Raw genomic sequence first — 57,671 nt, 5'->3', positions numbered from 1 at the left:
GACCCTCAGCCACCTCAGTGTGGGGGACGAAGCAAAGCTGTTCACGTCGCTGATCGTCCGCGAGGACTCCTTGACGTTGTTCGGATTCTCCACCGATGACGAACGGGAAGTCTTCGACGTCCTCCTGAGCGTCAGCGGCGTCGGCCCGCGGCTCGCCCTTGCGGTGCTCGCTGTCCACGAGCCCGAATCCATCAGGGTTGCCGCCCACTCGGGCGACGCCAAGTCCTTCACGAAGGTTCCGGGCATCGGACCAAAGGTAGCCGGGAGGATCGTGCTCGAGCTTGCGGGCAAGCTCGTTCCGCACGGCACGGCGCCCGGTACCGCTCCCGCCGTCGCGACTGAATCTGCGTGGAAGCCGCAAGTGGTTGCGGCCATGACCAGCCTCGGTTGGTCGGAAAAAGACGCGAACGGCAGCATCGACAAAGCGATGGCGGATTCCCCGGAGCTCGCGGACGCAGGCAACGTCGCACAGATCCTGCGGGCAACCTTGCGCTGGCTCGGGCAGGACGGCGCCCGCGCCGGGAATAAGGTAGGCACCCGTGGTTGACCAGTCGATCGTCTCCGGGGGAGAGGAGCCCGAAGAACGCGTAATCGAGGCAGCCCTCAGGCCAAAGAACCTTCATGACTTCGTGGGCCAGCACCGCGTTCGAAAGCAGCTCGCGCTCGTCCTGGAAGCATCAAGGATGCGCGGCAGGAGCGCTGACCACGTCCTGCTCTCAGGTCCTCCCGGTTTGGGCAAAACCACCCTTTCCATGATTATCGCGGCTGAGATGAATGCGCCTTTGCGCATCAGCAGCGGGCCCGCGATCCAGCATGCCGGAGACTTGGCAGCCATCCTCTCCTCACTTTCCGAAGGTGAAGTCCTTTTTCTCGACGAAATCCACCGGATGTCCCGGCCCGCCGAGGAAATGCTCTACATGGCCATGGAGGACTTCCGTGTGGATATCGTCGTGGGGAAGGGCGCAGGAGCAACAGCCATTCCACTCGAGCTTCCGCCCTTCACCCTGGTTGGCGCCACCACGCGGGCCGGGCTCCTTCCCGGACCTTTGCGGGACCGTTTCGGCTTCACGGGCCACCTTGAGTTCTACACGGTCGAAGAGCTCGAACTGGTTTTGCGCCGTTCCGCCGGGATGCTCGACCTCAAGGTCAACTCGGCCGGTTTCAGCGAAATCGCGGGGCGTTCACGCGGTACTCCACGTATCGCCAACCGTCTGCTTCGCCGCGTACGCGACTGGGCGCTGGTCCACGGTATCGAGCAGATCGACGCCCGTGCCGCCTCCGCCGCATTGGATATGTACGAGGTAGACCAGCGCGGACTGGACCGCCTGGACCGCTCTGTCCTGGAAGCGCTGATCACCAAGTTCAACGGCGGCCCTGTCGGCCTTTCGACGCTCGCGATCGCCGTCGGGGAAGAACCGGAGACAGTCGAGACGGTGGCTGAACCGTATCTCGTCAGGGAAGGTCTCATGGGAAGGACGCCGCGCGGCAGGATCGCGATGGCTTCGGCGTGGACCCATCTCGGCTACGCGGTGCCGGCCGGTGTATTCGGCCAGGATCCCCTCGCCCTCTTCGAGGTTGACGACGCCCTCGAAGGCGCGGATACCGGGGCCGAAAGCGTGGACAACGGGCTCTAGCACGCCCCTTTCAGCTTAAGCATCTAGACTGGTATGAAACTCGGCACGTTCGAGTCCATGGTTCCGTGCCCGCTCGTGGGAGCATTGGGCGGCCACGTGGGGAAAAATCCCACCATTGACGGATCCACCGGGCAGACGCCGCCGTGAAACCTAAAACGTATGCAAAGAACGGAACTTCCCTGTGGATCCAATGACAATCCTGTTGTTCGCCGTGCTCGCCGTCTTCATCTTCATGATGTTCCGCCGGAACAAGAAGACGCAGCAGCAGCAGGCCAAGCTGCAGTCCCAGTTTGCTCCCGGTGTTGACGTCATGACCAGCTTCGGGCTCTTCGGCCGGATCGTCTCCATGGACGACGAAGACAACAAGGTCGTCCTGGAGCTCTCTCCTGGCAACCTCGCAACCGTGCACCGCCAGGCCGTCACCAAGATCGTCGAACCTAAGGAAGAAGCCGCCGTGGACGTTCCGGACGATGCTTCGTCGCTGACGGAAGCGGATGCCGACGCGCCGGCCGTTGCTGAGACGCCGGACGAAACCCTCAAGCGCCTCAACGACGAGGGCAAGAAGGACAGCTAGTTCGGACCCGCATCAGCCGCGGGAAGAGTTCTACGGCAATGAACTGCCGCCGGCCTGCGCTCCAGCGCACGCCGGCGGCTGTTCCGTCATCAACAGGAAGATGAACATGGCACGAAAAGGCCGCAAAGTACCAGGCCGCAGGGTCCTGCTCTGGCTTGTCGCAATATTCGCTGTACTAACGGCCGTCCTCGGAGGCGGAGTAGTCACGGGTCAAGCGAGCTGGGCTCCCAAGCTGGCGCTTGACCTCGAGGGTGGCACGCAGATGATCCTGTCCCCGAAGGTCGAGGGCTCTTCCGGGATCAATCAGGACCAACTCAACCAGGCCGTGGCGATCATTCGCCAACGTGTGGACAGCTCAGGCGTTGCCGAGGCGGAAATCACCACCCAGTCCGGCCAGAACGTCGTAGTGAGCCTCCCCGGAACCCCCAGCTCGGAGACCCGGGCCTTGATCCAGGCATCCGCGGACATGAACTTCCGGCCTGTCATCACCACCGGTGACCCCGCGGCTGTTCCTGTGGCGTCGCGGACCCCGGACGCAAGCCTTCCGAAGCCTACGGCCGCACCGACCAACGCAAGCGATTCCAACTGGGTCACCGCCGATGTCTACAAGGCATTCGAAGCCTTGGACTGCGCCAATCCTTCCCAGGAGAAGCAGCCCCGTTCCGATCCCGCCAAGCCGCTGGTGACGTGTGAACCTGCCACGTCCACTACGCCTGCCGTCAAGTACATACTTGGACCCGTAGAGGTCAAGGGCCAGGACATCGTGTCGTCCTCCTACGATCCCGTCCAGGGTGCGCAGGGTTCCGTGACCAACGCGTGGGGCGTGACCATCACGTTCGACGCCAAGGCGACGCAGACCTTCAAGGACGTCACCCAGAGGCTCAATCAGTTCTATGTCGCGTCGCAGTCGTCGGGCGGCAACGACCCGAAGGCGCAATTCGCCATTGTGCTGGACGACCAAGTTATTTCGGCTCCTCGCGCACTGGCCGTGATCACTGACGGCAAGCCCCAGATCACCGGCAACTTCACGCAGGCTTCGGCCAAGGCCTTGGCAGACCAGTTGCGCTACGGAGCATTGCCGATCAGCTTCAACATCCAATCCGAGGAACAGATCTCCGCGACCCTCGGAGGCGATCAATTGCGGCTTGGCCTCCTGGCAGGCGTCATCGGCCTCTTGCTCGTCGTGGTCTACTCGCTCTTCCAGTACCGGGCGTTGGGTTTCGTGACGATTCTTTCGCTCGTGGTGGCCGGTGGCCTTACCTATCTCGCGATCGCGATCCTGGGATGGACGGAAAACTACCGCCTGTCACTCGCAGGTGTTGCCGGCCTTATCGTTGCCATCGGCCAGACTGCCGACTCCTTCATTGTGTACTTCGAACGCATCAGGGACGAGTTGCGTGAGGGCAAGGGCCTCGTGTCCGCCGTCGAGAACGGCTGGAAGCGTGCCAAGCGGACTGTGCTTGCATCCAAGACCGTGAACCTTCTTGCGGCCGTGGTGCTCTACTTCGTTGCCGTTGGCAATGTGCGCGGCTTCGCGTTCACGCTTGGCCTGACGGCCGTCGCCGACCTCGTGGTCGTGTTCATGTTCACCCACCCGACCCTCCAGCTCCTCGCCCGGACGAAGTTCTTCGGAGAGGGCCACCGCTTCTCCGGCCTGGATCCCGAACGGCTCGGTGCCGTCCCGCTCTACCGGGGTGCCGGCCGGCTCCGGACGCCAGGCGAGAAGCCCGTCGTCGTCCGCGCCCGCAACACGGGCGCCGCGGCGGAGGCCGAACGTCGGATGACCATTGCGGAACGCCGGCTCGCTGAACGGCAGGCGCAGCTGACTGGTTCTTCCAACGGAACCAAGGAGGAGAAGTAATGACCACGAGCTTCGCAAAGTTCGGTAACGAGCTCTACACGGGCGAGCGCTCCTACAACTTCGTTTCCAGCAAGAAGATCTGGTTCATCATCGCCGCGCTTGCGGTGGCCATTTCGATTATCTTGCCGGTGGTCAAGGGCGGCTACAACCTCGGGATCGACTTCCGTGGCGGCTCGGAATTCACGGTTTCAAACGTCAAGACCACCAACCCTGGCGTCGGTGAAAAGGCGGTCCATGACGTCGTGGCCGGAGCGATTCCGCGCGTCGCCAATGTCGCCGGCAACACCATGCGCATCCAGACCGACAAGCTGAGCGACGACGAAACCGTCAAAATCAAAACGGACCTCGCCAAAGCTTACGGCGTGACCGAGAACGAAGTTACTTCCACGTTCATCGGCCCCACGTGGGGCCAGGACGTCACGAAGCAGGCCCTGATCGGCCTCGCGGTTTTCGTCGGATTGGCCGCCCTTTTGATGGCTTTGTACTTCCGCACATGGAAAATGTCCGTCTCCGCCCTGGCCGGCATGCTGGTCACGATGTTCAGTACAGCCGGCGTTTACTCGTTGAGCGATTTCGAGGTGACGCCGTCGGCCATCATCGGCTTCCTGACCGTCTTGAGCTACTCGCTCTATGACACGGTGGTGGTCTTCGACAAGATCCGCGAGAACACGCACGACATTTACACCTCCAGCAGGCGTACCTTCGCCGAAGAGGTCAACCTGGCGGTCAACCAGACGCTTGTGCGGTCCATCAACACCATGATGGTTGCCGTCTTGCCGGTTGCCGCCATCCTCTTCATCGGCGCAGGCCTGTTGGGCGCTGGTACGCTGCGCGATCTCTCGCTCGCACTTTTCGTCGGTATCCTGATCGGCACTGCCGCCACGATCTTCATCGCGGCGCCGCTTTACGCCTGGCTGCGTCAAAGCGAGCCCGAGCTCCTGAAGCAAGCCAAGAAGGTCGCGAACCGCCGTGCCGCGGCCGCGAGTTCAAGCTCGGAAGCCGCCGCGGTCTAGCCTGGATTCTCCCGGAGGGCCGGTCACCACTTCACAGTGGTGACCGGCCCTTTCTGTTTACTCCTGCGTCATGTGGGTATCTGTTCTTGGACAGGTCACCGGCGGGAATAGACTGGGAGAATTAAGTCAGTCATGAGAGGTGCACTTGTGGAGGAACGTACGACGTCGGCGCCGCCGGCGGGTGGCGAAGGCGGCTTCGGCCGCGTGACCAGCACGCCATCTACAGCCATGGGCAGCACCGCGGGCGGAGTGCCCGTGGACAGCCCGGGCGCGCGTCCGACCTTCCCGGGGAGGCGTGAACGGACACGCTCCCGGTTGGCGAAGCTCACAGGCCGCGGCATCAGCACTTACTCTCCGATCCTCGAACCCCTCCTGCGGACCGTCCGCGCGAACAACCCCAAAGAAGACCTCGACCTCATCCAACGGGCATTCACCGTTGCTGAGCGCAGCCACCAGGGGCAGAAGCGCAAGAGCGGCGATCCCTACATCACGCACCCGGTGGCGGTGGCGACGATCCTGGCCGAACTCGGCCTGACGGGCACCACCCTTGCCGCGGCCCTCCTCCACGACACTGTCGAAGACACCCCCTACACCCTTGCCGACTTGACACGGGACTTCGGCCCCGAGGTAGCGATGCTGGTGGATGGCGTCACAAAGTTGGATAAAGTCCAGTTCGGGGAGGCCGCCCAGTCGGAGACCGTGCGCAAGATGGTTGTGGCCATGGCCAAGGACATCCGTGTCCTCATGATCAAGCTTGCTGACCGCTTGCACAATGCGCGCACGTGGCGGTTCGTTTCAGCGGAGTCGTCATCCCGCAAAGCACGTGAAACCCTTGAGATCTTTGCCCCGCTGGCCCACCGCCTCGGGATGAACACCATAAAGTGGGAGCTCGAGGATCTCTCGTTTGCCGCCTTGTACCCCAAGGTGTACGAAGAAATTGTGCGGATGGTAGGGGACCGTACCCCCGAACGCGAAAAGAGCCTCAGCGTCATCCGTAACCAGATCGCCGAGGACCTTCGGGCCGCCCGGATTAAATCGACCATCACGGGACGCCCCAAGCACTATTACTCGATCTACCAGAAGATGATCGTCAGGGATAAGGACTTTGACGACATCAACGACCTCATGGGCGTGCGTGTCCTCGTGGATACCGTTCGTGACTGCTACGCGGCCCTCGGAACACTCCACTCGCGGTGGAACCCCTTGCCAGGACGGTTCAAGGACTACATCGCCATGCCGAAGTTCAACATGTACCAGTCTTTGCACACCACGGTCATAGGCCCTGGCGGAAAGCCGGTGGAGATCCAGATCCGGACGCACGAAATGCACCGCCGCGCGGAGTACGGTGTAGCCGCCCACTGGAAGTACAAAGACCAGCCAAACCGAACCGCAGTCGGGCCGGGAAGCCCCAAGGACGGCGACATGGGCTGGTTGCGTTCCCTGGTGGACTGGCAGCAGGAAACCTCTGATCCGGGCGAGTTCCTCGATTCGCTCCGCTTCGAGATCAACGCCCGGGAAGTCTTCGTCTTCACCCCGAAGGGCGAAGTCATGGCTCTCCCCGCGGGGTCCACTCCCGTGGACTTCGCATACGCCGTCCATACCGAAGTAGGCCACCGTACCATCGGAGCCCGAGTCAACGGCAAGTTGGTGCCGCTCAACAGCGAGCTCAACCACGGCGACTGGGTGGAGATCTTCACCTCCAAAGCCGAAGGTGCCGGCCCGAGTCAGGACTGGCAGCACTTCGTCAAGAGTGCCCGCGCGCGGAACAAGATCCGTCAGTGGTTCAGCAAGGAACGGCGCGAGGAAGCGATCGACCGGGGCAAGGAACAGTTGACCAGGGCGATGCGCAAGCAAAACCTCCCGTTGCAGCGCCTCATGACGCACGATGCCTTGTCCGCCGTTGCGGAGGAGTTCCACTACGTTGACATTTCCGGGCTCTACGCCGGGGTAGGGGATGGGCATACGTCGGCCCAGTCCGTCATGGAAAAGCTCATGGAGCACCTGGGCGGGCACGAAACTCCTGACGAGGACCTGGACGAAGTCAGTATTCCCTCGCAGGTCCAGAAGGCACGCTACTCGGATTCCGGCGTCATTGTCCGCGGGGTCGGAGACGTCTGGGTGAAGCTGGCCCGTTGTTGTACGCCGGTGCCCCCGGACCCCATCCTCGGCTTCGTCACGCGAGGATCCGGCGTTTCGGTACACCGCACGGACTGTACGAACGTCGCTGGTCTCCGCGACCAACCCGATCGCATTGTGGAAGTTGAATGGGCTCCTACGCAATCCAGCGTCTTCCTGGTGGAGATCCAGGTGGAGGCGTTGGACAGGAAGTCCCTGCTCTCGGATGTCACGCGTGTCCTCTCGGAAAACCACGTCAACATCCTTGCCGCGTCCGTGCACACGTCGAGCGACCGGGTGGCGATCTCCCGCTTCGCTTTCGAGATGGGCGACCCGAAGTACCTGCACCATGTGCTTAGCGCCGTGCGTAGGATCGACGGTGTCTTCGATGTCTACCGGACCACGGGCAACCGCCGGCGAAGTTGAGTACACGAGCCTGAGCGTCATGCAGCGGTCTCAACAACACGTGCCAAGGCAGCGAGTTTCCGTAGCGCCGCTTTCTTGAAGGGAACCCGGGGAGAAGCTTCGACGGCGAGGGTAACAAGCCGAAGGCGGACGCCCAAGTCCTCCATTGACAGGATGGACTTCAGCGCAGGCAGGGCCCTGTCCGTTTCGACATGCAGCGCCACGTCCACTGCCGTGCGGAGGGGACTGGTGACGAGCAATCCGCCAATGCTGACCACGTCCATCTGGCCCAGCCGGACTTCGTGCAGAATGCATTCTCTGGTTGACCGGAGGCTCGATATGCGGTGCTTGGCGTCCACAAGGAGCGAGAGCCGTTCCGGAGCTTCGGCACAACCGTAAATCCAGGCGGCCGTCATGCGTCCGGCGATTACCTTCGTTCGGATGCGGTCCGGAACGAGCAAGGCAGCCGCACGGGCCCGAAGACGCGGAGTGATCGCCGGCCACGAAGGAACGAAGCTCTTCCCATGGAGCGGTTGCAGCACGCCGTCGGCAGCCATCGACTGAAGCTCCGCCCACGTGAAAGGCGCACCCGGTGCGTACAGTTCGTGGGTCCGGACGTCGTGTTGTTGCGCGAGCGGGAATGCGGAGGCCATTCAGCAATCATCGCGTGGCCGCCGAAAAGAGAACAGGCCCGGTAGCGGTTATGTGGATAACCGCTACGGGGCCTGTTCTCAGATAAGCCTTGGACCCGGACTAGGCGAGGTCGCTGGCAGAGCGCTGGATCTGGTCGAGCCAGGCTTGGCGGGCTTCAAGGGCCTCCCGGGCATCCTTGATGCGGCGCTGGTCTCCAGCCTTCTCCGCCTTTTCAAGGTCTTCCTTCAAGCCGGCGATGGCCGTTTCCAACTGCGAAAGCGCGCTGTTGGTGCGTGCCTTCGTCTCGGGGTTGCTCCGGCGCCACTTGTCCTCTTCGGCCTCGCGGACGGCGTCTTCGACCTTGCGCAGCCCGGCTTCAACCCGCCCCATGTCGGCGCGCGGCACCTTTCCGGCCTCTTCCCAGCGGTCGCGGATGGACTGCAGGGTTTTCTTTGCGCCCGCAAGGTCCGTAATCGGCAGGAGGGCTTGGGCCTCGGCAATAAGCTCTTCCTTCACGGCAAGGTTGGCCGTGTACTGCTGGTCGATCTCATCGTTGGCGGCCTGGCGGTTGTTGAAGAACACATCCTGGGCCGCCCGGAAACGCATCCAGAGGGCGTCGTCGTCCTTGCGGCTCGCCCGCGGCGTAGCCTTCCACTGGTCCATGAGCCGACGGTATTCGCCGGCGGCAAAACCCCAGTCCGTTGAACTGGAAAGGGCTTCGGCCTCGGCGATGAGCTGTTCCTTGGCGACCTTGGCCGCGGAATTGGTGCTGTCCAGCTGGGAGAAGTATGCGCGGCGGTGGCGGTCGAACACCGTGCGGGCCGAACGGAACCGCTTCCACAGGGCGTCCTCATTGCTGCGCCCGAGGCGGATACCGTTCTTCTGGGCGGCCTTCCAGCTTTCGAAGAGTTCATTCATCCGGGCACTGGAGGTCTTCCACTGGACCTGGGCGGGGTCCTGGGAGGCGATCGACTCGGCCTCGGCGACGATCGCCTCACGTGCGGCGAGCTCGGACGAGCGTGCGGCGTCGTGCGCGGCCTTCTCCGATTTTTCCAGCTCGGAAATCTGTCCGACCAGCGTATCCAGCCGGGCTTCCGCGCCGCGGATGTCACCGACCATGTTGCGCTCAGCCAACTGCTCCCGCAGGTGGTCGACAGTCTTCTGCATGTCCGTGGCGGGGGCCTTGGACTCCACGCGGTGTTCCATCAGGACGATTTGCGCAACGACGTCGTCGTACTTCCTCGCGAAGTACGCCAAGGCCTCGTCGGTGCTGACCCCCGGGTACTGTCCCACCGGCTGCTCTTCGCCGTCGATGGTCAGGAAGACGTGGCCGTCACCTTCGGCGCGCCCCCATTTCGATGCTTCAGCGAGCGATACCGCCGTAGGCTGTGGCGCCGGTGCCGCCGGAATCACACTGGCGGCGGGCTTGGGCCGCGCGGCGAAGGCCGCGGGGGATGGGCGTGGCGCCGTGGAAGCAGGATTGGGGGCAGGCTCGACGGCGTCGTCCGCCGCGGCGGACGCCTCAACACCGGTTTCGGGTGCCTGGATTTCTTCGTCCTTGGCCACTACTGCAGTTTCGTCGGATTGCTGACTGTCTGTCACCGCTAAAAGTCTTTCGCTTGGAGGGATTACTAAGGTAACGCCGCGAACCGGGGTCCGGGCTGTTTACTTCAGAGAAAACGAGTCTATCGTGACAGGTGCCACAGGGGCGCCGTCAGTTGCGCTCGAGCCGGGATTGTTGCCCGCTTGGGCGATTTTGTTGATGACATCCATGCCGCTCGTCACCTTGCCGACAATCGTGTATCCGCCGGCGGAGTCCGCGGGGATGACGGTGTCCTTGTACACGATGAAGAATTGGTGCCCGTTTCCGTACGCGTTGTTGCTGGTCCTCGCGACGGCGATGGTGCCTGCGGGGTACATGTTGTCAGGCGGGGTGTTTTCCAGGGGACCCCAGTGGAAGTTGGGATCGTCCGTGGTGTCCGTGCCCTTCGCGCCGCACTGCAAGACGGAGAAGTTGTCGGCGGTGGTCAGCCGGGGGCATGTGAGCCCCTTGTAGTAGCCCGCATCCGTCAGCGACTTGAATACAGCCGCCGCCTGCGGCGCCGTGGTGCCGTCAATTTCAACGCCCACTTGCCCGCCGTTGAGGCTCAGCGCGCCGGTGAAGGTCTTTCCCGCAGCGGTATTCGCGTTGGGTATGCCGGCGCTGTTTGCGGAGGGAGCCGCTGTGGCGGAGGGCGACGCCGAAGCCGACGGCGAATTCAGGCCGGCCTGCGCGGCGGCGTAGTCCGATTCGCTCGGGTTCGAGTTGAAGACCGTGAGTTGGAGGACGACGGCGACTATCACCGCAGCGGCCCCGGCGCCGATGGCGATGATGTTGTCCCGGCGGCGCCGCTTGCCCTGGGCTTGCCGAAGCTCCCGTTTGGCCTGCATTTGCTTGATGCGCCGTTTGGCTTCACGGTTCTCCCGCGGCCTTGTAGCCAAGAGTCCTCCTGGTTGTCTGGACATGTTCCATCGCAACCGGTCCAAAGCCAGCGGCCGCATTGGATGTGCAGGCGACCGAAAGCATAAACTGACTGCCGCACATAGTTTATGCATGACTGGCTGGACGCCCGCCTTATCCCGCGCCTGAATGGCGTGGATCGTGGCGGCGGCCAAAGCAAGCAATCGTTGAGGAGAACATTCCACCATGGCTCGTACCGCCTCCCTGTCCGGATTCCCCGAGTGGCTTCCCCAGGAGCGGTTGGTGGAACTGCATGTGCTTGACACCTTGCGCAAGACGTTCGAGCTGCACGGATTCGCGTCGATCGAGACCAGGGCCGTCGAAACGGTCGGCCAGCTTCTCCGCAAGGGCGAGATCGATAAAGAGGTCTACGGACTCAGCCGCCTGCAGGAAGACGACGACGCTTCCGTCGGAGAGGGCGGTAAGTCTGACAAGGGCGATCCCAATGCCCTGGCCCTCCACTTCGACCTCACCGTGCCCTTCGCGCGCTATGTCGTGGAAAACGCGGGCTACCTCGCCTTCCCTTTCCGCCGTTACCAGATCCAAAAGGTCTGGCGGGGGGAGCGTCCGCAGGAAGGACGCGCCCGCGAGTTCACCCAGGCTGACATCGACGTCGTGGGCGACGGCGAATTGCCGTTCCGCTACGACGTTGAAATCGCCCTCGTCATCGCCGAGGCACTAAGCGCCCTTCCCATCCCCGACTTCCGCTTGCGGATCAACAACCGCAAGCTGGCCGAGGGCTTCTACCGTGGCATCGGCCTCACGGACACTCCCGGAGTCCTGCGCAGCATCGACAAGCTCGAGAAAATCGGCCCTGAGAAGGTCGCCGAGCTACTCAAGAGTGAACTCGGAGCGTCGGACGAACAAGCATCGCTCGCACTGCAGCTAGCTGCAATCCGCTCGGAGGACACCTCTTTCGTGGAACAGGTCCGCGCCCTTGGCGTGAAGGACGATTTGCTCGAGGAAGGACTCATCGAACTCGAACAGGTTATTGAGGCCGCCGTGCAGCGTGCTCCCGGCAAGGTGCTTGCCGACCTCAGCATCGCCCGTGGCCTGGACTATTACACGGGCACCGTCGTCGAAACCGTTCTCGTTGGACACGAACAGCTTGGCTCGATTTGTTCGGGCGGACGCTACGACGCCCTCGCCAGCAAGGGCAACCGCAAGTTCCCCGGCGTCGGTCTGTCGATCGGCGTGACACGCTTGGTCTCCCGCATCCTCAGCCAGGAGTTCGCGACGGCGTCACGTTCAGTACCCACGGCGGTACTTGTGGCATTGAACAACGATGACAGCTGGTCGGCCGCGCAGGACGTCGCAGCACAGTTGCGTGGCCGGGGCATTGCCACGGAGGTTGCGGCGAAGGCTGAGAAGTTCGGCAAGCAGATCAAGTTCGCCGACCGCCGAGGCATTCCCTTTGTCTGGTTCACGGACGACGACGGCAAGCACCAGGTCAAGGACATCCGCACCGGGGAGCAAGTCGATGCGGATCCGGCCAGTTGGGAACCGTCGGCCGAGGACCTCCACGTCCGCATCACCACTGCTTAGGCACGCCGAGGGGCAAGGGGCGGAACCGCGGACTTGGCGGCGGCCGTTCACCCCTGCGGGTAAACTCGAACGGGATCGCGTTGCAACGATCCGATGAAAATCATGTTGAAAGGAATGCTGTGCTGCGCACACATGACCTCGGATCCTTGCGTTCCGAACACATTGGACAGACCGTCACCCTGGCAGGCTGGGTAGCCCGCCGCCGCGATCACGGCGGCGTGGCCTTCGTTGACCTGCGTGATGCGTCCGGCGTCGCCCAGGTGGTCGTCCGCGAGGAAGAGGTCTTCCACGGCCTGCGCAATGAGTACGTCCTCCAGATCGTAGGCACCGTCAACCAGCGTCCCGAAGGCAACGAGAACCCGCATCTCGCCACGGGCGAGATCGAGGTCATCGCCGAGAAGGTCGTCGTCCTCAACACTTCGGACCCGTTGCCGTTCCAGATCGACGAGCATGTCGAGGTCGGCGAGGAAGCCCGCCTCAAGCACCGCTACCTGGACCTGCGCCGCCCCGGCCCCGCCCGGAACCTGCGCCTGCGGTCGGAGGCCAACCGCGTGGCCCGCGAACTGCTCCACCAGCGCGGCTACGTTGAAATCGAAACCCCGACGCTGACGCGTTCGACGCCGGAAGGCGCCCGTGACTTCGTGGTGCCGGCACGCTTGTCGCCGGGTTCCTGGTATGCACTTCCGCAGTCGCCGCAACTTTTCAAGCAGTTGCTCCAGGTGGGCGGTTTCGAGAAGTACTACCAGATTGCCCGCTGCTACCGTGACGAAGATTTCCGCGCGGACCGCCAGCCGGAGTTCACGCAGCTCGACATCGAGGCCAGCTTCGTCGACCAGGACGACATCATCGAGCTGGGCGAGGCGATCGTGAAAGCGCTGTGGCAGCTGATCGACGTCGAGGTCCCCACGCCGATCCGCCGTATGACGTACCTTGAGGCAATGGCCAAATACGGCTCGGACAAGCCGGACCTCCGCTTCGGCCTTGAGCTCACTGAACTGACCGAGTTCTTCAAGGACACGAACTTCGGCGTCTTCAAGGCGCCGTATGTCGGCGCCGTCGTCATGCCGGGCGGCGCTTCGCAGGCCCGCCGTGCACTGGATGCCTGGCAGGAATGGGCCAAGCAGCGCGGAGCCAAGGGCCTGGCATACGTCCTCTTCAAGGAAGACGGCGAGCTCGCCGGTCCGGTGGCGAAGAACCTCACCGATGCCGAGCGCGAAGGCCTGGCCGACGCCGTCGGCGCCAAGCCAGGCGACTGCATCTTCTTCGCGGCAGGCGAGAAGTCCGCTTCCCGCGCCCTGCTTGGCGCAGCCCGCGTGGAGATCGGCCACCGTACAGGCCTGATCGATCCGAAGGACTGGGCCTTCGTGTGGATCGTTGACGCACCGATGTTCGAACCGGCGGCGACCGCTGTGGCGTCCGGCGACGTCGCGGTCGGCGCCGGCCAGTGGACGGCCGTCCACCACGCTTTCACTTCGCCCAAGCCCGAGTTCCTGGACACGTTCGACAAGGACCCGGAATCGGCACTCTCCTACGCCTACGACATCGTCTGCAACGGCAACGAAATCGGCGGCGGCTCCATCCGTATCCACGAGCGGGACATCCAGGAGCGCGTTTTCGAGCTCATGGGCCTCGACAAGCAGGATGCCGAGACGAAGTTCGGCTTCCTCCTCGAAGGGTTCAAGTACGGCGCCCCTCCGCACGGCGGAATGGCCCTTGGCTGGGACCGCGTGGTGGCCTTGTTGGCCGGCGTCGACTCGATCCGCGACGTCATCGCCTTCCCGAAGTCCGGCGGCGGCTTTGACCCGTTGACCGCCGCCCCGGCGCCCATCACGCCGCAGCAGCGCAAGGAAGCCGGCGTCGATTTCAAGCCTGAGGCCAAGCCGCAGACGTCGGCGCCCAAGGCTGACTAAGCAGGACCCTAAACCGTGAGGCCTCCGCAATAGCGGGGGCCTCACGCATCCCTGGGGTTCCGGAATGCCCTGATGAACGCATTGATATCGAGGAGCCGATGGATATCGAAGAATTGATGGACCGGGCATGGCCGGCTCCTGAGCGCGAGGACAGCGGAGGATGGGTCCTCCGGGCAGCCCGAGGCGTCACCCAGCGGGCGAATTCGGTGTGGCCCCGGGAACACGTCGAGGACCACGGAGCTGCCTTGCGGTTGGCCGCGGAATGGTACCGTTCCCGGCGGTTGCCGTTGATCTTCCAAGTTCTCGTGGGCTCCCGGAGCACCGCGCTCAACACGGCGCTGGACGTTCAAGGCTTCACGAAGCAGTCAGAAACTCTGATTATGGTGTCCCGGGACCCGGCGCCGCAGCTCGGGGAGGGAAAATCAAGCGCACCGCATGCCGCCATAGAAATCGACGGCGAACCGTCCGAGGAATGGCTCCGGCTGTGGTGGTCGGTGGACGGCCGAGGCGGGAACGCGGAGCTCGACGTTGCCCGCTCGATCCTGACGGGATGCCCGTCGTTGTACGCACTGGTGAGGGATGACGACGCCGACCCGGCCGCCGTCGGACGCCTCGCCATGGTGGACGGCAAGGGAGGCATCTATTGCATGGCCACCCACGCCGAGCGTCGGCGCCGCGGGTACGCCAGACGGGTTCTGGACGCGCTCATGGCAGCGGGCAGGGACCGGGGCCTGGAAAAATTCTGGCTGCTCGTCATGGCCTCGAACGCTGGTGCCCGTTCGCTTTATGAAGGTGCCGGTTTCGAAGAGCATGGCCGTTACCTTTACCGGCAAGCGAGGCCGCGGCGCAGTTTGAGTGGCTGCTGACGATTCAGCGCCAACGGGCAGACAGTACAGCGGACACTACAGCGGCGGGTCCGTAATTTTAATCCGGACGGAGCACGCGTCGGCTGCAGCCTTGCGAAGCACGGCTGCAGTGGGATCCGCGACGGCAAGGAATGGCAATTGTTTCCGGGTTGCGTAGTCCTTCAAAGCCGGTGATTCCACGACCGCGCCTGCGAGGGCGGCGTCGCCTCCCAGCACGAGGTATTCGAAAACGTTGCCGGCGAAGATCGCGGCCGTATGGCCCGCTACCGCCTCCGTCAAGGCGTTGGCCTGGTTTTCGCGGCGCCTGGCAAACCGCTGCTGGGATGACCCGCCTGCCGAGGATCGTGACTGCACGTATCTGGAGCCGACCTTGGATGCGACGAGTTCTCCTCCGCTGGCAATTCCCACCGCATAGCCGCCGCGGCGCACCAGGATAATTCCCAGGCGCCTTTCCTGTAAGGCGAGCGACGCCAATCGTTTAACCGCGTTCGCGCCTCGGCCTGGCCGGCCGTCGACGGGCCACGGCGCCCGCAAGAGGGCAGTCGCGCCATCGGCCGCGCGCAGGAGCACAGCGCCATCGGCCGCGCGCAGGTGCACAGCGCCGTCGTCGTCGGGCTCCTCCACCAGGGCGCCGTGGCTCGCGGCGAAACGCTCCACCCAGCCGGATAATCGCGGGCCGGGGATGAAGGCAGTCCGTTCTGCCGGTTGCTGTTGTCTTTCGTTCGCGCCGGGTGGCCGAGCCGCCACGTGATGTCTCCTTCCGCGGATTCATGAGTAGCCTATCCATGTGGAAGATCTCTTTGGTGCCGGCGCGGACAGCGACGACGACGCCGACAACGACGCGCTGGATTTCGGGCGGTCGGACGACGGGTATTCGGGGACAAAGCGTGCGGCGTCGCAGCGGAGCCCCTTGGCGGTCCGGATGCGGCCGCGGACGCTTGACGATGTGGTGGGCCAGCAGCATTTGCTGGGCCACGGTTCGCCGTTGCGTCAGCTTGCGGCGGGTGCGGACGCGGCTGGTCCCGCGGGACCGAGTTCGGTGATTCTATGGGGACCTCCCGGAACAGGAAAGACGACGCTCGCGCATGTCATTGCCCGGGGGACCGGCCGCAAGTTTGTCGAATTGTCGGCTATCACGGCTGGTGTAAAAGACGTGCGCCGCGTCATGGACGAAGCCTTGACCGCACGCGACTTGTACCGGACCACCACCGTGCTGTTCCTGGACGAGATCCACCGGTTCAATAAGGCCCAGCAGGATGCCCTCCTTCCGGGCGTCGAGAACCGCTGGGTTGTCCTGGTGGCGGCGACGACGGAAAACCCGTCCTTCTCCGTGGTGTCGCCTTTGCTCTCGCGATCCTTGCTGCTGACCTTGAAGCCGCTGACGGATTCGGACATTGAGGGGCTCCTGCAGCGGGCCGTCGCTGATGTGCGCGGGTTGGCCGGGGGAGTGGAGCTTACGCCGGAAGCCCTTGAGCACCTGGTCCGGCTGTCTGGTGGAGACGCCCGCCGCGCCCTCACGGCGCTTGAAGCTGCTGCCGGGGTCGCGTTCGGTGATCGGGTCGACGACGGCGGCACGGCCGGGGAAACCGAGGAGGAGGGGCTCGCCGGCGACGGAACCCCGGAGGCTCCGGTCGTCGTCGAGCTCCGGCACACAGAGCGGGCGCTGGATTCTGCCGCTGTTCGCTACGATCGGGCCGGTGACCAGCATTACGACGTCGCCAGTGCGTTCATCAAGTCGATCCGTGGTTCGGATGTCGATGCTGCCTTGCACTATTTGGCACGAATGCTGGAAGCGGGCGAGGATCCGCGCTTCGTCGCGCGGCGCATCGTCATCTCGGCCGCTGAAGATATCGGCATGGCCGATCCAACCGCTCTGCAGACTGCGGTGGCTGCCGCGCAGGCGGTGCAGCTGATCGGTATGCCTGAGGGGCGGATCATCCTCGCCGAAGCCGTTGTTCATTTGGCGACCGCCCCCAAGTCGAATGCCGCCTATATGGGTATCAACCAGGCGATCGCTGATGTCCGTGCCGGCTTGGGGACGGGAATTCCCGCGCATTTGCGGGATGCCCATTACCAAGGCGCCAAGGGCTTGGGCCACGGCAAGGGATATAAGTATGCCCATGACGCTCCCCACGGCGTGGCAACGCAGCAGTATGCTCCGGATGACCTCGTAGGCCGTGACTATTACGTGCCTACCGCCAACGGTGCCGAAAGGGACATCGCTCCGAGGCTTGACCGGTTGCGTCGGATCATCCGGGGCAAGTAGCCGCCGTGCTAGGATGGATGTTTGTCTGGCATGGCGCGGACGCACAAACCATCACACTTTCCGTGGGTTGAGTTGTGCCCTGCGCCCAGTAGCAAAAGGCAGCGGTTGGCCGATGCTCTCCCTCATGGAGGCCAGTAACACTGACACACCGCAGTAATTGGAAGGACACAAGTGGCTAACAACACTCGTGCTCGCCGTACCGCACGCCTTTCGCGTGCACTCGGCATCGCTCTGACTCCCAAGGCCGCCAAGTACATGGAGCGCCGTCCGTACGGCCCCGGTGAACACGGCCGTGCCCGCAAGAAGCAGGACTCCGACTACGCCGTTCGTCTGCGCGAGAAGCAGCGTCTGCGCGCCCAGTACGGCATCCGCGAAGCCCAGATGACCCGCGCCTTCGAAGAAGCGCGTCGCACCAAGGGCCTGACCGGTGAAAACCTGATCGAGCAGCTCGAAATGCGTCTCGACGCCCTCGTTCTGCGTGCCGGCTTCGCTCGCACGATCGCCCAGGCCCGCCAGCTGGTTGTGCACCGCCACATCCTGGTTGACGGCATCCGCGTGGACCGCCCGTCGTTCCGCGTCGGAGAAGGCCAGCTCATCCACGTTCACAGCCGCAGCGAGACCATGGCTCCGTTCCAGGTCGCCGCAGCGGGTGCGCACCGCGATGTCCTGCCCCAGGTTCCCGCCTACTTGGACGTCAAGCTTGACGCCCTGCAGGCACGCCTGGTTCGCCGCCCGAAGCGCTCCGAGGTCCCCGTGACCTGCGAAGAGCAGCTCGTCGTCGAATTCTACGCTCGCTAAATTCCAGAGCGCCTACAAGAAGCCCGTGGCACGCGCCGCGGGCTTCTTTGTATGTAAGGTACTTGAGGGGGAGCCGCACTGCGCCGGGTGCGCGGAGCCGGACGGCAGGACCGCCGAAACGCAACAACGCTAGGAGATGAGTGCCCATGACTGGTGGCGATATTGCAGGACTGATCGCAGCCGGAGTTTTTGCGCTCCTTGTGCTGCTGCTCGCCGTGCCGATCCTCAAGCTTGGCCGAGTATTCGATGAAGTCCGCACGTCCATCCGTTCCTTGAGCGATGGCGCAACGCCGCTCATGGATGAAGTCACAGCCACCGTGTCAACAACCAACCAGCAGTTGAAGAAGGTGGACGGCATCGCTTCGAACGTTTCGGACGCTTCGGCGAACATTTCGGCCCTGTCCTCGCTGGTTGCCGCAACTGTGGGCTCGCCGCTCATCAAAGTGGCCGCATTCAGCTATGGAGTGCGTTCGGCACTCGGCAGCCGGCGCAAGCAGGGCAGCAGCGGCCGTCGAAGCCGCTGATCCAAGCCACACTCCAAGCAGGACCGTCGCAGGAATACCGTAGTCAGGAACACCGTGAAAAGAATCGTCTGGATGGGTATCGGCGTGGCTATCGGGGTCATCGCCTTCCGCAAGATCACCGAGGCTCAAGCCAATATCGGCCCTGACGGCCTGAATCGCGCAGTCGGTCGGCTTGCCGATGGCATTTACGACTTCGCCGATGCCGTCCGCGCCGGAATGCAGGAACGCGAAGGCGAGCTCCGATCGGCGCTTGGCGTAGTGGAAGCCGGCCCCGGCAGCCACTAGCGCCGCCGGTTTGGCCATTCGCGGGGCGGGGGCCGCGGTTCGCCCAAGCGGGCTTAGACAAGGCAGAATTAGAAGCTGTGGCATCGGCAAGTGCCAATGCCACGCACGAACTCATGTGCAGTGAATTGAGAAGGGTAAGTAATCAGCTAATGAAGTCGCAGGAGATCACCAAGCGCTGGGTGGACTTTTTTGTCAGCAAGGGCCATACCGCCGTTCCCTCCGCGTCGCTCGTATCCAGCGACCCCTCCCTCCTCTTCACTGTGGCCGGCATGGTTCCCTTCATCCCGTACCTCACCGCCCGCGAAGAGCCCGCCTTCAGCCGCGCCACCAGCGTCCAGAAGTGCATCCGCACCGGCGATATCGAGGAAGTCGGAAAGACCGCCCGCCACGGCACGTTCTTCCAGATGTGCGGAAACTTCTCTTTCGGAGACTACTTCAAGGAAGACGCCATCAAGTTCGCCTTCGAACTGCTCACCAAGAGCGTCGACGACGGCGGTTACGGGCTGGACGTTGAACGCCTCTGGGTCACCGTCTATGAAGAAGACGACGAAGCCCAGGAATTGTGGCTGAAGAACACCGCCATCCCCGCCTCGCGCATCCAGCGAATGGGCAAGTCAGACAACTACTGGTCCACCGGCCAGCCGGGCCCTGCCGGCCCGTGCTCGGAGATCTACTACGACCGCGGACCGGCCTATGGCGCCGAAGGCGGCCCCATCGCGGATGAAACCCGCTATGTCGAGATCTGGAATCTGGTGTTCATGCAGTACCAGATCGAAAACGTCCGCTCGAAGGTCGATTTCGACATCGTCGGTGAATTGCCCAAGAAGAACATCGACACCGGCCTCGGCATGGAGCGCCTGGCGATGATCCTGCAGGGCGTCGAAAACATGTACGAGACCGACCAAGTGCGTCCGGTCATCGACAAAGCATCGGAATTGTCCGGCAAGGAATACACTTCCGCCGAAACGGCTGACGATCCGCACCACACGGACGATGTCCGCATGCGCGTCGTTGCCGACCACATCCGCTCGGCGCTCATGCTCATTTCGGACGGCGTCTCGCCGTCGAACGAAGGCCGCGGCTACGTCCTTCGCCGCCTCATCCGGCGCGCAGTCCGCGCCATGCGCCTCCTTGGCGTCGAAGAAGCGTGCCTCCCGCACCTCCTTCCTGCGTCCCGCGATGCCATGAAGGGCGTCTACCCGGTGGTCGAGACCGATTTCGACCGCATCAGCCGCATTGCGTACGCCGAAGAGAAGGCCTTCCTCCGCACCATCGCGTCCGGCACGGCCCGCCTCGAAGAAGCCGTGGTGCTCTCCAAGGCGGCAGGCAAGCCGTTGTCCGGCGAGGACGCCTTCACTTTGCACGACACCTATGGTTTCCCGATCGACCTCACCCTCGAAATGGCCGAGGAGGCCGGATTGACGGTGGACGAGGCCCAGTTCCGCAGCCTGATGCAGGAGCAACGCCAGCGCGCACAGGCCGATGCCAAGGCCAAGAAGGGCGGCCACGCGGACGTCTCGGCCTTCCAGGAGCTCCTGGCGGAAGGCGAGACCGTCTTCACGGGCTACACGGAACTTGAAGGCGAAGCCCGCGTTCGAGGCCTCCTCAGCGCAGGCCGCCGCGTGCAGCACGCGTCCACGGGCGATGAAATCGAGCTAGTGCTCAACGAGACCCCGTTTTACGCCGAGGCCGGCGGACAGTCTGCCGACACGGGCCTCATCACGGGTGACGGTTTCGTCGTCGAGGTCCTGGATGTCCAGCGTCCAATCAAGGGACTGAGCGTCCACAAGGCGATCGTCCGCGAAGGTGAGATCGCGTCGGACGCCCTGGTGCTCGCCGCCGTCGACCGCGAACGCCGCCACGCTGCCGAGCAAGCCCACACGGCCACGCACATCGTGCACGCAGCTTTGCATCAGATCCTCGGTCCTGAAGCCACCCAGCGCGGCTCGTTCAACAAGGCCGGTTACCTGCGTTTCGACTTTGCCTGGGGCGAGGGCTTGAGCGCTGCCGCAAAGTCCGAAATCGAAGAAGTCTCCAACATCGCCATCCGCAACCACTTCCAGGTGGACACCAAGGTGATGGGCCTGGCCGAAGCCAAAGCCCTTGGCGCCATGGCGCTGTTCGGTGAAAACTACGGCAGCGAAGTTCGCGTGGTAGAGATCGACGGCGCGTGGTCGCGCGAGCTTTGCGGCGGCACGCACGTTGCCAACACTTCGTTGATCGGCAGCCTTTCCCTGCTCGGCGAGCAGTCGGTCGGCTCCGGAAACCGCCGTGTGGAAGCCTTCGTCGGCCTGGACGCGTTCCGCCACCTGGCCGCAGAGCGCGCCTTGGTCACGGAGCTCACGGAAATGCTCAAGGTGCCGTCGGGCCAGCTGGCAGACCGGATCTCGAGCACCCTGGCAAAGCTCAAGGCGACTGAGAAGGAACTTGACCGCCTCCGGAAGGAACAGTTGGCCGCGGCTGCCGGAAACCTCGTGGCGACCGCCCAGGACGCTGCCGGGGTCCGTGTCGTGGCCCACGACGCCGGACTGGTCGGGGGAGCGGACGACCTCCGCAGCCTCGCCATGGACCTGCGGAACCGGCTTGGCTCGGACGCGTCAACCGTCGCAGTTGCCGGCGTGAGCAACGACCGTCCGGTCATTATCGTGGCAACGAACGAAGCTGCCCGTGACGCAGGCGTCAAGGCGGGTGCACTTGTGCGCGTGGCCGCCGGAGTCCTCGGCGGTGGCGGCGGCGGCAAGGACGACGTCGCGCAAGGCGGCGGAACCGACGCCGCGAAGATCGCACCGGCCCTTGCGGCTGTTGTGGACGCGATCGCCAAGCGCTGATCTTGGACGATATCACGAGCAGCGGCGCCTACCCCCGGGGTACAAAACTGGGGGTGGACGTCGGCACCGTCCGTGTGGGCCTCGCAATCTGCGATCCCGACGGAATCCTCGCGACGCCGTTCAAGACCGTCACCCGGGATGCCAAGAAGAATTCCGACGTCGGCTACATTGTCCGGCAAGTGGAGGAACTCGGGGCGGTGCAGGTTTTCGTCGGTCTTCCCCGCACCATGAAGGGGGAAGAACGGGCGTCCGCGGCCATGGCGAGCGAGTATTCGGAGCTGTTGGCGGACGAATTGCAGCGCCGTGGTATGGACGTGCCGATCAACCTCGTGGATGAACGGCTCACCACCGTGACGGCGCACCGCAACCTCCACGAAGCTGGCATGAGCAGCAAGGCCCATCGTAAAGTGGTGGATCAGGTTGCCGCTGCCGGAATACTTCAGCACGCGATCGATATGCAAAAAGCCAGAGGAGCAGATGTGGGCCGGCGCGTGCAGGCGCCTACGCCACCCCAACACACTGACGGTGCCAATGCACCACTGCCCGCCTCCGGCATTGATCAACACTCTCCAACGAGGGGAAGACAATTGTGAGCCCGGTCAACCACGACCCCTCCAACGACGTATCGGAAGAGCGCACCAAGCCTCTGACACGTCGTGAAATCCGTGCCAGGGAACGATTCCTGGAGACCCAGAACCAAGAGGTATTGCCTCCGCCGGTACCAGTGCACATTGAGGCGCTGGCTGCCCCGGAGCCCGCGAAGCAGTACGCACCGCACGGCGCCTCCGGATCCCCGTTGCAAGAGCACCAGGATGCGGCCGCCGTTCCCCAAGCCCCGGCGCGGGCTCCCGAGCCTGCTGCTGAAGAGCCCGAGCCAGTTGAAGCCGCACGGGTTGAGCCTGTCCCCGAGGCTTCCGCCCCAGTGGAACAGGCCGCGGAAGAAATCGACCCTGCAACCTTCCACGACGACTTGCTACACGCGGCCGACGAGGCCCATCCAGCCACGGCCCACTTCGCTGCTGTTCATCCCGCCGAAGCGAGCAATCCCGACGCCGTCCATGCCGACGAGCTGCACTCGTTCGAAGCGGTACCCGGCGACGAATTCCACCAGTTTCCTGCGCATGACGACGGCCTCGGGCACGAATTTCCCGAACACCTGGAACCGGAACACCAGGACCCCGAGTTCTACGAAGTCCATGACGAGAACGATCCCCACAGCATCATGGCCGCCGCAACCCCCGTGCCCAAGGCAGCGTCGAAAAAGGTTCGCCGCCGCCGTCGTTTGCTGGCCCTCCTCCTGACCCTCACCGTATTCGTGGCCGCAGTCACCGTCGGCGCCCAGTTCCTCAAGCCGCTCCTCGGGATGGACAAAGTCACCGACTACCCGGGCCCCGGCACCGGATCCGTTACCGTGACCGTGGCTCCGGGCTCCGGCCCCAAGGCGGTCGCGAACCAGCTCCAAGCCGAGCACGTCGTGGCAAACGCCGATTCCTTCCTTTCCGCGTTCTCGGCTGCCGGCGGCGAACTCTCGCCTGGCGACTTCACCTTCAAGACCGAGATGAAGAACTCCGACGCCGTCAACATCCTCCTGAACAAAGACGCCTCCAAGGTCATGTACTTCGCACTCAGTGCCGGATTGCGCATCGGTGAGTCCTTGGACGCCATAGCCCAGGGTTCGGGCATACCCGTTTCCGAGCTCACGGCACTGAGCAATTCGCCGGCACAATTCGGCGTCCCCTCCCCTGCGAAGAACCTCGAAGGCTTCCTGGCGCCGGGCGAGTACCGTTTCCCGCTCGGAACATCGGGCAAGGACATCCTCCAGAAGCTCGTCTCGTCGACGCTCGACGAATTGAAGGCGCAGGGCGTCACGGATCCGGTCAAGCAGTACCAGACCATCACCGTTGCGAGCATCGTCCAGGCGGAAGGCGGACAGGCTGATTATGGCAACGTTGCCGGGGCAATCTACAACCGGCTCAAGCCCGGCAACACGGAGACCGCCGGCCTGATCCAGTCGGATGCCACAGTCACCTACGGCCTGGGTACCAAGACGCTCCACCTGACCGATGCCGAGAAGGCGGACAAGAGCAATCCGTACAACACGTACGCAAACGTCGGCTTGCCGGTCGGTCCGATTGGTTCCCCCGGCAAGACTGCCATTGACGCAGCGGCGAAGCCGACGCAGAACAATTACCTGTATTGGGTGACCATCAACTTGGACACCAAGGAAACGAAGTTCTCCAGCACGTTGGCTGAGCATCTCAAGTACGTTGACCAGTACAACGCCTGGTGTGCGGCCAACCCGGGACGGTGCGTGTGAGCAGTCGTGCTGCCGTCTTGGGGCACCCGATCAGCCACTCGAAATCACCTGCCCTGCACCGCGCTGCGTACAGGCTGCTTGGGCTGGACATCGAATACTCGGCCATCGACGTGACGGTTGCGGGCCTGCCGGCCTTCATGGCGGGACTGAAGGTTGAGGACAATTGGTGCGGGTTGTCCGTCACCATGCCCCTCAAGACCGCGATGGTGGAGGAAGTGGACGAAGTCCGCGGCGCCGGCGCGCACCTCGGCGTCATCAATACGGTTGCCTTCGAGCACACCGCGCAGGGCGTCCGGCGCGTGGGCCACAACACCGACGTCGCGGGAATTGTCGAGGCCGTGCGGAATGCCGGCGTGCGTGACGCCCCGGTTTCCTCGATCCTCGGTGGCGGCGGAACATCCGCCGCGGCGATCGCGGCCCTGGGCGAGTTGGGCGCTAGCCATGTTGACGTCTACGTGCGCGACGCCGGACGTGCCCTCGAAGCGAAGGCCGCGGCCGCCGCCGTCGGGCTTTCCTTCGACCTGCGGCCCATGGCTGATGCCGCCAAGGGAATCGCAACATCCGACCTGGTGATCTCAACGCTTCCGCCGCGGGCCGCGGACGGCATTGGCGAAGAATTCCAGCAAGCGCCCGACGGCGGCACCGGGGTGTTGCTCGACGTCGCCTATGATCCTTGGCCCAGCCGCATCGCTGAAGCGTGGCAGGCGCGCGGCGGGACCGTTGTTCCCGGGCTGGAAATGCTGCTTTACCAAGCCGTTGAACAGATCCGTTTGTTCTCCGGCGTCGACGTCGGGGCTGACGTCATAGATGTGATGTGCGACTCAGTCGGGCTTCCCCGACGGGTCTACTAGGGGCCTTACATGGCAGGATTGGATATATGTTGCGTTGGTTGACTGCCGGTGAATCCCACGGACCGGCACTGCTCGGAATTGTAGAAGGCGTCCCCGCTGGCGTGGAACTCACCAGCGAGGAAATCCGCGACGCTTTGGCGCGCCGCCGTCTGGGCTATGGCCGCGGCGCCCGGATGAAGTTCGAGCAAGACGAAGTGACCATCCTGGGCGGAGTCCGTCACGGAGTCACGCAGGGTGGGCCTGTCGCCATCCAGATCGGCAACACCGAATGGCCGAAATGGGAGCAGATCATGTCCGCGGACCCGGTGGATCCGGAGATCCTCGCAGACCAGGCCCGCAATGCTCCCTTGACCCGGCCCCGGCCCGGCCACGCGGACTTCACGGGCATGCAGAAGTACGGCTTCCCGGAGGCCCGTCCTGTCCTGGAACGCGCGAGTGCCCGCGAGACCGCAACCCGCGTCGCCCTGGGAACGGTCGCTGCACGTTTCCTGAAGCAGCTCGGCATCGAGCTCGTGAGCCACACGGTGTCCATCGCGAGTGTCACGGTTCCTGAAGGACGCCCGCTTCCCGTGCCGTCCGACGTCCTCGCGCTCGACGCCGATCCCTTGCGGTGCTTCGACCGCGAAACGTCCGACGCCATGGTGTCCGAGGTTGACGCCGCCCACAAGGAAGGCGAAACCCTTGGCGGCATTGTTGAGGTCCTCGCCTACGGCCTTCCGCCGGGACTCGGCAGCTACGTCCATTGGGACCGTCGCCTCGATGCCCGTTTGGCCGCTGCGCTCATGGGCATCCAGGCAATCAAGGGCGTCGAGGTCGGAGACGGCTTCCTCACCGCCGCCCGCAGGGGTTCAGCCGCCCACGACGAGATCGTCAAGGATGAAACCGGCAGGATTGTCCGCAAGACCAACCGGGCCGGCGGCATCGAAGGCGGCATGAGCATCGGCGAGGTCCTGCGCGTACGTGCGGCCATGAAGCCCATCGCCACAGTTCCGCGCGCTCTGAAGACCATCGACGTCAGCACCGGTGAGGCGGCGAAGGCACATCACCAACGCTCTGACGTCTGTGCCGTCCCGGCCGCAGGTGTGGTGGCCGAAGCCATGGTGGCACTCGTGCTCGCCGAAGCCGTAGCAGAGAAATTCGGCGGCGACTCCGTTGCCGAAACAGCGCGGAACCTTCGCGGTTACCTGGACAACATCCCGGCGACCCTGGACTCGGTCGGCCACGAGTGACCCGCGGTCTCACCGGTACCGGATTCGGACCCCCTATCGCATTGGTTGGTCCGATGGCCGTCGGCAAGTCGGTCATCGGCCACCAGCTCGCACAACAACTGGGCGTCCCGTTCGTCGATACCGACGCCGTCATCGTTGAGCACCACGGCACCATCGCTGACATCTTCGTCGGCCGTGGCGAGCACGCGTTTCGCGAGATCGAAGCACGGACGGTTGGCCGTGTCATCGAGGAAGCCGCGGGGAGCGGCGCGGTCATTTCGCTCGGCGGCGGAGCCGTACTCGATTCCGGTACGCAACAAATCCTGGCCGGCTGCACGGTGGTCTATCTGGAATGCGACGCAGCAACCGTTGCCGAACGCATCGCACGAAACACCGGCCGGCCGCTCCTGGCCGGCGACGGCATGGCACGCTGGGAGGCGCTGTTTGCCGCCCGGCGACCGGTCTATGAACGTTTGGCGGACATCACCGTTGACGTCCGGTCCGGAACCGTGGCGGAAATCGCCCTCCACCTGGAGGAAAGGCTGCGTGACCACGCGGCCTTGAAGGAGGAAGTTCAGAAGTGAGCAACGAAGCAACTGTCATCAAGGTCACAGGCCAGTCCGCCAACGAGAACTACGACGTCGTTGTAGGACACGGACTCCTCGGCGGCCTTCCGGAAAAGCTGGGGGAGCGCGTCAGGCGCGTCCTGGTCGTTCACCCGCGTGCCCTGCGCCTCACCGGAGACGCGGTCCGCGCGGACCTGGAAACAGCGGGGTTCACGGCCGTCACCGCCGAGATTCCGGACGCCGAAGAAGGCAAGCACATTCAGGTCGCCGCTTTCTGCTGGCAGGTCCTTGGCCAGAACGACTTCACCCGTTCCGACGCCATCGTCGCCGTCGGGGGCGGCGCGGTGACGGACCTGGCCGGGTTCGTGGCGGCCACGTGGCTGCGTGGCGTCAAAGTCGTCCACATGCCCACGAGCCTGCTCGGCATGGTGGACGCGTCTGTCGGAGGCAAGACCGGAATCAACACGGCGGAGGGAAAGAACCTGGTCGGTTCCTTCCACCCCCCGGCTGCCGTCCTCGCAGACCTTGACACGCTGCAGACGCTCCCCAAGAACGAACTGATCTCGGGCATGGCCGAAGTCATCAAATGCGGATTCATCGCCGATCCGGCCATTCTCGACCTCGTTGAAAACAAGCCGGAGGAAGTGGCCGACCCGGGTTCGGCGGTCCTGCGCGAACTCATTGAACGCGCCATAGCGGTCAAGGCGAAGGTCGTTTCCGAAGACCTCAAGGAATCCGGACTGCGGGAGATCCTGAACTACGGCCACACGCTCGGCCACGCAATCGAACTCGTGGAGCGCTACTCATGGCGCCACGGCGCCGCCGTCTCGGTTGGCATGATGTTCGCGGCTGAACTCGCCCGCAGCGTTGGCCGCCTTTCCGATGCCGATGCCGACCGCCACCGTTCGATTCTTGAAGGGCTGGGTCTGCCGATCACCTATCGCCGGGATCGCTGGCAGGGCCTGCTCGACGGCATGCGCCGCGACAAGAAGTCCCGCGGCGACCTTCTGCGCTTCGTCGTCCTCGACGGCATCGCCAAGCCCGGCATACTCGACGTCCCGGACACATCGCTGCTCTTTGCTGCCTACCAGGAGATTGCATCATGACGACCGAAACCTTCAGCAGCGTCAGTGACTGGCCCTCGGGCGGCTTCCCGGGCGTTCGAACCAATCCGGACACCCTTTTGCCGCACATCGTCAACGAGGAGGCGATGCAGTCGGCGCTGGCCGATTCGCACGATCCCGCGGACCGCATCATGGCCCTGATCCTTGAAGGCCACCCCGGCGAAGCCGCCGAATTGCTGGCCGAGGCACGCTACAACGATCCCGAATCGTTCAAGCTGCGGATTTTCGAAGCCGAATTGCACCGGGCCACCAACCGTTTCGACCGCGCCGTGGAGCTGTTCCGGCAATTGCTGGGCGAAGTCCATGGCACGGGCCGGGAAGCCGTAGTCCTCCAGTACCTGGGGCGGGCATACTTCGTTGCCGGGAACCCGGTGGCAGCGGCAGAGTCATTCACGAAAGCCTTGGACATCCGGGTCGCTTCGGCCGCGGACGCGTCCTTGATTTATGCCTCGGCCGTAGCGCTGCAGCGCGCACGCAACGTCCTCGAACTGGCATCCTGAAGTGTTTCGGGCCGCCCTGGATTGCCAGCGCGGCGGACCGATCTCATTTTGCCGGTAGAATGGACTTTGGATTTTTGACAAATACGCGCTGGCGGCCGTCATGGCACGCCGGATTGGCATAGACGGCTGGACGCTACGAAGCTAGCAAAACCAGTGAGAGAAACCAGAGGATAGTACTAGTGGCAACCACAAATGACATCAAGAACGGAACCGTGCTGAAGCTCGAGGGCCAGCTCTGGAACATCATTGAGTTCCAGCACGTCAAGCCAGGCAAGGGCGGCGCGTTCGTGCGCACCAAGATGCGTAACGTCATGTCCGGCAAGGTGGTCGACAAGACCTTCAACGCCGGCCTCAAGATCGAAACCGCCACGGTTGACCGCCGCGACTACCAGTACCTGTACCAGGACGGTGAAGACTTCGTCTTCATGGACACCTCGGATTACGACCAGATCCACGTTTCCGGCAACGTCGTGGGCGACGCCACCAACTTCATGCTGGAAAACCAGATGGTCAACATCGCCATCCACGAAGGCACGCCGCTCTACATCGAATTGCCGCCAAGCGTCGTCCTCGAGATCACCTACACCGAGCCGGGCCTCCAGGGCGACCGCTCGTCTGCGGGCACCAAGCCTGCCACCGTCGAAACCGGCTACGAGATCCAGGTTCCGCTGTTCGTTGAGCAGGGCACCAAGGTCAAGGTCGACACCCGTGACGGCAGCTACCTGGGCCGGGTCAACGACTAGTGAGCGCCCGTGGTAAGGCCCGTAACAGGGCCCTCGAAATTCTTTTTGAGGCGGAACAGCGTTCCGCCTCCGCTTTCGAGGTCTTGAAGGCCCGCCGGGAAAAGACCGACCTGGTCGTCAACCCGTACACGACCGACATTGTCGAGGGCGTGGTTGCGATGCAGCCGACCATCGACGAGTTCCTCCAGACGTACGCGCAAGGCTGGACCTTGGAGAGGATGCCGGCTGTTGACCGGATCATCCTGCGCATCGGAGCTTGGGAACTGCTCTACAACGACGACGTCCCGGACGGCGTCGCGGTGAGCGAAGCCGTGGCGTTGGCCAAGACCATGTCCACCGACGAGTCGCCCGCGTTCATCAACGGCCTCCTGGGCCGCCTGCAGCAACTGAAGCCTTCGCTCCTCGCCTAGGCCAGGCAATGGCATTAAGCCATTAAGCACTGACAAAACCCCGGCTGTGTTCATTGAACCGGCCGGGGTTTTTGTGTGAGCGAAAACGCATCGGCCGGCGCCTCGGCGCGCCAGCCGATGGCTCCGCGTGTGATAGCTTTGAAGAGCAAATGTTCCTTTTTTAATTCCGTCCCGTGAGGCGGGGAAAGGGGAGACGAGCGATGACTGACGTCACTGCGCCGGTGCCGTCCCGGGTTGTACTCAACCACGCGGATATTGACCGTGCCCTCACTCGTATCGCCCATGAGATCCTCGAGGCCAATAAGGGTTCCCAGGATCTTGTCCTGTTGGGCATCCCGCGCCGCGGATATCCGCTGGCCGTCAGGCTGGCAGGCAAGATTGCAGCCGCCGATCCTTCCGTCGACGCCTCGGCGATCGTGGGCCAACTCGATGTCACGATGTTCCGCGACGACCTCTCCCACCAGCCCGCCAGGCCGCCGTATCCCACGAAGCTCCCTTTGTCCGGAATCGACAACAAGGTAGTTGTCCTCATCGACGACGTCCTTTACTCCGGCCGGACCATCAGGGCAGCCCTGGATGCGATCGTGGACCTTGGCAGGCCCCGCAGCGTCCGCCTCGCCGTCCTCGTGGACCGCGGCCACCGCGAACTTCCCATCCGCGCAGACCATGTGGGCAAGAACCTGCCGACTTCTTCTTCGGAAAAGGTCAGGGTCCGCGTTGAAGAGTTCGACTCCGTCAACGGTCAGCCCATCAATGAAGTAGTGATCGAGGCCGGCGCATGAAACACCTGCTCTCCACCGAGAACCTCGGTGCGGCCGACGCCATCCGGATCCTGGACACGGCCGAAGAAATGGCCGCGGTGGGGGACCGCGAAGTCAAGAAGCTGCCCGCCTTGCGTGGGCGCACCGTGGTGAACCTCTTCTTCGAAGACTCCACGAGGACACGCATTTCCTTCGAGGCGGCGGCAAAGCGGCTCTCCGCCGACGTCATCAACTTCGCCGCGAAGGGTTCATCGGTATCCAAGGGGGAATCCCTCAAGGACACTGCCCAGACCCTTTCGGCCATGGGCGCGGATGCGGTTGTCATCCGCCACTGGGCCTCGGGAGCCCCTCACCGCCTTGCCGCCACGGACTGGATCGATGCCGCCGTCATCAACGCTGGCGACGGTACCCATGAGCACCCGACCCAGGCCCTCCTGGATGCCTTCACGATGCGCCGCCACTGGACCAAGCTCCACGGTTCCGAATCAATCGGCGCCGACCTCAGCGGGATGCGGGTCGCGATCGCCGGCGATGTCCTGCACTCGCGCGTCGCCCGTTCCAATGTCTGGTTGTTGCGCACCCTCGGTGCGGACGTCACGTTGGTGGCGCCCCCCACGCTGCTGCCGATCGGCGTCGAGCAGTGGCCTTGCAAGGTCAGCTACAACCTCGACGAAACACTGGAAGCCGGCGTGGACGCCATGATGATGCTGCGCGTCCAGGGGGAACGGATGAACGCCTCGTTCTTCCCGTCCACCCGCGAGTACTCACGGCGCTGGGGCTTCGACGATACCCGCCTCCGTGCCCTCGATGAGCTCGGACTCAAGGACACGATCATCATGCACCCCGGGCCGATGAACCGCGGGTTGGAGATTTCGTCCGCCGCCGCCGATTCGCCGCGCTCCACAGTGCTGGCCCAGGTCCGGAACGGTGTTTCGGTCCGCATGGCCGCCCTCTACCTGCTGCTCTCCGGGGACACCCGCGAAGCGGCCACCACGTCCGGCGCAGCCGGTACCGATGCTGCCCGTTCCGAGAAGGAGAACAACTGATGACCGAGACCGCTTCAGGCGCAAGCACCGGAACCTTCCTGATTCGCGGCGCGGCTATCCTCGGGGGAGGCGCCGAAGACCTGCTGATCCGCGACGGCGTGATCGCGGAGCGAGGCACCGGGCTTTCCGCTGAGGGCGCCACCGTGATCGAAGCCGCGGGACTCGTTGCGCTTCCTGGCATGGTGGACATCCACACCCATCTGCGCGAGCCCGGCCGGGAAGACGCCGAAACCGTGGAAACCGGCACGCGCGCGGCGGCGCTTGGCGGCTACACCGCCGTCCACGCCATGGCCAACAGCAACCCCGTCGCGGACACGGCGGGCGTCGTCGAGCAAGTCCACTCCTTGGGCCGCGCTTCGGGCTGGGTGGATGTGCGCCCCGTCGGCGCGGTCACGATCGGCCTCGCCGGTGAGCAGCTCGCCGAACTCGGCGCCATGGCCGATTCCCGCGCTCAGGTCCGCGTCTTCTCCGATGACGGAATCTGCGTCCACGATCCCGTGCTGATGCGCCGGGCCCTGGAGTACGTCAAAGCCTTCGACGGCGTCGTGGCCCAGCATGCGCAGGAGCCGCGCCTGACCGCAGGGGCCCAGATGAACGAAGGGGCCGTCTCTGCCGTCCTCGGCCTCGCTGGCTGGCCGGCGGTCGCGGAGGAGAGCATCATCGCGCGCGACGTCCTCCTTGCCCAGCACGTAGGATCCCGACTGCACATTTGCCACGTGTCCACCGCCGGCTCGGTGGAAATCGTCCGCTGGGCGAAGTCGCGTGGGATCAACGTCACTGCCGAAGTGACTCCCCACCACCTCCTGCTCACGGACGAACTCGTCCGCAGCTACGATCCCGTCTACAAGGTAAACCCGCCCCTGCGCACGGCCTCGGACGTCCAAGCACTCCGGGCCGGGCTCGCTGACGGCACCATCGACGTCATAGGAACGGACCACGCACCGCATCCGAGCGAACACAAGGAATGCGAGTGGGCCCAGGCTGCCATGGGCATGACTGGACTTGAAACCGCCCTTTCGGTCGTCCAGGAAACCATGATCGAGACGGGCCTGATGACTTGGGCGGACTTCGCCCGGGTCACCTCGACGGTTCCGGCCGCCATCGGCCGAGTGGCAGATCAAGGCCGTCCGCTTGAGGCCGGCGAGCCCGCCAACGTCATCCTGGTCGACCCCGCTGCCCGCTGGACGGTCGACCCGAACAAGATGGCGACCATGGGCCGCAATTCGCCGTTCGCGGGCAAGGAATTGCCCGGAGCCGTCGTCGCGACCTTCTTCAAGGGCCATCCGACCGTGCTGGACGGCAAGCTCAACACGCCGTACCGCCACGCAGCCGATGCGGCCGGCGCAGGCAGCAGGAACTGATGGACAGAATCCTTCCGGGCGTGCTCGTCCTCTCCGCGGCCGTCGTCGTCTTCGCGCTGTTCGCGCTTGGGTGGCGCAACCGGCTCAAGCGGCAGTCCGACGTCGAACGCCTTCCGACGGTGCCTGAGCGCCTCAGTCCCGCCGGCATCGTGGCGGAGGGCCAGTACGTGGCCACCACGACGGCGGGTGACTGGCTTGACCGGATCGCGGTCCAGGGCCTGGGCTTCCGCGGGAACGCGGAATTGAGCGTCCATCCTGAAGGCGTCCTGTTCGACCGCGCCGGAAACGATCCGTTGTTCGTTCCCGCGGACGCTGTGACGGAATGCCGCACCGCGAGCGGGATGGCCGGAAAATTCGTCGAAAAGGACGGACTCGTTGTCGTGAGTTGGAAGCTTGGAGAACGTGAACTCGACACCGGATTCAGGACCAAGCAGGCCGCCGACAAGCAACCCCTCCTCGAAGCACTTCAAGAATTGATCTCTGCAGCCCCCCAGGCAGATGCCGATAGTGGAAAGTAACAAAGTGACGGACACCAACGCAGTGACGGATGAGACAGTGACAGCGAAAGAAACGACAGCCACCGCGAACACCCCAGCGGAGCCCACCGCGGCCGTGCTGGTCCTCGAAGACGGACGGATGTTCCGCGGCCGCAGCTACGGCGCTACCGGCGTCGCCCTGGGCGAAGCGGTTTTCGCCACCGGCATGACCGGGTACCAGGAGACCATCACGGACCCCTCTTACGCCCGCCAGCTCGTGGTCCAGACCGCACCGCACATCGGAAACACCGGCGTGAACAGCGAAGACGCCGAGTCGCGCCGCATCTGGGTGGCTGGTTACGTGGTCCGCGATGCGGCCCGCCGTCCCTCCAACTGGCGTTCCGAGAAGTCCCTCGACGACGAACTGGTCGAACAGGGCATCGTCGGCATCCAGGCTGTGGACACCCGTGCCATCACGCGCCACCTGCGCGAGCACAAGACCATGCGCGCTGGAATCTTCTCCGGCGAGGCCGCGAACGCCACGGACAAGGAACTCCTGGACGCCGTCCTCGCCAGCGCCCCCATGGAAGGTGCCCGCCTGGCTGAAGAAGTGAGCATCGACGAAGCCTACGTCGTCGAACCCGCCGACCACGGTTGGGACGGCGATGCGAAGTTCGATATCGCAGCAATCGACCTCGGAATCAAGGCCATGACGCCGGCCCGCTTCGCCGAGCGTGGCGTCCGCGTCCACGTCCTTCCTGCGACGGCGACGCTCGAAGACGTCAAGGCGGTCAACCCGCACGGCTTCTTCATGTCCAACGGTCCGGGCGACCCCGCCACCGCGGACGCCCAGGTGAAACTGCTCCGTTCGGTGCTCGACGAGAAGCTGCCGTACTTCGGCATCTGCTTCGGTAACCAGATCCTCGGCCGCGCCCTTGGCTTCGGTACGTACAAGCTGAAGTACGGCCACCGCGGCATCAACCAGCCGGTCATGGACCGCCGCACGGGCAAGGTGGAGATCACCTCGCAGAACCACGGTTTCGCCGTCGACGCCCCCATGGATGGCGCCACGCTCGCTCCGGAAGAGCGCTTCGGCCGCGTGGAGGTCAGCCACGTCAGCCTCAACGACGACGTCGTCGAAGGCCTTGCCTGCCTCGACATCCCTGCGTTCTCGGTCCAATACCACCCCGAAGCCGCAGCAGGCCCGCACGACGCCGCGTACCTCTTCGACCGCTTCATCGCGCTGATGGAGACCACGAAGAACGGTCAGGACGCCACCCAGACATCGAACTCCGCGAAGAACGAGGACACCAAGTAATGCCAAAGCGTACAGATCTCAAGAGCGTCCTTGTCATTGGTTCCGGCCCCATCGTCATCGGCCAGGCAGCCGAATTCGACTACTCCGGCACCCAGGCCCTCCGGGTCCTGAAGGAGGAGGGACTTCGTGTCATCCTCGTGAACTCCAACCCGGCCACCATCATGACGGACCCCGAGTTCGCCGATGCGACCTACGTTGAACCCATCACTCCCGAGGTGGTCGAGAAGATCATCGCGAAGGAACGGCCTGACGCTGTCCTGCCTACCCTGGGCGGCCAGACAGCCCTCAACACGGCGATCGCGTTGGACAAGAACGGCGTGCTGGAGAAATACAACGTCGAGCTTATCGGTGCGAACATCGCCGCAATCGAACTTGGCGAGGACCGCGAGAAGTTCAAGGGCGTCGTGGAACGCTGTGGTGCGGAATCCGCCCGCAGCCACATCATCCACACCATGGACGAAGCGCTCACGGCGGCGGACGACCTCGGCTACCCCATGGTTGTCCGCCCGTCCTTCACCATGGGCGGCCTGGGCTCCGGCTTGGCGTACAACGAAGACGACCTCCGCCGCATCGTCGGCCAGGGCCTGCAGTACAGCCCGACCTCCGAGGTGCTGCTCGAAGAGAGCATCCTCGGCTGGAAGGAATACGAACTCGAGATGATGCGCGACAAGAACGACAACGTCGTTGTCGTCTGTTCCATCGAGAACTTCGATCCCGTCGGCGTCCACACGGGCGACTCCATCACCGTGGCTCCGGCCCTCACCCTGACTGACCGCGAATACCAGCGCTTGCGCGACATCTCAATCGCCGTGATCCGCGAGGTCGGCGTCGACACCGGTGGCTGCAACATCCAGTTCGCCATCGAACCGGACACGGGACGCGTCGTCGTCATCGAAATGAACCCGCGCGTTTCGCGCTCGTCCGCGCTGGCATCCAAGGCAACCGGCTTCGCCATCGCCAAGATCGCCACCAAGCTTTCCCTCGGCTACACGCTGGACGAAATCCCGAACGACATCACGCAGAAGACCCCTGCGTCCTTCGAACCGACGCTCGACTACGTCGTGGTCAAGGTTCCGCGCTTCGCGTTCGAGAAGTTCCCGGCGGCGGACAACACGCTGACCACCACCATGAAGTCCGTGGGCGAAGCGATGGCCATGGGCCGCAACTTCACCGAAGCGCTGCAGAAGGCCCTCCGCTCGCTTGAGCAGAAGGGTTCGCAGCTGGACTTCAGCCACGTGCCCGAATGGGAAGTTCCCGAGCTCGTGGAAAAGGCCAAGCGCCCGACGACGGACCGCCTTTACCAAGTGCAGCGCGCCTTGCTGGGTGGTGCTTCGGTGGAGGAGCTCTATACCGCCACGAAGATCGACCCTTGGTTCCTCGACCAGCTGCAGCTGCTCAACGAAACCGCCCAGGAGATCAGCAAGGCCGGTGCCCTGACCGAAGCCATGCTGCGCAACGCCAAGCGCCATGGCTTCTCCGACGAGCAGATCGGCGCCCTGACCCACAACCCCGAGGCCGTGGTCCGCGGGGTCCGCCAGGCCTTGGGCATCCGTCCGGTGTACAAGACGGTGGACACCTGTGCCGCCGAATTTGCCGCCTACACGCCGTACCACTACTCGGCGTACGACGAAGAGGACGAGGTCGGCCTGCACTCCAAGCCGTCAGTCATCATCCTCGGCTCCGGACCCAACCGCATCGGCCAGGGCATCGAATTCGACTACTCCTGCGTCCACGCCTCCATGGCGTTGCGCAAGGCGGGATACGAGACGGTCATGGTCAACTGCAACCCGGAAACCGTGTCCACGGACTACGACGTCTCCACGCGCCTGTACTTCGAGCCGCTGACCCTCGAGGACGTCCTCGAAGTCATCGCGGCAGAGGAGCGCACCGGCGGAGTGATGGGCGTGTTCGTGCAGCTCGGCGGCCAGACCCCGCTCAAGCTAGCACAGCAGCTTGCAGACGCCGGCGTGCCGATCCTTGGAACCTCGCCCGAGGCCATCGACCTCGCCGAGCACCGTGGCATGTTCTCCCGCGTGCTTGACCAGGCTGGCCTCATCGCGCCGAAGAACGGCACCGCTGTCTCCTTCGAGGACGCAAAGAAGATCGCGGACGAAATCGGCTACCCTGTCCTCGTCCGTCCGTCCTACGTGCTCGGCGGCCGCGGCATGGAAATCGTCTACGACGAAGCCAACCTCTCGCGCTACATCGCCAACGCCACGGAGATCACTCCGGACCACCCGGTGCTGATCGACCGCTTCCTGGAGGACGCCGTCGAAATCGACGTTGACGCGCTCTTCGACGGCACGGACATGTACCTCGGCGGCATCATGGAGCACATCGAGGAAGCCGGCATCCACTCCGGTGACTCCGCGTGCGTGCTTCCTCCGATCACCCTTGGCAACAACGTGATCGACCGCGTGCGCACGGCCACCCGCGCCATTGCCGAAGGCGTAGGCGTCCGGGGCCTCATCAACATCCAGTTCGCCTTGGCCTCCGACGTGCTTTACGTCCTCGAAGCCAATCCGCGCGCTTCACGCACCGTGCCGTTCGTCTCCAAGGCGACCGGCGTCCAGATGGCGAAGGCCGCTGCCCTCATCGGTACCGGCGTCACCATCAACCAGTTGCGCACGGCGTACAAGATGCTTCCGGAGACGGGCGACGGCTCCACCTTGCCCCTTGACGCTCCGGTAGCTGTGAAAGAAGCCGTGCTGCCGTTCAGCCGCTTCCGGACGCCAGCCGGCAAGGTCGTGGACTCCCTGCTTGGCCCGGAAATGCGCTCGACCGGCGAGGTCATGGGTATCGACAAGCACTTCGACACCGCGTTCGCGAAGAGCCAGTCGGCGGCCAACAACGCGTTGCCCACCGAAGGCAAGATCTTCGTATCGGTTGCCAACAGGGACAAGCGTTCCGTGATCATGGGCGTCAAGCGTCTTTCCGACCTCGGATTCGAAATTGTTTCCACGGGCGGCACCGCCGACGTGCTTCGTCGCAACGGAATCCAGGCGAGCCCGGTCCGCAAGGTTGCCGAAGGCAGCAGCGCCGAAGGCGAGGGCACCATTGCGGACCTCATCGTCGCTGGCGAGATCGACATGGTCTTCAACACGCCGTCCGGCGGCGAAGCACGCAGCGACGGCTACGAGCTCCGCGCGGCGGCTACGTCGATCGGCATTCCGTGCATCACCACGGTTGCGGAGTTCAACGCCGCTGTGCAGGCAATCGAGGCGCAGCGCACGTACGCATGGTCCGTGACGAGCCTGCAGGAACATGCCAGCAACCTCAAGGCATCGGCCGAGGCCGTCAATGCCTGAGGCTGCCAAAGCCGCCGCACAGGGCCGGGAGCCGTTCGGTTCCCGGCTGGCGGCCGCCATGGCCGCCCGCGGCCCGTTGTGCGTCGGCATCGACCCGCACCCGGGGCTCCTGGCTGAGTGGGGATTGAACGACGACGCCGCCGGGCTCGAGCGCTTTTCCCTCACCGTCGTGGAGGCCGTGGCTTCGCTCGCTGCCGCGGTGAAGCCGCAGGTGGCGCTTTACGAGCGCCACGGCTCGGCCGGGATGGCGGTGCTGGAACGGACCCTTGCGGCCGCGTCCGACGCCGGCGTGTTGAGTATTGCGGACGCCAAGCGCGGAGATATCGGTTCCACCATGGCTGCCTACGCCGATGCCTGGCTGCGCGACGGTTCCGCCCTGGCCGCGGATTCAGTAACACTGAGTCCTTACCTCGGTTTCGAATCGCTCCGGCCGGCACTTGACCTCGCAGCGGAGCACGGCCGAGGTGCCTTCGTTCTCGCCCTGACCTCGAATCCGGAGGGCAAGTCCGTCCAGCACGTCGGCGGAGCGGAATCGGTGGCCCGCCGGATCGTTGAGGCCGCCGCGGAGGAGAACCGCCGCTATCCGGGAACCATGGGGTCGGTGGGCCTCGTGGTCGGAGCCACGATCGGCAGTGCCCTGGAGGAGCTTGGCTTGGACTTGGGTGCTGTTCGCGGACCCATCCTTGCCCCGGGGCTGGGGGCCCAAGGCGCTACGCCGGCAGACCTGCGCGCGACCTTCGGCGATGCGTACAGTGCAGTCCTGGCAACGTCGAGCCGTGGAATTCTCGCGGCCGGGCCATCGGTGGCCGGACTGCGTTCCGCCACGGAGGCAACCCGGGACGGTCTGCTAGAGGGTTGAGACTTTGAGGCCTGAAGCTGCAAGGCTGAAGCTGAGCGAATTGCGTCCGGCTGTCGACAAGAACCTGTTCGATAAGCCGGGCGCATTGCGCTAGGTGCTGGCCACACGGTAGCTTCGGGAGCAGTCCAAACTGCTCCGCACTTGATGCCGGCCAAAGGGGGATGCGTCAATGACGTTGAAAGCGTTGTCTCCGCAGGAACGTTCGGATGCCTTGGAAAAGGCGGCAAGGGCGCGTGCGCGGCGCGCCGCGGCCAAGGAACAGCTCCGGCACGGCGAACTCGGGCTTGCCCAGCTGATCAAGTCCGCGCAGGAGGACGAGGCCATCGCACGGATGCGGGTTTCCGAGCTTCTCGAAGCCGTTCCCGGCGTCGGTCCGGTACGGGCCCAGGCGATCATGGCTGAGATCGGAATCGCGCCTTCACGCCGGCTTCGTGGCCTGGGCATCCACCAATCCCGGTCGCTGATAGATTTCATGGAAGACAAGTACAGTGTTTAGCGCCTTCGGCAGGGGCCACCAGCCTCGGCCGAAGTGCAGTGACTCTTCATAAAGGACGATGTGAGCAAGAATCCGGGACTGACCGTCCTCGCTGGCCCTACTGCCGTAGGCAAGGGAACCGTATCCACGTATATCCGGGACAACTACCCCGAAGTCTGGCTTTCGGTCTCGGCCACCACCCGTGCCCCGCGCCCGGGGGAGAAGGACGGGGTCCACTACTTTTTCAAGTCCGCCGAGGAATTCGACGGCTTGGTCGATGAAGGCCAATTGCTCGAGTGGGCAGTAGTCCACGGCAAGAACCGATACGGAACACTGCGCAGCACGGTTGAAGCGGCCATTGCCGAGGGCAAATCGGTCCTTTTGGAGATCGACCTGCAGGGAGCGCGCCAGGTCAAGGCAGCCGTGCCGGATGCCAACTTCGTCTTCCTGGCCCCGCCCAGCTGGGACGAGATGGTGCGCCGCTTGGTTGGCCGTGGCACCGAAACCCCGGAGGAACAGCAGCGTCGGCTGGAAACCGCTAAACTGGAACTTGCCGCTGAACCGGAGTTTGACCACACCGTCATCAATGACGACGTACGCCGGGCAGCGGACGAGCTTGTTTCACTCATGGGGCTTACCCCGCACCAGCGCTAAGCGCTAGCACTTGTCAGCCCGCTAGAATTTGGAGATTTCGTGTCCACGAACCTTGAAGGCATCATCAACCCGCCGATCGATTCGCTGCTTGCTGCTGCCGATTCGAAGTACGGCCTGGTGATTTTCGGCGCCAAGCGCGCGCGCCAGATCAACGCCTACTACGCCCAGCTGCACGAGGGCCTCTTCGAGTACGTTGGCCCGCTGGTCGACACGAAGCTCAACGAAAAGTCGCTTTCCATCGCCTTGCGCGAGATCAACGAAGGCCTGCTGGTTTCCACCCCGATCGAGCCCGCAGAGTAAAAAGACAGCCTGTTGACGGAGGTCACGTGCGCATAGTCCTCGGAGTCGGGGGAGGGATCGCAGCCTACAAGGTTGCATCGCTCCTCCGGCTTTTTACTGAGGCCGGACACCATGTCACGGTCATCCCCACCGAAGCGGCCGGCCGGTTCGTCGGCGTAGCTACGTGGGAGGCCCTCTCGGGCAACCCCGTGAGCAACAGCGTGTTCGACGACGTCGACAAGGTCAACCACGTGCGCCTCGGCCACGAGGCCGACCTCATCGTCGTCGCTCCGGCGACGGCGGACCTGCTCGCCAAGGCGGCCACCGGACAAGCAAACGACCTGCTCACAAATACGCTCCTCATGGCCCACGGCCCGGTGCTGTTCGCTCCTGCGATGCACACAGAAATGTGGCAGAACGCGGCTACGCGGGCGAATGTCGAAACCTTGCGCAGCCGCGGCATCACGGTCCTCGAACCGGCAGTCGGTCGACTCACCGGTCCTGATTCCGGTCCGGGCCGGCTTCCGGAACCCGAAACGATATTCGCTGCCGCCATCGCACTGGCCGGCGATACCGCTGCCGTCGATTCCAGTGATGTCCTGGGGTCCAAGCCCCTCGCGGGCCGGACTGTCACGATATCCGCGGGAGGAACCCGGGAAGCACTGGACCCAGTGCGCTTCCTGGGCAACCGGTCATCCGGCAAGCAAGGCGTCGCCCTTGCCGCCGCGGCCCTCGAAGCAGGCGCCCGGGTCACGTTCCTTGCCGCCCACATGGATGTCTTGCCGCCATCGGGTGTCGATGTTGTCCGGGTGGAATCAGCCTTGGAACTCCGCGACGCCGCGCTGGAAGCCGCCTCCGGCTCCGACGTCGTGATTATGGCCGCCGCAGTGGCCGATTTCCGCCCCGCTGAAGTGTCCGACACCAAAATCAAGAAGAGCAACGGCGACGACGCTCCCGTACTGCACCTCGTGCAGAACCCGGACATCCTCCATGAACTGGTCGAACGCCGGAACGCGGACAAGGGTTCGCAATTGATCGTCGGTTTTGCCGCGGAAACGGGCGACGAGGACGGCGACGTCCTCCAGCATGCCACCGCCAAACTCAAACGCAAGGGCTGCGACCTCCTGGTAGTCAACCAAGTAGGTGTAGGGCGGGTCTTCGGCCAAGACGAGAACTCTGTGATTATTCTCTCCGGCAACGGCGCCGCCCCGCAGAGCGCTTCGGGTACCAAAACGGATGTTGCCGCCGTCGTGATTGACCGCATCAGTACGGAACTGGGGCGCGTACGGCCGGTCACGTAGCCGCGCGCCCGTTCATTAACACAGGGAACGTCCGTTCCTTAGCACAGGGACACACGGCGAAGGCCGGTCGCCCCCAACCGAGTAAGGTAGTCGAGTGACTTTACCGCTGCAACATCCCCAACCTCCACAGTCCAAACTCCGGCTCTTCACCTCAGAGTCTGTGACGGAAGGGCACCCGGACAAGATCTGCGACCAGATCAGCGACGCCATCCTTGATGCCCTCTTGGCGGCAGATCCCGAGTCTCGCGTTGCCGTCGAAACCATGGCCACCACGGGGCTGGTGCATGTGGCAGGCGAAGTCACTACGGACGCGTACGTCGAAATTCCACAGATCGTCCGTGAGACCATCCTGGGAATCGGGTATGACTCCTCCGCCAATGGCTTCGACGGCGCCCGTTGCGGCGTGTCTGTCTCGATCGGCCAGCAATCCAATGACATCGCTGGTGGCGTCTTCAATTCCCTCGAGGCGCGCGAAGGCCGCGAGGAGGACGACTACGACCTTCAGGGCGCGGGCGACCAAGGCATCATGTTCGGCTACGCGAGCGACGAAACGCCGTCCTACATGCCGACCCCGATCTGGCTCGCGCACCGGCTCTCCGAGCGCCTCACGGAAGTCCGCAAGAGCGGCGAACTGGCATACTTGCGCCCCGACGGCAAGACCCAGGTCACGGTCGGATACGACGGCGATCGTCCTGTCTCGGTTGAAACTGTCGTGATTTCCAGCCAGCACGCCGAAGGAACCAGCCTCGATCAGCTGCGTGCGGACCTCGCCACCCACGTGATCGACCCCGTCATGGCGCTGTCCAACCTGGACATTTCCCACATCAAGAACATCCTGAACCCCGCCGGAGCCTTCGTCATTGGCGGTCCCGTGGGCGACGCCGGGTTGACCGGCCGCAAGATCATCGTTGACACCTACGGGGGCTTTGCCCGCCACGGCGGCGGTGCTTTCTCCGGCAAGGATCCGTCGAAGGTGGACCGTTCCGCGGCCTACGCGATGCGCTGGGTGGCCAAGAACGTCGTGGCTGCTGGCCTGGCCAAGCGTGCTGAGATCCAGATCGCTTATGCGATCGGCCAAGCGCGGCCGGTGGGCACCTACGTGGAAACCTTCGGTACGGAGACAGTTGATCCGGCCAAGATCAGTGAAGCCATCTCAGAGATCTTCGACCTCCGTCCCCGGGCAATCATCGATGCCCTCGACCTCAAGCGTCCCATCTACGCCAAGACGGCCGCACATGGCCACTTCGGCCGCGACGAGCCCGACTTCACTTGGGAACGGTTGGACCGGGTGGACGAACTCAAGGAGTTCTTCAACGCCTGAGTCGTACATCCGAGGAATGCGGCCGGGACAAAATTGTCAGTGGTACATGCTTGGCTTGATTCAAGGATGAGCAACGGAACCGGATTTGTCTCCGGCCGGTACCCAGGGAGGTGGCACGCATGAGCGAGGACCCGCTGTTTGCCCTTTCCGCGTCACATGGTCCTGCACGGCAGCCATCCCTCCTGCAGGGCTTTCCCGCGCGGGCAGGAACGGGTCCGGCCCTCGCGGAAACCAATCCCGTGGCGCGCGTCGTCATCGAATCGCCGCTGCCGCACCTGGACCGGCCTTTTGATTACAGCGTCCCCGCCGAACTGGACGACGCCGCGCTGCCGGGCGTGCGCGTCAAGGTGCGGTTCAGTGGGCAGGAACTCAACGGTTACGTCGTCGACCGCGTAGTGTCGTCGGAGGGCGGTCATTCGCTGTCACCGCTCCTCAAAGTGGTGTCACCGTTGCAGGTGTTGCCGCCCTCCATGCTCGAACTCGCGTCGAACTTGGCTGCACGCTACGCCGGAACGCTGAGCGATGTCCTCCGCACGGCAATTCCTCCACGGGTCGCACGGCTTGAGAAGATGTTCCTCGCCGGTGACGCGATCGGCGACGATCCTGTTGAAACTCCGGGCGTCGCCCAGAACTCCCCAGCGGCCAGTCCGGCACATGCCGCGTGGGGTTCCTATACCAACGGTGCTTCGTACCTGCGCCATCTCGCCAGCGGGGGCTCGCCCAGGGCAGTGTTGACGGCGTTGAAGGGGTTCGGACCCACAGCCTGGCCGGAGCTCGTGGCCTCGGCCGTGGCAGCAGTACGGTCCTCGGGGCGTGGCGCCGTCGTCGTCGTTCCCGACTACCGCGATCTCGACCGCATGGAAGCGGCGCTCCTCGCGGTACTGCCTGCCGAGGACGTGGCACGGTTGACTGCCGACGACGGCCCGACGCCGCGGTACCGGAGCTATCTCAGGCTCCTCAGCGGTTCTGCCAAAGTAGCGGTGGGGACGCGTTCCGCGGCCTACGCTCCCGTGCAGGATCTTGGGCTCGTGGCGTGTTGGGACGACGGCGACGACCTCCACATCGACCAGCGCGCACCTTACGCGCACACCCGGGAAATCCTGCTGCTTCGTTCGGAACAGGAATCCGCGGCGTTCCTGGGCGCCGCCCACAGCCGCAGCACCGAACTTCAGCGGCTCATCGACGTCGCCTGGGCCGTTCCGGTGGAAGCTCCACGCTCCGTCGTCCGCGCCAACACGGCGCGCGTGCTAAATACCGCGGACAGTTTCGAACAAGAGCGGGATCCGCTGGCACGAATCGCCCGCTTGCCCGGTGCGGCTTGGCGGGCGGCCAAGGAAGGCCTTGAGCGCGGCCCCGTCCTGGTCCAGGTGGCCAGGGCCGGCTATGCGCCGTCGTTGGTTTGCGAAACGTGCCGCGAACCGGCCCGGTGCACCCACTGCCAAGGACCGCTCGCCGTTGCCGGGCAATCGGCTCCTCCACAGTGCCGTTGGTGTTCCGTTCCGGCTCCCGATTGGCGTTGCCGTTCATGCGGGGGTGTCCGGCTGCGTAAGGGGGCTAGCGGCGTACTCCGGACGGCAGAGGAACTGGGGAGGGCTTTTCCGGGAAAGACCGTAGTGACGTCCTCGGGTGATCAAGTCAAGGCATCCGTGAACGATTCCCATGCGCTCGTGGTTGCAACCGTGGGAGCCGAACCCGTCGCCCCTGGTGGATATGCTGCGGCACTCCTCCTGGACGGCAACTCGTTGCTGCGCAGGGAGAACCTACGTGCAGGCGAGGACACGGTGCGCCGGTGGTTCAACGCGGCAGCCCTTGTTCGTCCGGCGGATGAAGGCGGCCTGGTGGTAGTCACGGCGGACGACACCACAGCGGCCGGCGCGCTGGTTCGTTGGGATCCGGCAGGCTACGCCGCCCGCGAGCTATCACTCCGGCAGGAACTCCACTTGCCACCGGCCGTGCGGATCGCGTCCGTCACCGGCCAGCGCGCCGACGTCGTGCACTTCACGGAAAGCCTGGCGAGGGACATCCAGTTGCGTACCGTGGGCCCCGCACCCGTCATCCTTGCAGAAGTGCAACGGGAAGCCTCGCGTACCCCGGGCCAAGACCACGACGCCGAAGTGCGCACATTGTTCTTCATCCCGTACGGGCAGGCGGCCCACGCCACTCGGACGATGCGCGCCACGAAGGCTGCCAGCGCGGCGAAGCGCACCTCCGGCCCCGTCCAATTGCGGCTCGACGGCGTTGACGTCCTGTAGCGCCTACTTTTTCTTCCGACGCCGGATCGCAACCACTTCTTCGGCTACCGCCAGCAATTGGCGGGCCGACTCGTCCCAGGTGAAATCTGCCGCGCGCTCCACGGAGCGGCGCGACGCCGCTTTCCAGACATCTTCGTCCTCGAGGGCACGGACTGCTGCGGCAAATTCGGCGGGAGATTCCGCTTCTACGTAGCTTGCCGCATCGGCTCCCACTTCGCGGAAGATCGGGATGTCGCTCGCGATCACAGGAGTGCCCAACGCCATGGCTTCAACCAGCGGCAGGCCGTAGCCTTCGGCCTTGGACAGGCTGATGAGTGCGGTGGTCTTGAGCAGCAGCGCGTCGTATTCCGCATCCGTGACACCGTTATGGAACTGGACATTCGCCCCCTGCGGGACCAGGACTTCAAGTTCCGCGCGGCGTTCGGGCGTGATCCGGCTCAGGAGGTGCAGGGTGAATCCGGGCAGTTCAGCCATGCCCTGGACCATGGTTTCCACATTCTTGTATGGCATGAACGAACCCATGTAGAGCAGGGATTTCTCTGCTCCGCCGTCGGGATTCCGGGGTGTTTGGCCAGGCTGGGGTGCGTTGCCCACGATACGGACGGGTCGCCGGGTCAACCTGAATTTGGCCATGAGGGACTCGGTGGTGTGGCTGATGGTGGCGACGACGTCGGCACGGTTGAGCAGGAGGCGCTGAGGCCAGTACGCCTTGTGGTAGAGCCGCCAGAGCACGCGGACGGGTGCCGGGAGGAAGCCGGGAGGCGTCGGGTGCTCGTAGTAAATGAGGTCGTGGAGAGTCAGGACCAGGCCGTACTTCCGCCCGATGCTGCCCATGGTCTGCATCGGGCACACGACGACGTCGGGATCCAGCTTGTTGACTGCGCGGGCGACGAACAGCTCAAGCGGGGACAGCGGGCTGCCGATCTCCACGTAAGGGACGTCCGGCAGGAGTGCGAGCTGGCGTTTGTCGCTGATGAGCATGGTGACATCCGCGATCTTTGACGTTGCCGCGATGAGGCTCGCACCGTAGCGGCTGATGCCGTCATGGTGGTCCGTGCGGGTGAAACGGGCGTCGATGACGATTTTCACGCGGGGTGTTCCTCCAGGAAGCGGCGAATAGCGGCAGCGGCCGGCGCCGGTGTCTCGTAATGGATTAAATGCCCGACGCCGGGAATCACTTCCAGCGCACCATCGGGCAGCAGTTCCATCAGTTTGTGCTGGTCACGGAGAAGTGCGATCTCGTCCTTCTCGCCGGCTACCAGCAAGACAGGGAGGTCCAGTTGGCCGGCGACCTCGCCGACGTGGCTGGACACCGAGGCGCGGAAGGATTCGAGGAGGCTCGCGCGGTCCGCGAAAGCCGAGAAGTACGCATCGTGTTGGCCGTGCACGAAGGCACGCAGTTCCTTGTCCCGGGTCTTGGCCATGGCCGCGCTCATGATCCGGACAATGAGCCGGCTCCGCAGGAGTGCCAGTCCCAGGCGGCGCGGGAGCGTTGCGGAGGCCTGGTAGTAGAAGATCGCAAGCTTTGTCATGATGCCCTTGGGTCCTTCCAAAGCAGGCGCTGCGATGGGATTGACCAGGATGAGCGGGCGGATGGCTCCGGGGTTGGCGGCTGCGAAGTGGCTGGCAATGATCGAACCGAAGGAGTGCCCCAGGAGCACGGTGTCGGGGCCGAGTTCCAGGGCCGCCATGAAGCCGGTGATGAACTTCCCGAAGCGTTCTACTGTGTGCGGGTCGCCGGCAAACGGTTCCGAACTGCCGAAGCCCGGGAGGTCCGGCATGATCACCCGCATTTCCGGAAGGTGGTCCACCACCCGGAGCAGGCCATGGTGGTCACCGCGGAAACCGTGGATTACCAGGATTGTCCGCGTCGCGGGGGTTGTGGTCACCGGTTCATAGCACCAATAGGCCACGTTGCTGCCGTCAAGGTCGATGTCCGATGCTCTGGTCCGGTTGGCCAGGCTTTTGCTGAAAAACTCCTTGGGGGAGGTCTGTTCGGGTTTGGGGGAGTGGTTGTCCACTTGTTCCATTCGGCGGGTCCTACGTGACGTTGTCCGGGTGTGACCCCGTGCGGTGGTGACGCTCTAGTGCTGCGAGTCCGTCCATGTCGGCGGGTTCCAGTTGGAAACCGAAGACGTCGAAATTCTCCTGGATCCGTGCCGCGCTGCTGGCCTTTGGAATCACGATGTTCCCGAGTTGGATATGCCAGCGGACGACGATCTGTGCAGCTGTCTTTCCGTACTTGTCGGCGAGGGCGCGAATGGCCGGATCGTGAAGGACCTCGCCGCGCCCCAGGGGGCTCCAGGCCGCGGTACGGATCCGCAGTTGTTCGTGCAAGGTCCTGAGCCGGGGTTGCTGCAGCCACGGGTGGAGCTCGATTTGGTTGACGGCGGGGACCACTTCGGCCTTTTGCATGAGGGCTTCGAGATGGGCGGCCTGGAAATTTGAAACCCCGATGGCACGGACCCGGCCTTCCCGGTACAGGGTTTCCATGGCACGGTAGCTTTCCTGGTACAGGCCGCGCCCTGCGCATGGCCAGTGGATCAGGTACAGATCGACGTAGTCCAAGCCCAGGCTGGCCATGGAGGCGTCGAATGCTCGCAGCGTAGCGTCATAGCCTTGGTCGTCGTTCCATACTTTCGTGGTGACGAAGACGTCTTCGCGGGAAAGCAGGTGTGTGCTTTCCCCCGAGCCGCCCGTCTGTCCATCCAATGCGGCCGGCGGGATCACTGCGCTGCCGATGCCACGGCCCACGCCGTATTCATTTCCGTACATGGCCGCGGTATCGAAATGCCTGTAGCCGGCGCCGATGGCGGTCGCCACGAGGGAAGCGGCGTCGGCCGGCGGCACTTTGTAGAGCCCGAATCCCAACTGGTCAATCATGACGCCGTTGTTGAGACTGAGCCTGGGCGAGGGTTTCATAGCCTTGACTTTACCTACCTCTGCGCCGGGAATGTCCAAGGAAATGCCAAATGGTCAGGATGTGCCATCGAAACTCACGAGGCGTTTGGCCGTACCTTCGTCAACAATCAAGTCGGTCGCCAGGCGCGCGTTGAGGGCACCGCGCAGGCCGTTGATTTTGGACGCGCCGGAGACGACGCAGATGCGGCGCCGGACCTGACGCAATTGCTCGTGGCTAGGTCCGGTGGAACGTTCGTTCAAAGTGATTCCATCCGATGAGCCGTCGGCCCGGAAGAAGACAGTGGCAACATCGCCCACCACGTCAGAGCCCGCCAACAGGTTGAGATCCGTTTCGTCCAGGTAGCCGCCGGCATAAACGTGGCTCGGATAGTCCGAATCGACGGATCCAACGCCGAAAATGGCGATGCCCATGCGCGCTTGGAGATCGAGCACGCGCTGGACGCTTCGTTCATTCCACATCGCAGTCTTCGTGGAGGCGTGGTCAAAGAACGCTGGGACGGGGAACTGTTCCACCCGAGCGCCGTAGGCAAGGCCGAAGCGGCGCATGATGTCACTGGCGTACGTGATGCCGGTGGTCTGCATGTTCCCGGCCCCATTGAGTTGCACGAAAGTGCTGTCGTGCGTGATCTTGCGCGTCAAGTGCCTGCTGACGGCACTGATGGTCGCGCCCCAGGCAACGCCGATGATGGCGTTGGAATCTACGAGCGGACCGATGGTCCTGGCCGCCTGGATGGCCACTCTTTCCAAGGTTTCCGCCTCATTGAGGGTCTCCAGGACGGGCACCACATGCGCGTCGACGCCGTAGCGGCTACGGATCAGGCGCTCCAGTTCCGGCGCGGAATCGAACGGGCTGCGGATCTGGACCTGTACCAGTCCGGACTCGCGCGCCGAAGACAAGAGCCGGGAAACGGTTGAACGCGAGGTCCGCAATTCCCGCGCAATCGCGTCCATCGTGAGGTCTTGAAGGTAGTACATCTGCGCTGCCCTGAGGGCATCCGAATGCCGTGATCGTGCCATCGCTGTTCCGTTTCAATCCGGTACGGTTCCGATTTTGCACGTTTGTGCAAATGGGTTGATTTCATTTTCCATCCCTTCGAAGAATAGTTGTGCACGCAGCACCGCCACGTGACGCAGTGCACATCCGAAACCCAGCACCACCACAACCACAGCCCAAGGGAGCAGTTTTGGGACACAACAACTTTTCCGGTTCCGCAGCGGGAACACATCGAACCTCCGCGTCGGCCCTTCGCGAGCGGGCAGCAGCCCAGGTGCTCGTCATCGGCGGTGGCATCAACGGCGTCGGAACCTTCCGCGACCTCGCCCTCCAAGGCGTGGACGTAGCGCTGGTGGAGCGCGGCGACTACTGCCAGGGTGCAAGCGGGGCCTCGTCCCACATGATCCATGGCGGCATCCGCTACCTCGAGAACGGCGAATTCCGCCTCGTGCAGGAATCGGTCGTAGAGCGCAACCGGCTCCTGAAGATCGCCCCGCATTACGTGAAGCCCCTGCAAACGACCATCCCGATCTTCAGCACCTTTTCGGGGATGCTGTCGGCACCCATGCGCTTCCTCACGCACAAGCAAGGCAAGCCGAAGGAACGCGGCGCCTTCCTCATCAAGCTCGGCTTGAGCATCTACGATTTCTTCTCCCGCGACGGCGGCAGCGTGCCGCGCCACCAGTTCCACGGACGGGAAAACGCCCTGGCCGAATTGCCCCGGCTGCACCCGGGCATCAAGTACACCGCTACCTATTTCGACGCGTCGGTCCACAATCCCGAACGATTGACCCTCGACGTTCTGCAAGACGGCGAAAAGGCCGGCAGAGGCAGCGCCTTGCCGGGTGGCAGCGCCCGGCCAAGCAATTATGTTTCGCTCGTCTCAATGGACCCGACCGCCGGCACCGTGTTGCTCCGGGATGAACTCTCAGGCGAGGAATTCACCTTCCGGGCGGACGTCATCGTGAACACCACGGGCGCCTGGGTAGACCAGACCAATGCCGCAATTGGCTCCGCGACCCGGTTCATGGGAGGGACCAAGGGATCGCATATCGTCCTGGACCACCCTGAACTCCTGGCAGCTTGCAACGGCCGCGAAATATTCTTCGAACACACCGATGGCAGGATCGTCCTCATCTACCCAATGGGCGACCGGGTCCTCGTTGGCACCACGGATGTCGATGCCGACATGTCAGAGGACGCCGTGTGCACCGAGGCCGAGATCGACTACTTCTTCGACCTCGTCGGTAACGTCTTCCCCTCGATCTCCGTCAACCGGGACCAAATCGTCTACAGCTTCGCCGGCGTCCGGCCCTTGCCGCGCCACGATGAAACCCAACCCGGATTCGTTTCCCGCGACTACCGCATCGAACGAAGCGAGCGTCCAGCTATTGGTGCCGCTGCCGCACCAGGCGGCAAGGCCGCCGTCGTACTCTCCCTGGTGGGTGGAAAGTGGACGACATTCCGCGCTCTTGCCGAGCACCTGGGCAACGACGTCCTGCGCGAATTGGGCATGGAACGGAAGACGACGACGGCGAAGCTCGCCATCGGGGGAGGCGTCGGCTTCCCCACTACGGAAGACGGGGTCCAGGACTGGATCAAGGAGCACATGGCGCCCGGCCTCGACGCCGAACGGGTGGAAGGCCTGCTGACCCGGTACGGAACCCGGGCGGAAGCGGTCATCGCCTATCTCGCCGCGGGTGAGGACCGGAAACTGCGCTCCACCAACGAACTGAGCGTCCGGGAACTGGAGTTCATGGCCGCGAACGAACAGGTCGGCCACCTCGTGGACGTCCTCATCCGTCGGACGTCATTGGCCTTCCGCGGACTCGTCACTGGCGAGCTGCTCAATGAGGTGACAGACGTGCTTGCAGGCGAACTTGGCTGGGAACCGGCCCGGTGCGACGCCGAAATCGAGCACGCCCAGCATGTTCTGCAGCACTTCCATGGCGTGACTGTTCACAGCCTCGTCTCGTGAACGTAATGTACGTCACAACAGCTTGATTGTCCGGACCACAAACCCCGGACACAAGGGTTGCCGTGCCCCGGTTTGCCGCCGGGCACCGCAACCGGTACGGCGCCTCCGAACGTCGGACCAACGGCCCCCAACAAGTGCGAGGGGCCGACAACAGAAGAAAATGAGGAGTCAAAGATGTCTCTCGGAATTGTTTTCCTTTCCGAAGTATTCGGAACCGGCATGCTAACCCTGCTGGGCTGTGGCGTCGTTGCAAACGTCGCGCTCAAAGGCACCAAGGGCAACAACGGCGGATTCCTGATGGTGAATTTCGGCTGGGGCATTGCTGTCTTCGCCGGTGTCTACGTGGCGGCCATGTCCGGCGCACACCTGAACCCAGCCGTAACCCTTGGCCTGCTGATCAACGGCAAGGCGGAGTTCGCTCCGGGTGTGGCGGTCAGCGCCGCCTCGACGTTCACCTACTTCGGCGGCGAACTGCTCGGCGCTTTCCTGGGCGCCGTTGTGGTGTGGCTCGCGCACAAGCAGCATTTCGACGTCGAGCCCCTCCCGGCAAGCAAACTCGCCGTTTTCTCCACCGGACCTGCCATCCGCTCCTATCCGTGGAACCTCGTCACCGAAATCATCGCCACGTTTGTACTGGTCTTCGTGATCCTTGCTTTCGGCGGAACCCCGTCCGGCCTCGGCCCCCTCGCAGTGGCGTTGCTCGTCGTCGGTATCGGCGCTTCCCTTGGCGGCCCCACAGGCTACGCCATCAACCCCGCCCGTGACCTCGGCCCGCGCATCGCCCACGCGGTCCTCCCGATCAAGGGCAAAGGGTCCAGCGACTGGGCCTACTCCTGGGTTCCCGTGGTCGGCCCGCTCCTGGGCGGAACCATCGCCGGCCTCGTCGCCCACGGACTGCCGATCATGGCAACCGTCACCAAGTAACACAACGCTCCGAACAACAGCCAATCCACGCACCACCAACCAGACAAGGACGTCAAAATGTCGCAATACGTCATCGCCATCGACCAGGGAACCACCAGCTCGCGCGCCATCGTCTTCGACCACTCGGGCAACATCGTCTCCACCGGCCAGATGGAACACGAACAGATCTTCCCCCAGGCCGGCTGGGTGGAACACAACCCCATCGAGATCTGGGACAACGTCCGGGAAGTTGTCGGCTCGGCGTTGTCGAAAGCCAACCTGACCCGGCATGACATCGCGGCCGTCGGAATCACCAACCAACGCGAAACCGCCGTCGTGTGGGACAAGAACACGGGCCAGCCGATCTACAACGCCATCGTCTGGCAAGACACCCGGACCCAGCCGATCGTCGACGAGCTCGCGCGCGACGGGGGAGCGGAAAGGTTCAAGCAGCAGGTCGGCCTGCCACTCGCCACCTACTTCTCCGGAACCAAGATCAAATGGATCCTGGACAACGTCGAAGGTGCGCGGGCCAAAGCCGAAGCCGGCGACCTCATTTTCGGAAACACCGACTGCTGGGTCCTGTGGAACCTGACCGGCGGAGTCGACGGTGGGGTGCACGCAACGGACGTCACGAACGCCTCGCGCACCATGTTCATGGACTTGGAAACCCTGCAGTGGGACCAGGAAATCCTCGACGCCTTCGGTGTTCCGGCATCGATGATGCCCGCGATCAAATCCTCCTCGGAGGTCTACGGAACAGTCCACACCTCCCAGTTGCTCCGCGAAGTCCCCGTCGCCGGCATCCTGGGCGACCAGCAAGCCGCCACGTTCGGCCAAGCCGCATTCCAGCCCGGCGAAGCGAAAAACACCTATGGCACGGGTTGCTTCCTGATCTTCAACACCGGCGAGGAAATCGTCCACTCGAAGAACGGCCTGCTGACCACGCTGGGCTACAAGCTGGGCGACGCCAAACCCCATTACGCGCTGGAAGGTTCCATCGCCGTGACGGGCTCCCTGATCCAGTGGCTCCGGGACAACCTGAACCTGATCAGCTCCGCGCCCGAGGTGGAAGCCCTCGCCGCGGGCGTCGAAAACAACGGCGGCGTCTACATCGTTCCGGCGTTCTCCGGCTTGTTCGCACCATACTGGCGAGCGGACGCCCGCGGAGCCATCGTGGGGCTGACCCGCTTCGCCAACAAGGGCCACATCGCCCGCGCGGCGCTGGAGGCCACCGCCTTCCAGACCCGCGAAGTGCTCGACGCCGTCAACGCCGACTCGGGCGTCCCGCTGACAGAGCTAAAGGTCGACGGCGGAATGGTCGCCAACGAGGCACTCATGCAGTTCCAGGCCGATATTCTGGGCGTCCCTGTTGTCCGTCCGAAGGTGGTTGAAACGACGGCACTCGGGGCAGCCTACGCGGCTGGGCTCGCCGTCGGATTCTGGAAGGACCTCGGCGAGTTGAGCGCGAACTGGGGCGAGGACAAGCGCTGGGAACCGCAGTTGCCCGCGGACGAGCAAGAGCGGCAGTTGCGCCTCTGGAAGAAGGCTGTCACCAAGTCGATGGACTGGGTGGACGACGACGTGAGGTAAGTTCTGCCGCTCCGGAGAGGTTCTCCTCACCTGTTTCGAGGGGGCGGCCCCTGCCCCGCCCGCTTCGCGGTGCCCACCACACCCGGGCGAGGGGCCGCCCCCTCGAAACCTGCCTCCCTCGCCACTGTGCGGGTCACCTCCCTGGAATCCCAGTCCGCTCACTGTGGTGCGCTAGAGTAGGTTTATGCGTGCGATCCTTCTGCTTAGCTAGCCGCCCGGTTTTATCGAAGACCGAGCGGCCGCCCCTCCTTGCCGAGGGGCTTTTGTGTGTCCGGGACTTTCCGGAACGTGGGGCAGGAGGCAAAACCGTGATGGAAGAACAGAAGAGGGCAGCAGTGAGCGTTCAGCCGGAGACAGACACCGGAGCACAGTCAAGCGTGGCAGGTGAAACGCCCGAGGAGGGCGTCTACAGCTTTGCGGCGATGGAGGCCAAATGGCCACAGGTCTGGGAAGACCTCAAAGTCTTCACCCCTCTCGACGACGGATCGCGCGAGCGGCGCTACGTCCTGGACATGTTCCCCTATCCGTCCGGCGACCTCCACATGGGCCACGCAGAGGCCTTCGCGATGGGCGACGTCGTTGCACGGTATCTGCGCCAGAAGGGCTTCGACGTCCTGCACCCGATCGGCTGGGATTCCTTCGGCCTGCCCGCTGAGAACGCGGCCATCAAGCGGAATGCCCACCCGAGCGAGTGGACCTACGCGAACATCGACACGCAAGCGGCGTCGTTCAAGCGCTACGCCATCTCCGCGGACTGGTCCCGCCGCCTGCACACCTCGGACCCGGAGTACTACCAGTGGACGCAATGGCTGTTCAAGCGCTTTTACGAGCGGGGACTGGCTTACCGCAAAGATTCCCCGGTCAACTGGTGCCCGAAGGACCTGACCGTCCTCGCCAATGAGCAAGTGGTCAACGGCGCCTGCGAACGCTGTGGAACCCCGGTGACCAAGAAGTCCCTGAACCAGTGGTACTTCAAGATCACGGACTACGCCGACCGCCTGCTGGACGACATGTCCGAACTCCAGGGACATTGGCCCGAGCGCGTGCTCGCCATGCAGCGCAACTGGATCGGCCGCTCCGAAGGCGCCCACGTGCGGTTCCGCATCGAAGCCACGGACACCAGGGCTGAACGCGAGGTCACCGTATTCACCACTCGCCCCGACACCCTGTACGGTGCGACGTTCTTCGTTGTGGCCGCGGACGCCCACTTGGCCCTCGACCTTGTCACGCCCGAACACCACGATGACCTGATGGCTTACCGCGAACGGGTCAAGGCCCTCTCGGACATCGAGCGCCAGTCCACCGAACGCGAGAAGACCGGCGTCTTCACCGGCCGCTACGCCATCAACCCGCTCAACGGTGAAAAGCTGCCTGTCTGGGCGGCTGACTACGTGCTCGCCGACTACGGCACAGGCGCCATCATGGCCGTCCCTGCCCATGACCAGCGCGACCTCGATTTCGCACGTGCTTTCGACCTTCCCGTGCGCGCGGTGCTCGATACTGGCGCAGAAGACCCGGCAGAAACCGGCGTCGCGACCGCCGGCGAAGGCACCCTCATGAATTCCGGCGATCTGGACGGACTGTCGAAGGCCGAAGCCATCCCGGCTGCCATTGAGATCCTCGAGAAGCTCGGCACAGGGGAGAAGTTCGTCAACTTCCGCCTCCGTGACTGGCTCCTGAGCCGCCAGCGGTTCTGGGGTACCCCGATCCCCATCATCCACTGTGCCGAATGCGGCGAAGTCCCCGTGCCCGATGATCAATTGCCGGTCACGCTGCCCGAGGACCTGCGTGGCGAGGCATTGTCGCCGAGGGGAACCTCCCCGCTCGCTGCTGCCGCAGAATGGGTCAACGTGGAGTGCCCCAACTGCGGGCGTGCCGCCCAGCGCGACACCGACACCATGGACACCTTCGTCGACTCGTCCTGGTACTTCCTGCGCTTCGTCTCCCCGCACTACACAGAAGGTCCGTTCGATCCGGCAACGATCAACGACTGGATGCCGGTTGGTCAGTACGTGGGCGGCGTGGAGCACGCCATCCTACACCTCCTATATGCCCGCTTCTTCACCAAAGTCATCCACGACATGGGCCTCCTTGAAGCAGATGAACCGTTCAGTGCCTTGCTCAACCAGGGACAGGTCCTCAACGGCGGCAAGGCCATGAGCAAGTCGCTTGGCAATGGTGTGGACCTCGGCGAGCAACTGGACAAGTTCGGCGTGGACGCCGTCCGGCTCACGATGGTCTTCGCTTCGCCGCCGGAAGACGACGTCGACTGGGCGGATGTCTCGCCGTCGGGCTCCGCGAAGTTCCTCGCCCGGGCGTGGCGCCTTGGCCAGGACGTCACGAGCGAACCTGGCGTCGACGCTGCCACGGGGGACCGCGCCCTCCGCACCGTCACGCACCGCACCATCGCCGACGCCGTCGAGCTTCTTGACAACAACAAGTTCAACGTCGTCGTGGCAAAGCTGATGGAGTTGGTCAACGCAACCCGCAAGGCCATCGATTCGGGTGCGGGAGGCGCGGATCCAGCAGTCCGCGAAGCGGCCGAGGCCGTGGCTGTCATCCTGAGCCTCTTCGCCCCGTACACGGCCGAAGACATGTGGAACCAGTTGGGGCACCCGGCCTCGGTGGCGAACGCTGGTTGGCCCGCACACGATCCGTCACTCCTTGTCCAGGACACGGTGACGGCCGTCGTGCAGGTCCAGGGCAAAGTGCGCGACCGGCTGGAAGTCTCGCCCGACGTCAGCGTAGACGCATTGCGCGAACTCGCCCTCGCCAGCGAGAATGTCCAGCGGGCGCTCGATGGCCGCGGGATCCGCACAGTGATCGTTCGCGCACCTAAACTGGTCAACATCGTTCCGGCGTAGCCGGGAATCCGGCCGCCGGCACCCGCCGGCGGCCGGCCAGCAGCCCAGGAGGCACCGTTGACGGATCGCGAACCACCAGCCTGGCTGTGGCTCAGGGACCGTTTATCGCGCCTGCGCCAGCCGACGACGCCGGCACGCGGCACTGCGGAACCGCTCCCGATCGTGGTGCGCACCGCCGTCGTTACCGATTCGGCAGCCGCCCTTCCGTCCGATTGGGTCAAGCCGTTCGTGGCTGACGGACGGCTCGCCATCGTACCGATGCCGGTCATGGTCGGCGAAGAAATTTACGGCGAAGGCGAAGACGACATCACCGAAACGCTCTCGTTGGCCCTGGTCGCGGGAGCTTCGGTCAAAACGTCCAGGCCGTCCCCGGGCCAGTTCGAACAGGCATATCTCGCCGCCCAGCGGCGTGGTTTCGAATCAATTGTCTCCCTCCATATTTCCGCAGGCCTGTCCGGGACCGCAGACGCCGCAAGGCTGGCCGCCCAGCGTGTATCCATTCCCGTCGAAGTTGTTGACTCACGCACCGTCGGGATGGCGCTCGGCATGGGAGTGCAAGCAGCGCTCCTCGCCGCAGGCACGGGCCTTGCGGCATCGGACGTCAAAGCCCTCGCGGAAGAGAGGCTGGCGGCCACGAAGGTCTATTTTTATGTTCCTAGCCTTGAGCAGCTACGGCGTGGAGGAAGAATAGGCGCCGCCGCATCACTTCTCGGCACGATGCTCTCAATCAAGCCGATCCTGGCGGTCGACGATGGAAAGATCGTTCCGCTGGAAAAAGTGCGTTCGGCGGCCCGGGCCATCGCGCGTCTCGAAGAAATCGTTGCGGCAGACGTCAATTCGCGTCCCGCGGGCCAGTCGCGGCTCGCTGTCCACCACTTCGGAAACGTGGGCGAGGCTGAGCAACTCGCGTCACGGCTGGCGGAGGACTGCAGTTCATGCCCAGCGGTCCAACTCAGCGCGCTTCCCGCCGTACTGGCGGCACACGCAGGACTGGGAGTCCTTGCGGTGGTCGTCGGCCCAGGCGAGCAAGTCACGTCGGAAGATCCATTGGCTCCGGAATACTGGTCACCGGAATATTGAGTCGGTGCAGGATCGACCCGTCGATTGGATCCAATAGGGGGCGTCGCGATGTTGTCCACATACGGCGGGATGGGCCTGCACATCATGACGGGGCGGTTCTAGGCTCGGGGTATGCCACGCAGAAAGGGTGCCGTCTCGGCCTACGACGCCGCCCAAGCTGCACGGAATCGCTTCGCCGCGCGCCTCGGGGTTGACGTCGGCGTCCCGGCGCTGTTGCCCTTGCCCGTCCAGAGCGGAAAAGCCCGGGCAGAACCTCAGCACCACGGCCCGGAGAAGGAACCATCCGACGATGACAGCGACACGATCGTCGCGGAGCTGCAGCGTCCGCTAAGGGTCCGGTGGCGTACGCCGTGGCGTGTCGCGGCAATCCTCGCAATTCCTTGCCTCGCACTTCTGGCTTGGTTTGGCTGGAAGGCCTTCGCAGCGCAGCCGGCCGCCGAGCCCTTGGTC

49 protein-coding genes and 1 pseudogene (1 of these 50 running past the window's edge) are annotated in these 57,671 nt (G+C 64.1%); 42 read left to right on the top strand and 8 right to left on the bottom strand.

Going from position 1 to position 57,671, the window contains the following annotated elements; genetic code table 11:
• The 6 genes from ruvA to E1809_RS10720 all read left to right on the top strand — a co-directional run.
• On the top strand, nucleotides 1–547 hold the 3' portion of the coding sequence (ruvA, locus tag E1809_RS10745) for a Holliday junction branch migration protein RuvA (protein WP_133204230.1). It extends 98 nt beyond the left edge of the window; the window shows 547 of its 645 coding nt (coding positions 99–645); its start codon lies off the left edge, out of view; the stop codon is at nucleotides 545–547.
• Nucleotides 540–1,634, top strand: a complete 1,095-nt coding sequence (ruvB, locus tag E1809_RS10740; protein ID WP_133204229.1) for a Holliday junction branch migration DNA helicase RuvB — start codon at nucleotides 540–542, stop codon at nucleotides 1,632–1,634. The genes ruvA and ruvB overlap by 8 nt, the downstream gene beginning before the upstream one ends.
• A 190-nt stretch (nucleotides 1,635–1,824) precedes the next feature.
• The gene (gene yajC / locus E1809_RS10735) at nucleotides 1,825–2,208 is read left to right on the top strand and encodes a preprotein translocase subunit YajC (RefSeq protein ID WP_133204315.1); all 384 of its coding nucleotides are present in this window, start codon (nucleotides 1,825–1,827) and stop codon (nucleotides 2,206–2,208) included.
• A 106-nt stretch (nucleotides 2,209–2,314) separates the two neighbouring features.
• The gene (gene secD, locus E1809_RS10730; RefSeq protein ID WP_133204228.1) at nucleotides 2,315–4,069 is read left to right on the top strand and encodes a protein translocase subunit SecD; all 1,755 of its coding nucleotides are present in this window, start codon (nucleotides 2,315–2,317) and stop codon (nucleotides 4,067–4,069) included.
• The gene (gene secF / locus E1809_RS10725; RefSeq protein ID WP_133204227.1) at nucleotides 4,069–5,082 is read left to right on the top strand and encodes a protein translocase subunit SecF; all 1,014 of its coding nucleotides are present in this window, start codon (nucleotides 4,069–4,071) and stop codon (nucleotides 5,080–5,082) included. The genes secD and secF overlap by 1 nt, the downstream gene beginning before the upstream one ends.
• Nucleotides 5,083–5,229: 147 nt before the next feature.
• Nucleotides 5,230–7,623, top strand: coding sequence for a RelA/SpoT family protein (locus E1809_RS10720; protein WP_133204314.1), 2,394 nt, complete (start codon nucleotides 5,230–5,232; stop codon nucleotides 7,621–7,623).
• Nucleotides 7,624–7,640: 17 nt separating this feature from the next.
• On the opposite strand, the gene E1809_RS10715 is transcribed toward E1809_RS10720, so the two are convergent.
• The 3 genes from E1809_RS10715 to E1809_RS10705 form a co-directional block, all read right to left on the bottom strand.
• Nucleotides 7,641–8,255, bottom strand: coding sequence for a type IV toxin-antitoxin system AbiEi family antitoxin (locus tag E1809_RS10715; RefSeq protein WP_133204226.1), 615 nt, complete (start codon nucleotides 8,253–8,255; stop codon nucleotides 7,641–7,643).
• Between the two features lie 100 nt (nucleotides 8,256–8,355).
• Nucleotides 8,356–9,837 carry a DUF349 domain-containing protein gene (locus E1809_RS10710; protein ID WP_133204225.1) on the bottom strand — a complete coding sequence of 494 codons (1,482 nt, stop codon included), beginning with the start codon at nucleotides 9,835–9,837 and terminating at the stop codon, nucleotides 8,356–8,358.
• Between the two features lie 63 nt (nucleotides 9,838–9,900).
• Nucleotides 9,901–10,716, bottom strand: a complete 816-nt coding sequence (locus E1809_RS10705; RefSeq protein ID WP_133204224.1) for a peptidylprolyl isomerase — start codon at nucleotides 10,714–10,716, stop codon at nucleotides 9,901–9,903.
• Nucleotides 10,717–10,921: 205 nt separating this feature from the next.
• Here E1809_RS10705 and hisS point away from each other — a divergent pair, with 205 nt between their 5' ends.
• The 3 genes from hisS (at nucleotide 10,922) to E1809_RS10690 (ending at nucleotide 15,056) form a co-directional block, all read left to right on the top strand.
• On the top strand, nucleotides 10,922–12,280 hold the full coding sequence (gene hisS / locus E1809_RS10700; protein ID WP_133204223.1) for a histidine--tRNA ligase: 1,359 nt from the start codon (nucleotides 10,922–10,924) through the stop codon (nucleotides 12,278–12,280).
• A gap of 119 nt (nucleotides 12,281–12,399) precedes the next feature.
• Nucleotides 12,400–14,190, top strand: a complete 1,791-nt coding sequence (gene aspS, locus E1809_RS10695; RefSeq protein ID WP_133204222.1) for an aspartate--tRNA ligase — start codon at nucleotides 12,400–12,402, stop codon at nucleotides 14,188–14,190.
• Between the two features lie 98 nt (nucleotides 14,191–14,288).
• Nucleotides 14,289–15,056, top strand: coding sequence for a GNAT family N-acetyltransferase (locus E1809_RS10690; RefSeq protein ID WP_133204221.1), 768 nt, complete (start codon nucleotides 14,289–14,291; stop codon nucleotides 15,054–15,056).
• Between the two features lie 36 nt (nucleotides 15,057–15,092).
• Here E1809_RS10690 and E1809_RS10685 read toward each other — a convergent pair whose 3' ends face one another.
• Nucleotides 15,093–15,803: an acVLRF1 family peptidyl-tRNA hydrolase gene (locus E1809_RS10685; RefSeq protein ID WP_133204220.1), complete on the bottom strand. Its 711-nt coding sequence runs from the start codon at nucleotides 15,801–15,803 to the stop codon at nucleotides 15,093–15,095.
• A 40-nt stretch (nucleotides 15,804–15,843) separates the two neighbouring features.
• Here E1809_RS10685 and E1809_RS10680 point away from each other — a divergent pair, with 40 nt between their 5' ends.
• The 27 genes from E1809_RS10680 (at nucleotide 15,844) to E1809_RS10550 (ending at nucleotide 44,887) form a co-directional block, all read left to right on the top strand.
• Nucleotides 15,844–17,322, top strand: coding sequence for a replication-associated recombination protein A (locus tag E1809_RS10680; protein WP_133204219.1), 1,479 nt, complete (start codon nucleotides 15,844–15,846; stop codon nucleotides 17,320–17,322).
• Between the two features lie 171 nt (nucleotides 17,323–17,493).
• Nucleotides 17,494–18,120 (top strand): 30S ribosomal protein S4, encoded by a 627-nt coding sequence (rpsD, locus tag E1809_RS10675; RefSeq protein WP_133204218.1) that lies wholly within the window; start codon nucleotides 17,494–17,496, stop codon nucleotides 18,118–18,120.
• 146 nt (nucleotides 18,121–18,266) lie between these two features.
• The gene (locus tag E1809_RS10670) at nucleotides 18,267–18,644 is read left to right on the top strand and encodes a DUF948 domain-containing protein (protein WP_133204217.1); all 378 of its coding nucleotides are present in this window, start codon (nucleotides 18,267–18,269) and stop codon (nucleotides 18,642–18,644) included.
• A 54-nt stretch (nucleotides 18,645–18,698) separates the two neighbouring features.
• Nucleotides 18,699–18,929 carry a DUF6167 family protein gene (locus E1809_RS10665; RefSeq protein WP_268908675.1) on the top strand — a complete coding sequence of 77 codons (231 nt, stop codon included), beginning with the start codon at nucleotides 18,699–18,701 and terminating at the stop codon, nucleotides 18,927–18,929.
• A 149-nt stretch (nucleotides 18,930–19,078) separates the two neighbouring features.
• Nucleotides 19,079–21,757 carry an alanine--tRNA ligase gene (alaS, locus tag E1809_RS10660; protein WP_133204216.1) on the top strand — a complete coding sequence of 893 codons (2,679 nt, stop codon included), beginning with the start codon at nucleotides 19,079–19,081 and terminating at the stop codon, nucleotides 21,755–21,757.
• 2 nt (nucleotides 21,758–21,759) lie between these two features.
• A complete protein-coding gene (gene ruvX / locus E1809_RS10655) occupies nucleotides 21,760–22,350 on the top strand; it encodes a Holliday junction resolvase RuvX (protein WP_133204215.1) in 591 nt (196 codons plus the stop codon).
• A complete protein-coding gene (mltG, locus tag E1809_RS26650) occupies nucleotides 22,347–24,074 on the top strand; it encodes an endolytic transglycosylase MltG (RefSeq protein WP_165962272.1) in 1,728 nt (575 codons plus the stop codon). Before ruvX ends, mltG begins: the two co-directional genes overlap by 4 nt.
• On the top strand, nucleotides 24,071–24,925 hold the full coding sequence (locus tag E1809_RS10645; protein ID WP_133204214.1) for a shikimate dehydrogenase: 855 nt from the start codon (nucleotides 24,071–24,073) through the stop codon (nucleotides 24,923–24,925). The genes mltG and E1809_RS10645 overlap by 4 nt, the downstream gene beginning before the upstream one ends.
• A gap of 26 nt (nucleotides 24,926–24,951) precedes the next feature.
• The gene (aroC, locus tag E1809_RS10640) at nucleotides 24,952–26,154 is read left to right on the top strand and encodes a chorismate synthase (protein WP_133204213.1); all 1,203 of its coding nucleotides are present in this window, start codon (nucleotides 24,952–24,954) and stop codon (nucleotides 26,152–26,154) included.
• 53 nt (nucleotides 26,155–26,207) lie between these two features.
• Entirely contained in the window at nucleotides 26,208–26,717 is a 510-nt protein-coding gene (locus E1809_RS10635) for a shikimate kinase (protein ID WP_133204311.1), read from the top strand.
• Complete coding sequence (aroB, locus tag E1809_RS10630) at nucleotides 26,714–27,805, top strand: 3-dehydroquinate synthase (protein WP_133204212.1); 1,092 nt, start codon at nucleotides 26,714–26,716, stop codon at nucleotides 27,803–27,805. The genes E1809_RS10635 and aroB overlap by 4 nt, the downstream gene beginning before the upstream one ends.
• The gene (locus E1809_RS10625; RefSeq protein WP_133204211.1) at nucleotides 27,802–28,323 is read left to right on the top strand and encodes a tetratricopeptide repeat protein; all 522 of its coding nucleotides are present in this window, start codon (nucleotides 27,802–27,804) and stop codon (nucleotides 28,321–28,323) included. Before aroB ends, E1809_RS10625 begins: the two co-directional genes overlap by 4 nt.
• Before the next feature lie 179 nt (nucleotides 28,324–28,502).
• On the top strand, nucleotides 28,503–29,066 hold the full coding sequence (gene efp, locus E1809_RS10620) for an elongation factor P (protein WP_133204210.1): 564 nt from the start codon (nucleotides 28,503–28,505) through the stop codon (nucleotides 29,064–29,066).
• On the top strand, nucleotides 29,066–29,476 hold the full coding sequence (gene nusB, locus E1809_RS10615; protein ID WP_133204209.1) for a transcription antitermination factor NusB: 411 nt from the start codon (nucleotides 29,066–29,068) through the stop codon (nucleotides 29,474–29,476). Before efp ends, nusB begins: the two co-directional genes overlap by 1 nt.
• A gap of 200 nt (nucleotides 29,477–29,676) precedes the next feature.
• Entirely contained in the window at nucleotides 29,677–30,258 is a 582-nt protein-coding gene (pyrR, locus tag E1809_RS10610; protein ID WP_133204208.1) for a bifunctional pyr operon transcriptional regulator/uracil phosphoribosyltransferase PyrR, read from the top strand.
• Nucleotides 30,255–31,283: an aspartate carbamoyltransferase catalytic subunit gene (locus E1809_RS10605; protein ID WP_133204207.1), complete on the top strand. Its 1,029-nt coding sequence runs from the start codon at nucleotides 30,255–30,257 to the stop codon at nucleotides 31,281–31,283. The genes pyrR and E1809_RS10605 overlap by 4 nt, the downstream gene beginning before the upstream one ends.
• Nucleotides 31,283–32,644, top strand: coding sequence for a dihydroorotase (locus tag E1809_RS10600; protein WP_133204206.1), 1,362 nt, complete (start codon nucleotides 31,283–31,285; stop codon nucleotides 32,642–32,644). Before E1809_RS10605 ends, E1809_RS10600 begins: the two co-directional genes overlap by 1 nt.
• A complete protein-coding gene (locus tag E1809_RS10595) occupies nucleotides 32,644–33,162 on the top strand; it encodes a PH-like domain-containing protein (RefSeq protein ID WP_133204205.1) in 519 nt (172 codons plus the stop codon). The genes E1809_RS10600 and E1809_RS10595 overlap by 1 nt, the downstream gene beginning before the upstream one ends.
• A complete protein-coding gene (gene carA, locus E1809_RS10590; protein WP_133204204.1) occupies nucleotides 33,143–34,438 on the top strand; it encodes a glutamine-hydrolyzing carbamoyl-phosphate synthase small subunit in 1,296 nt (431 codons plus the stop codon). The genes E1809_RS10595 and carA overlap by 20 nt, the downstream gene beginning before the upstream one ends.
• Nucleotides 34,438–37,746 (top strand): carbamoyl-phosphate synthase large subunit, encoded by a 3,309-nt coding sequence (carB, locus tag E1809_RS10585; protein WP_133204203.1) that lies wholly within the window; start codon nucleotides 34,438–34,440, stop codon nucleotides 37,744–37,746. The genes carA and carB overlap by 1 nt, the downstream gene beginning before the upstream one ends.
• Nucleotides 37,739–38,605 carry an orotidine-5'-phosphate decarboxylase gene (gene pyrF / locus E1809_RS10580; protein ID WP_133204202.1) on the top strand — a complete coding sequence of 289 codons (867 nt, stop codon included), beginning with the start codon at nucleotides 37,739–37,741 and terminating at the stop codon, nucleotides 38,603–38,605. The genes carB and pyrF overlap by 8 nt, the downstream gene beginning before the upstream one ends.
• Nucleotides 38,606–38,774: 169 nt before the next feature.
• Entirely contained in the window at nucleotides 38,775–39,101 is a 327-nt protein-coding gene (mihF, locus tag E1809_RS10575; RefSeq protein ID WP_133204201.1) for an integration host factor, actinobacterial type, read from the top strand.
• Between the two features lie 60 nt (nucleotides 39,102–39,161).
• Nucleotides 39,162–39,734, top strand: a complete 573-nt coding sequence (gene gmk / locus E1809_RS10570; RefSeq protein ID WP_133204200.1) for a guanylate kinase — start codon at nucleotides 39,162–39,164, stop codon at nucleotides 39,732–39,734.
• 39 nt (nucleotides 39,735–39,773) lie between these two features.
• Nucleotides 39,774–40,034 carry a DNA-directed RNA polymerase subunit omega gene (gene rpoZ / locus E1809_RS10565; protein ID WP_078109003.1) on the top strand — a complete coding sequence of 87 codons (261 nt, stop codon included), beginning with the start codon at nucleotides 39,774–39,776 and terminating at the stop codon, nucleotides 40,032–40,034.
• A 26-nt stretch (nucleotides 40,035–40,060) separates the two neighbouring features.
• The gene (gene coaBC, locus E1809_RS10560; protein WP_133204199.1) at nucleotides 40,061–41,314 is read left to right on the top strand and encodes a bifunctional phosphopantothenoylcysteine decarboxylase/phosphopantothenate--cysteine ligase CoaBC; all 1,254 of its coding nucleotides are present in this window, start codon (nucleotides 40,061–40,063) and stop codon (nucleotides 41,312–41,314) included.
• Nucleotides 41,315–41,408: 94 nt separating this feature from the next.
• On the top strand, nucleotides 41,409–42,635 hold the full coding sequence (gene metK, locus E1809_RS10555) for a methionine adenosyltransferase (protein WP_133204198.1): 1,227 nt from the start codon (nucleotides 41,409–41,411) through the stop codon (nucleotides 42,633–42,635).
• Between the two features lie 119 nt (nucleotides 42,636–42,754).
• Nucleotides 42,755–44,887, top strand: coding sequence for a primosomal protein N' (locus E1809_RS10550; RefSeq protein WP_133204197.1), 2,133 nt, complete (start codon nucleotides 42,755–42,757; stop codon nucleotides 44,885–44,887).
• A gap of 3 nt (nucleotides 44,888–44,890) precedes the next feature.
• Here E1809_RS10550 and E1809_RS10545 read toward each other — a convergent pair whose 3' ends face one another.
• From E1809_RS10545 to E1809_RS10530, 4 genes are read right to left on the bottom strand one after another with little or no spacing between them, the layout of a single operon-like run.
• Nucleotides 44,891–45,976, bottom strand: coding sequence for a glycosyltransferase family 4 protein (locus E1809_RS10545; RefSeq protein WP_133204196.1), 1,086 nt, complete (start codon nucleotides 45,974–45,976; stop codon nucleotides 44,891–44,893).
• A complete protein-coding gene (locus E1809_RS10540; RefSeq protein WP_133204195.1) occupies nucleotides 45,973–46,917 on the bottom strand; it encodes an alpha/beta fold hydrolase in 945 nt (314 codons plus the stop codon). The genes E1809_RS10545 and E1809_RS10540 overlap by 4 nt, the downstream gene beginning before the upstream one ends.
• Nucleotides 46,918–46,927: 10 nt before the next feature.
• A complete protein-coding gene (locus E1809_RS10535) occupies nucleotides 46,928–47,809 on the bottom strand; it encodes an aldo/keto reductase (RefSeq protein ID WP_133204194.1) in 882 nt (293 codons plus the stop codon).
• Between the two features lie 54 nt (nucleotides 47,810–47,863).
• On the bottom strand, nucleotides 47,864–48,826 hold the full coding sequence (locus E1809_RS10530; RefSeq protein ID WP_133204193.1) for a sugar-binding transcriptional regulator: 963 nt from the start codon (nucleotides 48,824–48,826) through the stop codon (nucleotides 47,864–47,866).
• A gap of 167 nt (nucleotides 48,827–48,993) precedes the next feature.
• On the opposite strand from E1809_RS10530, the gene E1809_RS10525 reads away from it, so the two are divergent.
• From E1809_RS10525 to E1809_RS10500, 6 genes and pseudogenes are all read left to right on the top strand, one after another.
• Entirely contained in the window at nucleotides 48,994–50,781 is a 1,788-nt protein-coding gene (locus E1809_RS10525; protein ID WP_133204192.1) for a glycerol-3-phosphate dehydrogenase/oxidase, read from the top strand.
• Nucleotides 50,782–50,955: 174 nt separating this feature from the next.
• Nucleotides 50,956–51,705 (top strand): MIP/aquaporin family protein, encoded by a 750-nt coding sequence (locus E1809_RS10520; protein WP_133204191.1) that lies wholly within the window; start codon nucleotides 50,956–50,958, stop codon nucleotides 51,703–51,705.
• Between the two features lie 57 nt (nucleotides 51,706–51,762).
• Nucleotides 51,763–53,277: a glycerol kinase GlpK gene (gene glpK, locus E1809_RS10515; RefSeq protein WP_133204190.1), complete on the top strand. Its 1,515-nt coding sequence runs from the start codon at nucleotides 51,763–51,765 to the stop codon at nucleotides 53,275–53,277.
• A gap of 335 nt (nucleotides 53,278–53,612) precedes the next feature.
• Entirely contained in the window at nucleotides 53,613–56,141 is a 2,529-nt protein-coding gene (leuS, locus tag E1809_RS10510; RefSeq protein ID WP_133204310.1) for a leucine--tRNA ligase, read from the top strand.
• 57 nt (nucleotides 56,142–56,198) lie between these two features.
• Complete coding sequence (locus E1809_RS10505; RefSeq protein ID WP_133204189.1) at nucleotides 56,199–57,221, top strand: DegV family protein; 1,023 nt, start codon at nucleotides 56,199–56,201, stop codon at nucleotides 57,219–57,221.
• A 111-nt stretch (nucleotides 57,222–57,332) separates the two neighbouring features.
• Nucleotides 57,333–57,671 (top strand): annotated as a pseudogene (locus tag E1809_RS10500) (hypothetical protein); the annotation flags it as partial.

This window comes from Arthrobacter terricola (assembly GCF_004354015.1).
In the GTDB taxonomy this organism is placed as follows: Bacteria; Actinomycetota; Actinomycetes; order Actinomycetales; family Micrococcaceae; genus Arthrobacter; species Arthrobacter terricola.
Note: the sequence above shows the minus strand (reverse complement) of the source record. Positions and strands in the feature narration are given on the sequence as shown.

Coding starts and splice junctions, on each gene's coding strand:
- yajC (WP_133204315.1), top strand. CDS start 1,825: ATGACAATCCTGTTGTTCGCCGTGCTCGCCGTCTTCATCTTCATGATG.
- secD (WP_133204228.1), top strand. CDS start 2,315: ATGGCACGAAAAGGCCGCAAAGTACCAGGCCGCAGGGTCCTGCTCTGG.
- secF (WP_133204227.1), top strand. CDS start 4,069: ATGACCACGAGCTTCGCAAAGTTCGGTAACGAGCTCTACACGGGCGAG.
- E1809_RS10715 (WP_133204226.1), bottom strand. CDS start 8,255: ATGGCCTCCGCATTCCCGCTCGCGCAACAACACGACGTCCGGACCCAC.
- hisS (WP_133204223.1), top strand. CDS start 10,922: ATGGCTCGTACCGCCTCCCTGTCCGGATTCCCCGAGTGGCTTCCCCAG.
- E1809_RS10690 (WP_133204221.1), top strand. CDS start 14,289: ATGGATATCGAAGAATTGATGGACCGGGCATGGCCGGCTCCTGAGCGC.
- E1809_RS10670 (WP_133204217.1), top strand. CDS start 18,267: ATGACTGGTGGCGATATTGCAGGACTGATCGCAGCCGGAGTTTTTGCG.
- alaS (WP_133204216.1), top strand. CDS start 19,079: ATGAAGTCGCAGGAGATCACCAAGCGCTGGGTGGACTTTTTTGTCAGC.
- aroC (WP_133204213.1), top strand. CDS start 24,952: ATGTTGCGTTGGTTGACTGCCGGTGAATCCCACGGACCGGCACTGCTC.
- E1809_RS10635 (WP_133204311.1), top strand. CDS start 26,208: ATGGCCGTCGGCAAGTCGGTCATCGGCCACCAGCTCGCACAACAACTG.
- E1809_RS10625 (WP_133204211.1), top strand. CDS start 27,802: ATGACGACCGAAACCTTCAGCAGCGTCAGTGACTGGCCCTCGGGCGGC.
- pyrR (WP_133204208.1), top strand. CDS start 29,677: ATGACTGACGTCACTGCGCCGGTGCCGTCCCGGGTTGTACTCAACCAC.
- E1809_RS10605 (WP_133204207.1), top strand. CDS start 30,255: ATGAAACACCTGCTCTCCACCGAGAACCTCGGTGCGGCCGACGCCATC.
- E1809_RS10600 (WP_133204206.1), top strand. CDS start 31,283: ATGACCGAGACCGCTTCAGGCGCAAGCACCGGAACCTTCCTGATTCGC.
- E1809_RS10595 (WP_133204205.1), top strand. CDS start 32,644: ATGGACAGAATCCTTCCGGGCGTGCTCGTCCTCTCCGCGGCCGTCGTC.
- carA (WP_133204204.1), top strand. CDS start 33,143: ATGCCGATAGTGGAAAGTAACAAAGTGACGGACACCAACGCAGTGACG.
- carB (WP_133204203.1), top strand. CDS start 34,438: ATGCCAAAGCGTACAGATCTCAAGAGCGTCCTTGTCATTGGTTCCGGC.
- pyrF (WP_133204202.1), top strand. CDS start 37,739: ATGCCTGAGGCTGCCAAAGCCGCCGCACAGGGCCGGGAGCCGTTCGGT.
- mihF (WP_133204201.1), top strand. CDS start 38,775: ATGACGTTGAAAGCGTTGTCTCCGCAGGAACGTTCGGATGCCTTGGAA.
- E1809_RS10550 (WP_133204197.1), top strand. CDS start 42,755: ATGAGCGAGGACCCGCTGTTTGCCCTTTCCGCGTCACATGGTCCTGCA.
- E1809_RS10540 (WP_133204195.1), bottom strand. CDS start 46,917: ATGGAACAAGTGGACAACCACTCCCCCAAACCCGAACAGACCTCCCCC.
- E1809_RS10535 (WP_133204194.1), bottom strand. CDS start 47,809: ATGAAACCCTCGCCCAGGCTCAGTCTCAACAACGGCGTCATGATTGAC.
- E1809_RS10530 (WP_133204193.1), bottom strand. CDS start 48,826: ATGGCACGATCACGGCATTCGGATGCCCTCAGGGCAGCGCAGATGTAC.
- E1809_RS10520 (WP_133204191.1), top strand. CDS start 50,956: ATGTCTCTCGGAATTGTTTTCCTTTCCGAAGTATTCGGAACCGGCATG.
- glpK (WP_133204190.1), top strand. CDS start 51,763: ATGTCGCAATACGTCATCGCCATCGACCAGGGAACCACCAGCTCGCGC.